Origin of the sequence: Streptomyces lincolnensis, assembly GCF_021173675.1 — a bacterium.
Lineage (GTDB): Bacteria > Actinomycetota > Actinomycetes > Streptomycetales > Streptomycetaceae > Streptomyces > Streptomyces lincolnensis_B.
Window position 1 is genome coordinate 53,676 of sequence record NZ_JAIHON010000015.1, and the last position, 55,341, is coordinate 109,016.

The window sequence follows — 55,341 nt, forward strand, 5'->3', positions numbered from 1 at the left end:
GGTCGTGGTGGGCGATGGTGACGGCACCGTGGGTGTCGGTTACGGCAAGGCCAAGGAGGTGCCGGCCGCCATCGCCAAGGGTGTTGAGGAGGCCAAGAAGCACTTCTTCAAGGTCCCCCGTATCCAGGGCACCATCCCGCACCCGATCACGGGTGAGAAGGCTGCCGGCGTCGTGCTGCTCAAGCCCGCGTCCCCCGGTACCGGCGTTATCGCCGGTGGCCCGGTGCGTGCGGTGCTCGAGTGCGCCGGTATCCACGACGTGCTGTCGAAGTCGCTCGGCTCGTCGAACGCGATCAACATCGTGCACGCGACCGTGGAGGCCCTGAAGGGCCTGCAGCGTCCCGAGGAGATCGCGGCTCGCCGTGGTCTGCCGCTCGAGGACGTCGCTCCCGCGGCTCTGCTGCGTGCGCGTGCCGGGGCTGGTGCTGCGTAATGGCTCAGCTCAAGATCACGCAGACGAAGTCGTACATCGGCAGCAAGCAGAACCACCGTGACACCCTGCGCTCCCTTGGTCTCAAGGGGATCAACACGCAGGTCGTCAAGGAGGATCGTCCCGAGTTCCGCGGCATGGTGCACACCGTCCGCCACCTCGTGACGGTCGAGGAGGTCGACTGATCATGGCGGAGAACAACCCGCTCAAGATCCACAACCTCCGTCCCGCCCCGGGCGCCAAGACCACCAAGACCCGTGTCGGTCGTGGTGAGGCGTCGAAGGGTAAGACGGCCGGTCGTGGTACCAAGGGTACGAAGGCCCGTTACCAGGTTCCGGAGCGCTTCGAGGGTGGGCAGATGCCCCTCCACATGCGTCTTCCGAAGCTGAAGGGCTTCAAGAACCCGTTCAAGACCGAGTTCCAGGTCGTGAACCTCGACAAGCTGGCCGCGCTGTACCCCGAGGGTGGCGAGGTCACCGTCGAGGGCCTCGTGGCCAAGGGCGCGGTTCGCAAGAACAGCCTCGTCAAGGTCCTCGGCCAGGGCGAGATCTCCGTGGCGCTGCAGGTGACGGTCGACGCCGTCTCCGGCTCCGCCAAGGAGAAGATCACCGCCGCCGGCGGTACCGTCACCGAGCTCGTCTGAACACAGCGGGCGTCTCGATGACTTGAGCGATCCCGACCGGGGATACCCCACAAATGGGGTATCCCCGGTTGGTCGTTCCTAGGGGGCAGTCTCGCCGGTAAGGTTGCCTGCACTGCCCACTTTCACAAGGTGCTTCCCATGGGGCACCTTGGGCGGCAGTCGACCGTTAGACATGTCGTTGTTCTTATTGGACCTTCAAGACCGTCACCCTTGACGCAGTAGCGCGGGGGTCGCAGGAGGCACCGTGCTCACCGCGTTCGCCCGGGCGTTCAAGACGCCCGACCTGCGCAAGAAGCTGCTCTTCACGCTCGGCATCATCGTGGTGTACCGGATCGGTACCCACGTTCCGATTCCGGGCGTCGACTACACAGCCGTCCAGCAGTGCGTGAAAGAGGCGTCTGCCAACCAGGGCCTGTTCGGTCTCGTCAACATGTTCAGCGGTGGCGCGCTGTTGCAGATCACCATCTTCGCGCTGGGCATCATGCCGTACATCACGGCGAGCATCATCCTCCAGCTGCTGACGGTGGTGATCCCGCGCCTGGAAGCCCTGAAGAAGGAGGGCCAGGCCGGTACGGCGAAGATCACGCAGTACACCCGTTACCTCACCGTGGCGCTGGCCATCCTCCAGGGCACCGGCCTGGTCGCCACCGCCCGCAGCGGCGCCCTGTTCCAGGGCTGCCAGGTCGCCGGCCAGATCGTCCCCGACCGTTCGATCTTCACCACGATCGTCATGGTGATCACCATGACCGCGGGCACGGCCGTCGTGATGTGGCTCGGTGAGCTCATCACCGACCGCGGCATCGGCAACGGCATGTCGATCCTGATGTTCATCTCGATCGCCGCGACCTTCCCGTCCGCGCTGTGGGCCATCAAGAAGCAGGGCACCCTGGCCGGCGGCTGGATCGAGTTCGGCACCGTCATCGCGGTCGGGCTCGTCATGGTCGGCCTGGTGGTCTTCGTCGAGCAGGCTCAGCGCCGCATTCCGGTCCAGTACGCGAAGCGGATGATCGGCCGCCGTTCCTACGGCGGTACGTCGACCTACATCCCGCTGAAGGTCAACCAGGCCGGTGTGATTCCCGTCATCTTCGCGTCGTCGCTGCTCTACATCCCGGCGCTGATCGCACAGTTCTCCAGTGGTACGTCGGGCTGGAAGACCTGGATCGAGGCCAACCTCGTCAAGGGTGACCACCCGATTTACATCAGCATGTACTTCTTGCTCATCGTTTTCTTCGCGTTCTTCTACGTGGCGATCTCCTTCAACCCCGAAGAAGTCGCCGACAACATGAAGAAGTATGGTGGCTTCATCCCGGGCATCCGGGCTGGCCGACCGACCGCTGAGTACCTGAGTTACGTGCTCAACCGGATCACCTGGCCGGGTTCGCTGTACCTGGGGTTGATCGCTCTCGTGCCGACGATGGCGTTGGTTGGGTTTGGGGCAAACCAGAACTTCCCGTTCGGCGGGACCAGCATCCTGATCATCGTGGGTGTCGGTCTCGAAACGGTGAAGCAGATCGAGAGCCAGCTCCAGCAGCGCAATTACGAAGGGTTCCTCCGCTGATGCGAATCGTCCTCGTCGGGCCGCCGGGTGCGGGCAAGGGAACGCAGGCCGCGTTCCTCGCCCAGAACCTCTCCATCCCGCACATCTCCACGGGCGACCTGTTCCGAGCCAACATCAGCCAGCAGACGGAACTCGGCAAACTCGCGAAGTCCTACATGGACGCGGGCAACCTGGTACCGGACGAGGTCACCATCGGTATGGCCAAGGACCGCATGGAGCAGTCCGACGCCGAGGGCGGTTTCCTGCTGGACGGCTTCCCGCGGAACGTGTCGCAGGCCGAGGCGCTGGACGAGATGCTGCACAGCGAGGGCATGAAGCTGGACGCGGTGCTGGACCTGGAGGTCCCCGAGGAGGAGGTCGTCAAGCGCATCGCCGGCCGCCGAATCTGCCGTAACGACTCCGCGCACGTCTTCCACGTGTCCTACAAGGCACCGAAGCAGGAAGGCGTCTGCGACGTCTGCGGCGGCGAGCTGTACCAGCGCGACGACGACTCCGAGGAGACCGTCCGCAAGCGCCTGGAGGTCTACCACACCCAGACCGAGCCGATCATCGACTACTACAAGGCCCAGGGCCTCGTGGTGACGATCTCGGCCCTCGGCAAGGTGGAGGACGTCACCGGGCGCGCGATGGAGGCGCTCAAGCGCGAGGACGACGCCGCCTAGGCGGTCGCCCCCTTCAGTACGTCGTGGCAGCCGCGGTTCCCTTGCCAGGGGGCCGCGGCTGCTGTGTGGGTGCACGTATGGTTGAAGGCACCCTTCCTGTCATCCGTCCCCTCCACGGTCCACGACCCCGGTCCAAGAAAGGCCCCCGCCGCCATGGTGCAGATCAAGACCCCCGAGCAGATCGCCAAGATGCGTGAGGCGGGGCTGGTCGTCGCCGCCATCCACGCGGCGACGCGAGAGGCCGCGGTGCCCGGGGCCACGACCAGGGACCTGGACCAGGTCGCCCGCAAGGTCCTCGCGGAGCACGACGCGAAGCCGAACTTCCTGGGGTACGGCGGCTTCCCCGCGACGATCTGCACCTCGGTGAACGAGGTCGTCGTCCACGGCATCCCGTCCGACGACGTCGTCCTGAAGGACGGCGACATCATCTCCATCGACTGCGGCGCGATCATCGACGGCTGGCACGGTGACGCGGCCTACACGGCCTTCGTGGGGTCGGGTCACGCTCCGGAGCTGGTCGAGCTCTCCCGGGTGACCGAGGAGTCGATGTGGGCCGGTATCGCGGCGATGAAGCAGGGCAACCGGCTCGTCGACGTCTCCCGGGCCATCGAGACGTACATCCGCCGGCAGCCGAAGCCGGGCGGTGGGCGGTACGGGATCATCGAGGACTACGGCGGGCACGGCATCGGTACGGAGATGCACATGGACCCGCATCTGCTGAACTACGTGGACCGGCGCCGGGGGAAGGGGCCGAAGCTGGTTCCGGGCTTCTGCCTGGCGATCGAGCCGATGGTGTCCCTGGGGACGCCGAAGACCGAGGTCCTGTCGGACGACTGGACGGTCATCACGACGGATGGCACCTGGTCGTCCCACTGGGAGCACTCGGTGGCGCTGACCGAGGAGGGGCCGCTGGTCCTCACGGCTCCCGACGGCGGCAAGGCCAGGCTTGCCGAGCACGGGATCACGGCGGCACCGGATCCTTTGGCCTGAGGGCGGACCCGGTCGCCGGTCGGAGGCAGGCGCAGCCGCTCGAAGCCTGTGAGGCGCCCTGGGCGCCGAGCCCGCGAGAGGGGCATCCGAAATGGGGTCCGAGGTCCTGTCGGACGACTGGACGGTCATCACGACGGATGGCACCTGGTCGTCCCACTGGGAGCACTCGGTGGCGCTGACCGAGGAGGGGCCGCTCGTCCTGACGTCTCCCGGCGGGGGCAGGGCGAAGCTCGCGGAGCACGGGGTCGTCGCCGCGCCGGACCCGTTGGCTTAATGATCTCTCTCGTGGGGCATCCTTCCTCAATTCGTCTTTCCGAGTGGCCTGACGTAGACTGACTCGTCGGCTCTCGTGTACCCGCATGCCTTCATGCGGTAGCGGGGGTCGATCAAGGTAGTCGATTCGAAGGGCGAAGCGTGGCCAAGAAGCAAGGTGCCATCGAGATCGAGGGCACTGTCGTCGAGTCTCTGCCGAACGCCATGTTCAAGGTCGAGCTCCAGAACGGCCACCAGGTCCTGGCACACATCAGCGGCAAGATGCGTATGCACTACATCCGCATCCTCCCTGACGACCGGGTCGTGGTGGAGCTGTCTCCGTACGACCTGACGCGTGGCCGGATCGTCTACCGGTACAAGTAGATCCCTCTGACTCGGAGAACCTCGATCCCATGAAGGTCAAGCCGAGCGTCAAGAAGATCTGCGACAAGTGCAGGGTGATCCGCCGTCACGGTCGGGTCATGGTCATTTGCGAGAACCCGCGCCACAAGCAGCGCCAGGGCTAGTCGTAAAGAGGCCTCACCCTCTGCCTTCGCAGAGACTTCGCGCGACGCGAGCTGATTACGTAAATACGCGGAACCCGGACATCGCACGGTGTCCGACACCCTCGGTTCGGAGGCCGAGGACCCGATTCGTACCTGGTACGGCGGTCGGGATCCGGTTCTGTGTCAGACCTCCGAAGATCAACTGGAGCCATTGAATGGCACGCGTTTCCGGTGTTGACATCCCGCGCGAAAAGCGCGTGGAGGTCGCCCTGACCTACGTGTTCGGCATCGGCCGGACCCTGTCCCAGCTGACGCTGGCCGAGACCGGCATCGACCCGAACACCCGCGTTCGCGACCTCTCCGAGGAGCAGCTCGTCGCGATTCGTGAGTACGTCGACAACAACATCAAGACCGAGGGTGACCTCCGTCGCGAGATCCAGGCCGACATCCGCCGCAAGGTCGAGATCGGTTGCTACCAGGGTCTCCGCCACCGCCGTGGTCTGCCCGTCCGCGGTCAGCGCACCAGCACGAACGCTCGTACCCGCAAGGGCCCGCGTCGCGCCATCGCCGGCAAGAAGAAGCCGGGCAAGAAGTAGTCCTCAGCGGACAACGCTTCATCAGCGGTCTTCGCTGTAGGACCGACCACCTCCCCGTAGGAGTAATAGATGCCCCCCAAGGGTCGTCAGGGCGCTGCCAAGAAGGTGCGCCGCAAGGAAAAGAAGAACGTCGCTCACGGTCACGCGCACATCAAGAGCACGTTCAACAACACGATCGTCTCGATCACGGACCCCTCGGGCAACGTGATCTCCTGGGCCTCCGCCGGCCACGTCGGCTTCAAGGGCTCGCGCAAGTCCACCCCCTTCGCCGCGCAGATGGCCGCCGAGTCGGCCGCCCGTCGCGCGCAGGAGCACGGCATGCGCAAGGTGGACGTGTTCGTCAAGGGCCCGGGTTCGGGTCGTGAGACCGCCATCCGTTCGCTTCAGGCGACCGGTCTCGAGGTCGGCTCCATCCAGGACGTCACCCCCACCCCGCACAACGGCTGCCGTCCGCCCAAGCGTCGCCGCGTCTGATCTTTCGGATCTCTGACGCAGGCCGCTTGGTCTGAGGTTTTCGGGCGGTATGGCTCTTCGGGGCCATATCGCCCGTACCCTTGTAACACCATCAGGGCGTCAAATAGCGGGCGCCCCTGACTGAAGGAACGCAACATGCTGATCGCTCAGCGTCCCTCGTTGACCGAAGAGGTCGTCGACGAGTTCCGCTCCCGGTTCGTGATCGAGCCGCTGGAGCCGGGCTTCGGCTACACCCTCGGCAACTCCCTCCGCCGGACCCTCCTCTCCTCGATCCCCGGCGCTGCTGTCACCAGCATCCGGATCGACGGCGTGCTGCACGAGTTCACCACCGTGCCGGGCGTCAAGGAGGACGTCACCGACCTGATCCTCAACATCAAGCAGCTGGTCGTCTCCTCGGAGCACGACGAGCCGGTCGTGATGTACCTGCGCAAGCAGGGCCCGGGTCTGGTCACCGCCGCCGACATCGCGCCCCCGGCCGGTGTCGAGGTGCACAACCCCGACCTCGTCCTCGCCACGCTCAACGGCAAGGGCAAGCTGGAGATGGAGCTCACGGTCGAGCGTGGCCGCGGTTACGTCTCCGCCGTGCAGAACAAGCAGGTGGGCCAGGAGATCGGCCGTATCCCGGTCGACTCCATCTACTCGCCGGTTCTGAAGGTCACGTACAAGGTCGAGGCCACGCGTGTCGAGCAGCGCACCGACTTCGACAAGCTGATCGTCGACGTCGAGACCAAGCAGGCGATGCGTCCGCGTGACGCCATGGCCTCCGCCGGTAAGACGCTGGTCGAGCTGTTCGGTCTCGCCCGCGAGCTGAACATCGACGCCGAGGGCATCGACATGGGCCCGTCCCCCACGGACGCCGCCCTGGCCGCCGATCTGGCGCTGCCGATCGAGGAGCTGGAGCTCACCGTTCGGTCGTACAACTGCCTCAAGCGCGAGGGCATCCACTCCGTGGGTGAGCTCGTGGCCCGTTCCGAGGCCGACCTGCTCGACATCCGTAACTTCGGTGCGAAGTCGATCGACGAGGTCAAGGCGAAGCTGGCCGGCATGGGCCTGGCCCTGAAGGACAGCCCGCCCGGATTCGACCCCACGGCCGCCGCCGACGCCTTCGGCGCCGACGACGACGCGGACGCGGGTTTCGTGGAGACCGAGCAGTACTGACCGTACTGACCGGTCGTTGCCGGTGAGCATCCGCTCATCGGGTTCCTGACCCCGGTACCTGATACGGCCGGGGCAGACACACAGGAGAAGAACCATGCCGAAGCCCACCAAGGGTGCCCGTATGGGCGGCAGTGCCGCGCACGAGAAGCTGCTCCTCGCGAACCTCGCGAAGTCGCTCTTCGAGCACGGCCGCATCACCACCACCGAGGCGAAGGCGCGCAAGCTGCGTCCGTACGCCGAGCGTCTGGTCACCAAGGCGAAGAAGGGCGACCTTCACAACCGCCGTCAGGTGCTCCAGGTGATCACGGACAAGAGCATCGTCCACACGCTCTTCACCGAGATCGGCCCGCGCTACGAGAACCGCCCCGGTGGCTACACCCGTATCACCAAGATCGGTAACCGCCGTGGCGACAACGCGCCCATGGCCGTCATCGAGCTGGTCGAGGCCCTGACGGTCGCCCAGGAGGCGACGGGCGAGGCCGAGGCCGCGACGAAGCGTGCCGCCAAGGACGCCGAGGCTGCTCCGGCTGCCGAGGAGACCAAGGTGGACGTGACCAAGGCCGACGAGGCCGAGGCTCCCGCCGAGGACGCCAAGGACGCGTAAGCGTCTGCCGGGTCCTGTTCGTTGGCGGCTGCGGCTTTGTCGTGGTTGCTCGCGCAGTTCCCCGCGCCCCTTAGGGGGCGCTCAGCGGGTCCGTTCCTTTCGAGGGGCGGGCCCGCCTTTGTGTTGCTGAGAGGATCTCTGTGTGAGTGACGAAGTAGAGCCCGGGTTCGTGCGGGTGCGCCTTGATCTTTCGTACGACGGGACCGAGTTCTCCGGGTGGGCCAAGCAGGCCGGGGGGCGGCGGACCGTTCAGGGGGAGATCGAGGACGCTCTGCGGACGGTCACGCGGTCCGGGGGTGTCACCTACGAGCTGACCGTGGCCGGGCGCACGGATGCCGGGGTGCACGCGCGGGGGCAGGTGGCCCATGTGGACCTGCCGGAGGCCGTGTGGCGGGAGCACCACGAGAAGCTGCTGAAGCGGCTCGCCGGGCGACTTCCCAGGGATGTGCGGGTGTGGGCGCTCAGGGAGGCTCCCAGTGGCTTCAACGCCCGTTTCTCGGCGGTCTGGCGGCGGTACGCGTACCGCGTCACCGACAACCCCGGCGGGGTCGACCCGCTGCTGCGCAACCACGTCCTCTGGCACGACTGGCCGCTCGACGTGGACGCCATGAACGAGGCCGCCCGCGGGCTGCTCGGGGAGCACGACTTCGCCGCGTACTGCAAGCGGCGGGAGGGTGCGACCACGATCCGTACGCTCCAGGAGCTCAGCCTGGAGAAGGGGGCCGACGGGATCATCACCGCCACCGTGCGGGCCGACGCCTTCTGCCACAACATGGTGCGCTCGCTCATCGGCGCGCTGCTGTTCGTGGGGGACGGGCACCGGGGGGCCGACTGGCCGGCCAAGGTGCTGGCGGCGGGCGTACGGGACTCCGCCGTGCACGTCGTACGGCCGCACGGGCTGACGTTGGAGGAAGTGGGCTACCCCGCGGACGCGTTGCTGGCCGCGCGGAACAAGGAGGCGCGGAACAGGCGGTCGCTGCCGGGGGCCGGCTGCTGCTGAGCCGGCCCCGGTGCGAGGAGGGCCCGGTTCGAGAAGGGCCCGGTGCCAGGAGGGCCGCGGGGCTACTGGTTCGCCGCGGCCGACGCCTGGGCCTCGCCGCGGCGCCGGATCTGGTTGAACGCGTACTCCGCCAGGCCGTCGCCGGCCGTGAAGACGGCGGTGTTCTTGTTCGTCACGTCCTTGCCGTCGGTGAAGCCGGTGACGGTGAAGTAGGCGTAACGGCCGTAGGAGTTGGCGGTCGTGTAGCAGATGGCGGAGTTGCAGAAGGCGCCCACGCCCTTGCCGGACAGGGAGGTGATCACGCTCTTCTTGTCCCACTGGCTCTTGGCCTTCGTCGCCTGCGCCGCGGTGTCGAAGAGCGCGACGCCGACCGTCCCCGCGATGCCGTCCTCGGCGTACGTGACGCGCATCAGGCGGGTGCAGTCGTTGGCGGTGAGGATCTTGGGGAGCGTGCCCTTGGTGGCCGAGGCGCAGTTCCCGGTGTCCGCCGACGCGCCCTTCTTGTAGACGGCCGAGCCCAGGGAGAGCTGGGTGTTCGGGAACAGGATCGCCGGGCCGATCGGGGCCTTGTCCTTGGTCTTGCTGGAGACGAAGTCCTTCGGGTCCAGCGGGGGCGGGGCGCTGGTCGGCGCGAAGGACGGCGCGGCGGTGCCGGAGGCGCTCGGGATGCCGCCGGCGGGCAGCGAGGACGGCTTCTCCGACCCCTTGTCGCCGTTCGCGGAGACCACGGCCATCGCCACGGCCGAACCGATCGCGATCGTGGCGAGCGCGCCGCCGCCGATGAACAGCAGTCGGCGCCGTTTGTTGCGGGTCTCGGACGCCTCGGCGAGCGCGGCCCAGTCCGGTGTCCCGTCGTCGCCGCTGCTGCCCCACGGCTGCTGCTGGGAATGCGATTTCCAGGGATCCCACTGGGACTGGGGTCCCTGCTGCTGCCCATAGCTCATGGGCCGCATCTTAGAGGGCCGAGCGGTGTGCCGGTCCGCCCCAAGAGGCTCTGGAACCCCTACCGTTCGGTCGGTGAACGAGCGCAAAAGCGACATCTCCGGGTGGTTGGTGCGAAGGGCGAGCGGGCATCTGTGGGTGGCGCTGGTGGCCGTGCTGGGAGCGACGGCGGCGCGCACGGCCCGGCTGACCTCGGACGGGGGCATGGACAACGCGATCGTCGTGCGGGCGGCCCGGACCTGGCTGGCCGGGGGATCGCCGTATGACGATCCACACTTCCTCTACCTTCCGGGCGCGGTGCTCGCGGCGGTCCCGCAGGCCCTGCTGCCGGGGCTCGTGCTGAGAGTGGCGGTGCCGCTGGTGGTGACCGGCTGCCTGGTCGGCGGCTGGATGTGCGCGCTGCGGCTGTACGGCGTTCCGCGGGGCAGTCGTTTCGCCGTGCTGGGGCTAGCCGCGCTCGCCGTGGGCTTCGCGCCCTTCGGTCATCTGGTGCTGCTGGGGAACTGGACGGCGACGGCGGCCCTGGCGCTGCCCCTGGCCCTGCTGCTGGCCGGACGGGGGCGGTGGGTCGCCGCGGGGGCCGTGATCGGTGCCGCGATCGCGCTGAAGCCGCTGCTCGCCCCCATGGCGCTGCTGTTCCTCTTCGCGCGGCAGTGGCGGGGGCTGGCCGTCCTGGTCCTGCTCCCGGCGCTGGTCTCCGCCGCGGCCGCGCTTCTGCTGCCCGACCCGGCTGGCTTCTTCACCCGGACCCTGCCGTTCCTGCTGCGCGGCGACGACAGTTTCGTACGGCTGTATGAGGCCTCTCCGGCGGCGGTGCTGCCGCGGCTGGGGGTGGATCCGGCACTGGCCGGGGCGCTGGCGGTGGCGGCGGCCGGGACCGGGGTGATCTGCGCGTCTCTGCGCTGGCGCCGGGCCGACGCCGGGCCGCTGCGGACGGCCGAGACGGCGGCGACCGTGATGCTCTCGGCGTTCCTGGTCTCCCGGCCGTCGTACGACCACTACCTGCTGGTCGTCGTGCCGCTGCTGCTGGCCGGGCTGCCGTGCGCCGGGTCGGTGGCCCGGACCCCGTGGTTCTGGCTGGCCCTGGTGCCGCAGGTCCCGGGGCTGACCTGGCCCTATCTGGAGACCTTGCAGCGGCGGGCCTTCAAGGACGCCTGCACGCTGTGTGTGCTGGCTCTCACGGTCGTGCGGCACGGCCGGGAACGGCGTCGGGTGCCCGTAGGGTCAAGGGAGCCGACGGCAGTGACCTCGTTTTGACCCGTACGGGGGCATCCCGGTATCCTGCTTCTTCGTTGTGTATTGGCTCGCTCGTTCTCACGCGAGAGGCCTTTACCTAGGTTCCCTGGAGCAGTTACCAGTGGGCGGCATACGGGGCAGCGTTCCCGGCATTGTCGTCCCCAGCTGCACGATCGCTTCAGTGATGCCATGTGTCAGCACCCATCCACTGAAGAAGAAGGCTGCGAAGTGCGTACGTACAGCCCCAAGCCCGGCGATGTGACTCGCCAGTGGTACGTCATTGACGCTCAGGACATCGTCCTGGGCCGTCTGGCTACCACTGCCGCGAACCTCCTCCGTGGCAAGCACAAGCCGACCTATGCCCCGCACATGGACATGGGCGACTTCGTCATCATCATCAACGCCGACAAGGTTCACCTGTCCGGCAACAAGAAGACCCAGAAGCTGGCGTACCGCCACTCCGGTTACCCGGGTGGTCTGCGCTCCGTCCGCTACGACGAGCTGCTGGCGAAGAACCCCGAGAAGGCCGTCGAGAAGGCCATCAAGGGCATGATCCCCAAGAACAGCCTGGGCCGTCAGATGATCAGCAAGCTGAAGGTCTACTCGGGCGACCAGCACCCGCACGCTGCCCAGCAGCCGGTGCCGTTCGAGATCACCCAGGTCGCGCAGTAAGTCCGGCCACCCCCTAAGACTGAACAGAATCTGAGGAGCATCGTGGCCGAGACCACCACCGAGCAGCCGGTCGAAGAGACCGAGACCGAGCTCGTCGACATCGACAGCTACACCACCGAGTCCGAGGTCCCCGTCGAGGGTGAGTACACCTCGGAGTCGCTGGCGTCCCGCTTCGGCGACCCGCAGCCGGCCGCCGGCCTGGGCCGTCGCAAGAACGCCATCGCCCGCGTCCGGATCGTCCCGGGCACCGGCAAGTGGAAGATCAACGGTCGCACCCTCGAGGACTACTTCCCGAACAAGGTGCACCAGCAGGAAGTCAACGAGCCCTTCAAGGTGCTCGAGCTCGAGGGCCGCTACGACGTCATCGCCCGCATCGCGGGTGGCGGTGTCTCCGGTCAGGCCGGTGCCCTGCGCCTCGGCGTGGCCCGCGCGCTGAACGAGGCCGACGTGGACAACAACCGCGGCGCCCTCAAGAAGGCCGGCTTCCTCCGCCGCGACGACCGTGCGGTCGAGCGCAAGAAGGCCGGTCTCAAGAAGGCCCGCAAGGCCCCGCAGTACAGCAAGCGTTAAGCTTCGCTGCCTGCTTCGTACTCGCCGTACGCAGTACGTTCGAACGCCCCGGCGGCACGCCACAGTGCTGTCGGGGCGTTCGTTTATCGCCGTGGGGGGCGTATAACGGCACAAGGCGCTCAAAGGCTTGTGTGATCGGATGGCCGCTGTCCGGCGTTAGCCGCCTTACTGAACTATCCGGCGTTAGCCGCTTTACTGAACTGACGCTTCCTCAGGAGGACAAGTGGGACGACTCTTCGGCACGGACGGCGTGCGCGGTGTCGCCAACGCGGATCTGACGGCTGAGATGGCACTCGGTCTCTCCGTCGCCGCGGCGCACGTGCTCGCCGAGGCGGGCACCTTCGAGGGCCACAGGCCGACCGCCGTGGTCGGACGGGACCCGCGCGCGTCCGGGGAGTTCCTGGAGGCCGCCGTGGTCGCCGGCCTCGCCAGCGCGGGTGTCGACGTCCTGCGGGTGGGCGTGCTGCCCACGCCCGCGGTGGCCTTCCTGACCGCGGAACTCGGTGCCGACCTCGGAGTCATGCTCTCCGCCAGCCACAACGCCATGCCCGACAACGGCATCAAGTTCCTCTCGCGCGGCGGGCACAAGCTCGACGACGAGCTGGAGGAGCGGATCGAGTCGGTCTACGAGGAGCACCGCACCGGGGCGCCGTGGGACCGGCCGACCGGAGCGGGTGTCGGGCGGGTCCGTGACGACGAGTCGGGTGTCGAGCGCTACGTCACCCACCTCGTCGGTGTCCTGCCGAACCGGCTCGACGGGCTGAAGATCGTCCTGGACGAGGCGCACGGCGCCGCCTCCGGGGCGTCCCCCGAGGCGTTCTCGCGGGCCGGGGCCGAGGTCGTCACGATCGGGGCCGAGCCGAACGGGCTCAACATCAACGAGGGCTGCGGGTCGACCCACCTCGACCTGCTCAAGGCCGCGGTCGTCGAGCACGGGGCGGACTTCGGCATCGCGCACGACGGGGACGCGGACCGGTGCCTGGCCGTCGACCACACCGGTGCGGAGGTCGACGGCGACCAGATCATGGCCGTCCTCGCGCTGGCGATGCGGGACCGGGGGGTGCTGCGGGAGGGCACCGTCGTCGCGACCGTGATGTCCAACCTCGGGTTCAAGCTGGCGCTGGAGCGGGAGGGGCTGCGGCTCGTCCAGACGGCGGTCGGTGACCGGTATGTCCTGGAGGAGATGAAGGAGCACGGCTACTCCCTGGGCGGGGAGCAGTCCGGGCACGTCATCATCCTCGATCACGCGACCACGGGTGACGGCACGCTGACCGGGCTGCTGCTGGCCGCCCGGGTCGCGGAGAGCGGGCGCTCGCTGCGGGAACTGGCCTCCGTGATGGAGCGGTTGCCGCAGGTGCTGATCAATGTGCCGGACGTGGATCGTGCGCGGGTCCGTACGTCGGCCGAGCTGGCCGCGGCCGTCGCCGACGCGGAGCGGGAACTCGGTGAGACGGGGCGGGTGCTGCTCCGGCCCTCCGGGACCGAGCCGTTGGTGCGGGTGATGGTCGAGGCGGCGGATATTGATCAGGCTCGGTCTGTGGCGGGGCGGTTGGCGGATGCGGTGAAGTCGGCGCTGGGGTGATTTTGCGGGTTCGGGGTGGGGGGTTCTATGCGTTGCGAGGTGCGGGTTTTTCGTGGCTGGTCGCGCTCACGCGGCGGTAGCCGCATATCGAGTACAGCCCCGCGCCCCTGGGTGGGTTGCGGTACCGCCCGTTCTAAGCGGCTGTGCGCTTTCGTTGAGTTGACCAGAGCCATTTCTGGAGGGCCAGGGTGAGGGTGCCGGCCAGGATGATGCCGAGCAGGTTCAGCAGGAGCTGTTCCGTGGAGCGCCAGGCCTGGTTGGTGTCGCTGTAGATCATGGCCACGGCGGCGTTGGCGGCCGCCGGGACCGTGGTGACCGAGATGGCGACGCCCACCAGGGCACCGGACTTGGCCGAGGTCAGGGAGAGGGTGCCGGCGGCTCCGGCGAGGACGGCGACGACGAACGAGAACCAGTCGGGCGCGTAGATGAAGCCGGTGTTGGGGCGGTCGGCCTCCAGGCGGGCCTCGGTGAACAGGCCGACGGAGTCCATGAAGAGACTGAAGCCGACCGTCACGAGCATCGCCACCGCGAAGCCCACCAGCAGGGCGATCAGCGAGCGCAGGGCGAGGCGCGGGGCCCGTTGCACCATGGCCGTGCAGATACCGGCCAGGGGGCCGAACTCCGGGCCGACCGCCATCGCGCCGACGATGAGGATCGCGTTGTCGAGGACGACACCGCAGGCCGCGATCATCGTCGCCAGCGTGATGAACGCGATGTAGGTGACGGAGAGGGTCGACTCCTCGTGGGTCGCCTCCGTCAGGTGCTCCCACAGGACCGCGTCCGCGCCCTCGCCGGGGGCGTCGTCCTCCGCCTGTGAGGCCCGCTTGGACAGCGACAGGTCGATGTTCTCCACGGCGATGGAGCCGCAGTCTTCGAGCCCCAACTCCTGGAGCCCGGAGAGCAGTTCGTCACCCGCCTCCCGGGCCACGTCGCACATCACCACGTCCCCCGCCGGGTCGCGGGCGGCGCCCGCCATCACGACGAGGTGGGTGGTGCCGACCGTGTTCTCGATCAGGTCGACCACGGCGTCGGTCTTGTCGGCCGGGGTGATCAGGCGGAGGTGCAGCATGCGCCTATCTAACAGGCCCGGACCGGGCCCGTGTCACGCGGTCACAGCTTGCGCAGGCTCAGGCGCTGGACCTTGTGGTCCGAGCCCTTGCGGATGATGAGGGTGGCTCGGCCCCGGGTGGGGGCGATGTTCTCGATCAGGTTGGGTTTGTTGATGGTCCGCCACTGGGTGCGGGCGTAGTCGATGGCCTCCTCCTCGGACACCTGGGTGTACTTGCGGAAGTACGAGTTCGGGTCCTGGAAGGCGGTCTGGCGCAGCTTCTTGAAGCGGTTGAGGTACCAGCGTTCTACGTCCTCGGGGCTGGCGTCGATGTACACGCTGAAGTCGAAGTAGTCGGCGAGGCCGACGCGGGTGCGGCCGTCCTTGCCGGGGAGGGCGGGCTGGAGGACGTTCAGGCCCTCGACGATCAGGATGTCCGGGCGGCGGACGACGAGCTTCTCGTCGGGGACGATGTCGTAGATGAGGTGGGAGTAGATGGGGGCCGTCACCTCGTCCTTGCCCGCCTTGATGTCGGCGACGAAGCGCGTCAGGGCCCGGCGGTCGTACGACTCGGGGAAGCCCTTGCGGGACATCAGGCCGCGGGCCTGGAGCTCCTTGGTGGGGAGCAGGAAGCCGTCGGTCGTCACCCGCTCGACGCGCGGGTGCTCGGGCCAGCGGGACAGCAGGGCCTGGAGGAGGCGGGCGACGGTGGACTTGCCGCCGGCGACCGAACCGGCGACCCCTATGACGAAGGGGGTGCCCGACTGGGCGCCCTGCTCGCCGAGGAAGGTGTTGAGCGCGCTTCTGAGGCCGTCGGTGGCGCCGACGTAGAGATTGAGGAGCCGGGACAGCGGGAGGTAGATGTCCCGGACCTCGTCGAGGTCGATGACATCACCGAGGCCGCGCAGCTGTTCGACTTCCTCGGCGGTGAGCGGCAGCGGCGTCTTGTCGCGCAGCGCACTCCACTCGGAGCGGGTGAGGTCGACGTAGGGAGTCGCCTCCGGCTTGTGCCGGTGGGCGCTCCGGGGCATCGAGGAGACCGGAGAGATCACAGTCCATTGTTAACGGAGTTTGAACGGGATGGTGGGTGGGGTCCGTCACGCGGGGGCCGGGGCGGCCACGGCGGCCGGGGCGGTTTCGGCGGGGGCGTGCGGTCTTTCGGAACGAGGACTCGTACGGGGGTGGGAATTTCCGATATCGGGCACGCGGGAGCACTTTCGGGCCGGGATTCGTGCGTAGGCTGCGGGCCATGTGCGGAATCGTGGGATACGTGGGGTCGCAGTCGGCGCTCGATGTCGTGATGGCCGGACTGAAGCGACTGGAGTACCGGGGGTACGACTCGGCGGGTGTCGCCGTCCTGGCGGACGGGGGGCTGGCCTCGGGGAAGAAGGCCGGCAAGCTCGTCAATCTGGAGAAGGAGCTGACGGAGCGGCCGCTGCCGACGGGGAGTACCGGGATCGGGCATACGCGGTGGGCCACGCACGGAGGGCCGACGGACGCGAACGCCCATCCGCATCTCGACAACGCGGGGCGGGTCGCCGTCGTGCACAACGGGATCATCGAGAACTTCGCCCTGCTGAGGGCCGAGCTGGCGGAGCGGGGGCACGACCTGGCCTCCGAGACCGACACCGAGGTGGTCGCCCATCTGCTCGCCGAGGAGTTCTCCGCGTGCGCCGACCTGGCCGAGTCGATGCGGCTGGTGTGCCGGCGGCTGGAGGGCGCGTTCACGCTGGTCGCGGTGCATGCGGACGAGCCCGATGTGGTGGTGGGGGCGCGGCGGAACTCGCCGCTCGTGGTGGGCGTTGGAGAGGGTGAGTCCTTTCTCGCCTCGGATGTCGCCGCGTTCATCGCCCACACGCGGTCGGCGATCGAGCTGGGCCAGGACCAGGTGGTGGAGCTGCGCCGGGACGGGGTGACGGTGACCGGCTTCGACGGCTCTCCGGCCGACGTGCGCTCGTATCACGTCGACTGGGACGCGTCGGCCGCGGAAAAGGGGGGTTATGACTACTTCATGCTCAAGGAGATCGCCGAGCAGCCCAAGGCTGTCGCCGATACCCTGCTGGGCCGCATCGACGCGTCCGGTTCGCTGACGCTGGACGAGGTCAGGATCTCGGCGGGTGAGTTGCGCGAGGTCGACAAGGTCGTCATCGTCGCCTGCGGTACGGCCTTCCACGCCGGGTTGATCGCCAAGTACGCCATCGAGCACTGGACGCGTATCCCGTGCGAGGTGGAGTTGGCGAGTGAGTTCCGGTACCGGGATCCGATTCTGGATGCGCGGTCTCTGGTGATCGCCATCTCGCAGTCCGGCGAGACCATGGACACGCTGATGGCGCTACGGCACGCCCGGGAGCAGGGCTCCAAGGTGCTGGCCATCTGCAACACCAACGGGTCGACGATCCCCAGGGAATCGGATGCGGTGCTGTACACGCATGCGGGGCCGGAGGTCGCGGTGGCGTCGACCAAGGCGTTCCTGACGCAGCTGGTCGCCTGTTACCTCGTCGCGCTGTATCTGGGGCAGGTCCGCGGGACCAAGTGGGGCGACGAGATCGGGGCCGTGATCCGGGATCTGTCGCAGATCTCCGGTGAGGTCGAGCGGGTGCTGGAGACGATGGAACCGGTGCGGGAGCTGGCGCGGTCGCTGGCCGACAAGGGCACGGTGCTTTTCCTCGGGCGGCACGTCGGGTATCCGGTGGCGCTGGAAGGGGCTCTGAAGCTGAAGGAGCTCGCTTATATGCACGCGGAGGGGTTCGCGGCGGGTGAGCTGAAGCACGGGCCGATCGCCCTGATCGAGGACGATCTGCCGGTGGTGGTCGTCGTGCCCTCGCCTCGGGGGCGGTCCGTGCTGCACGACAAGATCGTGTCCAACATCCAGGAGATCCGGGCGAGGGGTGCGCGGACCATCGTGATCGCGGAGGAGGGGGATGAGGCGGTGGTGCCGTACGCGGACCATCTGATCCGGATCCCGGTGACTCCGACCTTGTTGCAGCCGCTGGTGGCGACGGTGCCGTTGCAGGTGTTCGCCTGTGAGCTGGCCACGGCTCGGGGGAACGAGGTGGATCAGCCTCGGAACCTGGCGAAGTCAGTGACGGTGGAGTAGGGCGTCCGTCGGCGGGGCGTCAGCCGGTGGAGGTGTCAGCCGGCGGGAGCGTCAGTCGGCGGGGGTGAAGGCTTCTCCGTTCGTGAGGACGGGGACGGTGGGGGAGGCGTCGAGCTCGGCGGCCACCGCCACGTCCTCGGGGAAGCCACCCTCGATCAGCTCGCGGCCGGAGGCGCAGGTGGTGATGGCCGCGTTGAGGTCTTCGGTGTGGCGGAAGGCTGTCGCGGCGGTGGCGGCCTCGGGGGAGAGCGTGTCTTCGGAGCGCTGGTGCGGGGTGAGTGCTTGTGCGCGTGCGAGTGCGTTGATCACGGCTCCTGCGCCGAGCAGGTCCTCCAGGGCGGGGCGGAGGCTGCCGTCCGGCCAGCGTTCACCTGCGGCGATGACGGCGACGGGGCGGTCCGGGGTGCCGTAGCCCTGGGCCGCCAACCAGTTCCCTACGGCTGTCGCGTTGCGGAGGGACGCGGCGATCACGGGGATCTTGCCGTCCGCGGCGGCGGAGATCGCCGAGCCGTTGGGGGAGGGGAGCACCAGGCGTGGGGTGAAGGGGGCGGTGCGTAGGGCTGCGGGGGAGAGGGACCAGGGGGAGGCGGGGGTGGCTTGTCTCCGGCCGACCGCCAGGTCCGCGGCGTGCTGGTCGGCGTAGGCGGGGGCGGTGTCGTCTCGCCAGGGGTACGGGTAGACGTGGGTGCCTGCTTCTACGGCGACCGTGACGGACGTGGTGAAGGAGAGGACGTCCACGACGACGAGGGCGTGGGCGGCGGGGGCGAGGCGGGTGGCGCCGGTGGGGCCCCAGTCGAAACGGGTGCTGTGGGCTGTTTGTAGGTGCGCGTTGGTCATCGGGGGTGGGGGGACTTCAGGGCGTTGATGAAGGTGGTGAAGGCGGGGGTGGGGAAGGTCAGGGTTCCGTACGTGGGGGCTTTGGAGTCCCGGACGGATATGTGGGCGGGGGAGTTGGCGATCTCCACGCACTCGTTGCCGTCGTCGGGGCCTGAGTGCGATGACTTGCGCCAGTTGTCGGGCGTGTCCATGGGGTGTCTCACAGCTCTTTCGCCAGCCGGTTGATGAAGTCGCGCGACCGTACAGGGTCGAGTGATGCGGCTTCCACCTTACGAAAGCGAGTTCGGAAGGCGCTCACCTGTGCTTCGGAGTCGATGAAAGCGGAGCCTTGCGGTACATCGCGCACGACGGTGTCCAGTTTGGGCACGGGGCCACCCACGTAGGTCATGGTGCTGGCGGCTCTGGCGAAGCCGTCCAGGTCGAATGGGATGACTCGCAGGGTGACGTTGTCCTTGTCGGACAGCTCCAGGAGCTTGCTCAGTTGGGCCCGGGCGGTCGCGCGGTCGCTGACCCTGATGCGGAGGGCTGCCTCGTGGATCACCAACTCGTAGGGCACGGTGATGTCCTGGCCTGCCATGCGGTGACGTACACGCAACTCCAGCTCTTCAGGGGCGAGTTCGGGCACTCGGCCAGAGAAGACTGCGCGCGCGTAGTCCTCCGTTTGCAGGAGGCCCGGCACGTAGAGAACTGCGACGTCGCGTCGGAAGGCGGAGTGGTGGTTCAGCTCGGAGAGGTCCAGGAACGAGGTGGGCAGTTGCCCCCGGAACTCCTCCCACCAGCCCCGTGTCCGGTCGGTGGCCATCGCGACCAGGGCGTCGATGAACTCGCCGTCCGTGCAGGCGTAGTGAGATGCGAGGCGGCGGAGGCGCTTCTCGCTCACTCCCGCCAGGGCGGACTCGATGTGAGTGATCTGAGCGGGGCTCACGCCGAGCAACGCGGCTGCCTGCCGGGCGGTGAGTCCTGCTGCCTCGCGGAGTCTGCGCAGTTCAGTGGCCAGACGCATCTGGCGTGCCGTTGGTTCGCGCCTCAAGGCTCTCGACTGCTCCTAGGTTCAACGCGCCGACAGGCGCGACTCGTTCAGCGTCAGATTACGCGATCGGCTTGCTGAATCTCTAGATTTAGATCTACCGTCAGTGATGCGACGCACACGCTGCGGAACGCCGGGACTCCGGAAGCGCACCGCCCCGTCCTGCCATGACGGCTGCGGCAATGCCACCGCCCTGTCGGCCGCAACCTCCCCTCACCTGAACGGAGTTCACGCATGCCCGAAAGTGAAAGCGCGCCCTGGGAGTACTCGCTCTACATCCCGAACGACCCCAGAGCCGTCACCGTCAGTCGCCGTACTCTCCGGCTCATCCTCACGATGCACGGCCTGATCCGCCTCGTCGACCTCGCGGAGCTGCTCGCCGCCGAGCTGGTCTCCAACGCCGTACGGCATACGAAGGGGCCGGCTGCCCTGCGGGTGTCCTGGTCGGCGGGGGTGTTGCGGATCGGGGCGTGGGACGCGGATCCCGAACCGCCCGAACCTCCCCGGGTGTTGGAGCAGATCACCGAGTGGGAGGAGGGGCGGGGGCTGGCGCTCGTGCGGGCCTGTGCGGATCTGTGGGGGTGGCATCCGTTGGCGAGGCATGGCAACAGGGGGAAGTTCGTGTGGTGTGAGTTGGGCGCGGCCTGAAGGGGTGCTATCAGCTCCCGGAGGCAGGTGCCGTCGTCTCGACCGGGTCGCCGGGTTGCCAGGCGCCCGAACTCCACTCCGGTGTGGGCGACGGCCGGGGCGGGGCGGGCGGTGGTGTCGGACCGCGGTTGGGGTTCTGCGGGGCGGTGTCGGATCCCCCACTCGACCTATCCGCCGGCGTACCGGAACCGCCAGAACCAGTTGAACCGCCGGCACTGCCTGCCGTGGGCGGTGAAGGCTTCGGCTGCCGTGGGGTTGAGGGCTCCGACGTTGTCGGCGATTTGGATGCCGGAGCGGGTTCGCGCGGCGAAGCTGTCGGCGACGGCTTGTCGCCGACAGCGCTTGTCGAAAGGGCTGCGGAAGCTGTCGGCGATAGCCTCGTCTCTCTGGGCTCGGCGTTGTCAGCGGTCGAGCATCCGATCAGGCACAGGGAGGCAAGAAGCGCCGCCATTCCTTGGGATGCTAGCCGCACGTGATGGACGTCCGAATTTCTGCTCATTTTTAGTTTCGCTTGCCCCTCGTCACGCCTCCACCACACCAATGGACTCGAACGACGGGTCACCTTCGATCACTAGCACGTCGAGTTCCCCACGCAGCGCTGCCCAGAGGAAGTCTGTGAACGACATGGGCAGGTGGACCCACTGGCCCATGTCCACGACTACCGACCAATCTCTTTCGTCGGGTTCTGTCGCTATCGGAGGTGCCAGGAAGACATGATTTCCGGACGTCGATCTGGCGATTGGAATGCACCCGCCCGGTGTCGGATAAACAGGGTAAGGGTACATATCTGGATTATCCTGAGACAACTCTGAGTATGCGTAGGATGCGTGCTCCCACAACATTTCGAGATGCAGCCCATCATTACCCCCTGCCGCCCTTGGGTGGAAGAGGTAGAGTTGATTGTTCAGACAGCCGGGTCCGTATGTGGTTACGAATTTTTTGTAATCGTCCGGTAGGGTCAATGCGATTCGACTCTCCAGGGAATGCCAGTCGCGATCTGTATCGCCATTGACCACCGGTCGGCCTAGGATTTCACGGAATTGAGAGATTTCCACCAGATGACCTTTCAGAGCAGGAATATCCACCGGATGATTGATTGTAGACGGTGCAGTTGAGGCGATACCCGTCATCCCCGGCGGCGCGCATCCTGATCTCGGTGGGAATCGCCGGGTCCGTGCCGCCATAGACAGGTAGAACGCCTAGTGCAACGTGCTCTCCCGATTTCACCGCTCGCGTGACGTCGTTCTCCAGCGATCGCATGTGAGGGGAGTTCACAGGGGTTTGGTAGCCCGCCACGAAGTTGCGGAGTGTGTCGTTGGCGCCCCCCATCTGGTTGCCGATCAAGTGCAGGGCTGCCCGGTTGCCAACTGGCAGCTGCTCGTATCCAGCGGGCTTCCATTTCGGGTCCAAACGCCACGGTCGCAGGTCGTATGAGTCGATGTAGGCGACCGCTCCGGTAGCCCGGCAGTTGTCGGGGCCAGATCCGAAACGCGTCATCGGAGCGTAGTAGAAGGATGGGTCAGTGGACGGAAGGTCTCGTGTGCACGCATTCCGGGTGCGCTTGGCGTTCGGGTCAGCCCCGGAGGAGCCGTAGCCGAGGTCTGGATCAGTGTCGTGGTCCGGGAACAGGTCGTGGAGCGCGTCGAGGCTCGTGCTGTCGTCCGGCTCGTACGGGGAGTTGTAGTCGCTCGCCACTTGTGTGATTACGGTGCGCAGGTTGACGACGACGGCGTGGTCAAGTGAGCGTTGCTGTATCCGTACCGCATCCACCCGAGGCTTCGGCGCAGGCCGTGTGGGGGCCGGTACGGGGTTCTTGCCGCTGTTGGGGTTCTGGGGGATGCGGGGCTTGGGCGGAGTGGTGGTGCCCGTGCGTCCTGTGCCGCCGCTGCCGCGAGTTGTGGTTCCGCCGCGGTAGGTGGTGGAGGTGCCGCAGCCGTGGGTGCAGCCGCGATAGGTGGTGCCTGTGCGGCCGGTGCCGGTTCCGGATGTGGGCGGTCTGGTCGATCGGGTACGAGCGAGACCGCAGCCGGTGGAGCTGCACATGTCGCTGCGCGGATCGCGGTACCTGGTCGATGGTCCGGAACGCTTGCCCTTCTTGGACGACTTCTTGGGTGTTTTGCCTTTTACTCCCGTGCTTCCGCCGCCTCCGCCGCCGCCTCCACGGCCACCGCCGCCTATGCCCGCGCCTGAGCCCTGGCCTCCGCCGGCGTTTCGTGGGTCATGAGCGTGCCCTGTGACATCGGTCCCGTTGAGCGGCTCGCCGTTGGCGTAGAGGTACCGGTTCGCCTGGGCGGACGGGACGGGGTCGAGCTGCCAGGTGTCGCGTGAGGCTGAAGTGACCCCTCGGGGCCCGACACCGCCGACTACTTCTTCGACTTCCTGGAGATCAGCATGGCTGGTAGCCCGGCTGGAGAGAAACTGAGGGAAATCATGTCGTTCGTCAGCTATTTCCCCGGCCGGGGGACCGTTCGGGAGACGGCTTATCTCGAGGGTAAGGCGCAAGGCAGGGCCGAAGGTGTGAAGGGGATCTTGTCCGTGCTGGAGGTGCGTGGCATCCCCGTATCGGATGGTGTGCGTGAGCGCATTGTGAGTTGCACCGATGTCGAGCGTCTCGACATGTGGCTGGAGCGTTCCCGCACGGTCGCGCATGCGGAGGAACTGTTCGCCGAGGGCGGGGACTCGGACTGAGGGGTGGTGGCCCGGCGGTGTTATCGCTGCGTGGCTCCCTTCTCCGCCGCCGTCTTCAGGTCCCGGAGCCACGTCTCCAGGCCGCCGGCCAGGGCCTTCGTCGCCGTAGGGATGTCCGACTCGACCTGGTCGCCGGTCCAGGTTTCCTCGGTGTGGACGTGGATGCCGTTTCTCGCCTTCTTGAAGGTCCACAGGTGGATGCCCTCGTCGATGCGGAGGCCCTCGCCGATCGCGGGGCCGGTCCACAGGATGCAGTGGTGGTTCTGGAGTTGGCGGACCGTGGAAGTGATGCCGAGTGTGGTGGCGGGGGTCGACGGGGTGGCGGGGGCCGGGGTCGTCCAGTGGAAGTGGGAGCCCTTGCGGAGGGGGCCGTTGTCGAGGCGGTCGGCCGTGAGGACCGGGGGCTGCCAGGTCGGCCAGCGTTCCACGTCCGTCTGGAGCTTCCAGATGGTGGTGAGGGGTGCGTCGATGACCACGTCTGAGGAGTAGCGGATCGGGGCCGTGGGGTCGACTCCTTGGCCGCGGCAGGTGGTGGGCGGGGGTGTCGCCTGTGCGGTGTGGGCCGCGGACACTCCGAGTGCGGCCGTCGCGGCGAGTGTGAGGGTGAGGGTGAGGCTGAGTGCGGTTGCGCGGGTGTTGGGCATGAGGGGTCTCCTGGTAGTGGGGCGCGGGGTGCTCGTCACGGGTTCAGGACGACCTTTCCGGCGACCGTGCCGGACTCGGCCAGCCGCAGGGCCTCCGCGGCGCGGGTCAGGGGGAGTTGGGCGGCGATGCTCGCGGTCACGTCACCGCGCTGGAGGGCCGCGAAGACCTGGGTGAGGTCGGTGCGGAGGCGGGTGCGGAAGCGGGTCTTTGAGAGGGCGCGGCCTGCCCAGACGTTGAAGAAGTAGGCGTGGCGGCGGTTGGGGAGGGTGTTCCAGAGCCAGACCCGGGCGAGCAGTTTGAGGACGGGCCACTGCTTGGAGCCCTCGTCGTCCCGGGTGGAGGCCGTGCCGTACGAGACGAGCGTGCCGCCGGGGGCGAGGAGGCGCCAGGAGTCCACGATGCCGTGGCCGCCCACGTGGTCGAAGACTGCGTCCACGCCGGTGGGGGCGAGTTCGCGGACGCGGGTGACGATGTTCTCCGTGCGGTAGTCGACGGGGGTGACGCCCTGGGCCCGCAGGGTGTCGTGGTGGCGGGCCGACGCCGTGCCGATCACCTGGATGCCCGCGGCGCGCGCGAGTTGGACCAGGACCGAGCCGACCCCGCCGTTGGCGCCGTGGACCAGGATCGTGCCGCCGGTGCGGACGCGGGCCTTGCGGTGCAGCATCTGCCAGGCGGTGATGCCGTTGACGACCAGGGTCTCCGCCTCGGCCGCGCCGATCCCCTCGGGCACCGGCACCACGTCCGCCGCGTCGACGCGCACGTGGCTGGCCCAGCCGCCGACCTTGAGCAGCGCGGCGACCCGGGTGCCGGTCAGGGCCGGGTCGACGCCCGGTCCTGTGTCGGTGACGGTGCCCACCAGGTCGTAGCCGGGGACGAACGGGAAGGCCGGCTGGTCGTAGTAGCGGCCCCGGCGCATCTGCTGTTCGGCGAAGGAGACGCCGGTCGCCTCCATGCGGATCACGACCTGGCCGGGGCCCGCGGCCGGGACGGTGCCGTGGTGTATCTCCAGGCCTTCCGGCTCCACCTTGCCCGGCAGGACGACCTGGACGAGTTCTTCGGGGTTCGTGGCGGTCTCGTTCATGGCGGTCTCCATCGCGCTGAGGGTTGATTGTTATTGGGCTTCGCTTTCGTTAGAAGTTGTAACTCACGACTGCGAGAGTGTCAATAACGTTGGTGATAGGGTCTAACTGAATCGGGAAGGCGGCTGATCATGGCGGACCACGGCGACACCGGCACGCAGACCCCGCGCGAGCGCTACCGCGCCCAGGTGCAGGAGGAGATCAAGAAGCACGCTTGGGAGCAGATGGCCGTGGCCGGCGCCTCCGCGCTCTCGCTCAACGCCATCGCCAAGCAGATGGGGATGAGTGGGCCGGCCCTCTACCGGTACTTCGCCGGGCGGGACGAGCTGATCACCGAGCTGATCCGGGACGCGTATCGGAGCCTCGCCGACACCTTCCGCGCGGCCTCGGAGACCGTCGGGACGGGCGAGCCCGGTCTCGCCGTTCTCGCGCATGCCCTGCGTGGCTGGGCGCTGGCGGATCCGCAGCGGTACTTCCTTGTCTACGGCACGCCCGTGCCGGGCTATCACGCGCCCGACGACATCACCGTGATCGCGTCCGAGAACATGGTCATGATGCTCGACGCCTGCGCCGAGCTGCCGTCGGACGGTCCTGTCACGTCGTTCGAGGCGCACATCGAGGGACTCGGGAGCCGGTGGGCGGACGGGCACGCCGCCCCGCCCGTCGCCCTTCGCCGGGCGCTCGCCTTCTGGACCCGGTTGCACGGCGTGCTGTCCCTCGAACTCGCCGGGCACTTCAACGGGATGGGGTTCGACCCCGCGCTGCTCTTCGCCGCCGAACTCGACGACCTGCTGCGGTGACGGGCGGGGCGGTGGGCACGTCGGTCGTAGGGTGCTCGGCATGAGCATCATCGGGGTCGGGATCGACGTGGCGGAGATCGACCGCTTCCAGGCGTCGCTGGAGCGTACGCCCGGGATGGCGGAGCGGCTGTTCCTGGAGAGCGAACTGCTGTTGCCGAGCGGGGAACGGCGTGGATTCGCTTCCCTGGCCGCGCGGTTCGCGGCGAAGGAGGCCCTCGCCAAGGCGCTGGGCGCCCCGGCCGGGCTGCACTGGAGCGACGCCGAGGTCTATGTGGAGGACAGCGGGCGGCCTCGGCTGCGGGTCACCGGGACGGTGGCGGCCCGGGCCGCCGAGCTCGGGGTGCGGTCCTGGCATGTGTCGCTCAGCCATGACGCGGGGGTGGCGTCGGCCGTGGTGATCGCGGAGGGGTGACCTCGGCGGTCGCTCGCCACGCGGTGGTGGCTCGCGAGGCCGCCGAGGCCGGTCGTGCCGTGCGGGGGCGCGTCAGCAGATGGTCTGGCTCGTGTTGACGCGGGTGATGTTGCGGAACGTGGTGTTGGTGCCGCAGGGGCTCTCGCGGATCGAGGAGTTGGTCACCGTGAGGTTCTGGACGGTGATGTCGGAGTTGTTGGGGAACTCCGAGCGGGCCGCGAGGCGCAGTTCGCCGCCGCCGGTGATGGTGCCGGACTGGGCGGCGAGGTTGACGTTGTAGCAGTTCTCGATGAGGACCGAGTTGTTGCCGGTGTTGGAGAGGGTGACCCGGTCGATGACGGCTCCGCCGCTCTCGGAGACGCAGAAGACGCCGCGGCCGCCGCCCCGCGCGATCACCTCGCCGACACGGATGTTCGTGGGGTACGAACTCCCCACCCGGCCGTTGCGGTTGGCCATGCGGAAGGCGGCGTAACCGGTGCCGGTGCCCGCGTTCTCGGCGTCCACCTTGGTGACGGTGGCGTTGATCGTCTGGTTGAGGAGGAGGCCCGACTCGCCCACGTTCCGGGCCGTCACCGTGCCGATCGTGATGCCGTCGACGCCGTAGGTCTCGACCGCGTGGCTGCTCGCGCCCGAGACGAACACGTTGTCGATACGGACGTTGCGCGTCCACTGGCTGGTGTCGCCGCGGTTGTCGATGCGGACGCCGAGGCCGGCCGAGAGGCGCATGTCGAGCTGGCCGAGGATCACGTTCTGGACGTTGCGCAGGAAGACGCCGTAGAGCGGGCTGCCGGTGAGGGTGAGGTGCTGGACCTCGATGTCGCGTGTGCCGCGGGAGTAGACCGGGGCCTGGTCGCCGCTGCCGGAGCCGGTGACGTTGATGGTGCCGCAGACGTCGAGGGCGGTGTAGCTGGGGAGCGAGATGCGGGAACCGGCCGAGATCGAGCCGGAGCCGCGGACCACGACCCGTTCCTTGGCGGTGCGGCCCGCGGTGAGGCTGTTGACCGCGGCCTGGACCGCGGCCCGCATGTCGGTGCCGGTGTAGACGGTGCTGCCGCCGCGGCGGGCGGTCCAGGTGCTGCCGCTGAGCACGGCCTCGGCCTGGTAGGAGCCCTCGCCGCAGGCGGCGGCCACGGCCGGGGGCGCGGCCGCGGTGGCCGGTGCGGTCATCAGGCCCGCGGTGGTGAGGAGGGCGAGGGCGGTGGCGCCGAGGAGCTTTCGCTTGCCGAACGTGCCGAAGTGCTTTCGGGTGGGGTGTGCGGCTCTGCGTCCCATGGGGTCGGGTCCCGTCCTGTTGTCGAATCGATTCGACTGAATCGATTCATGCTGTGGGGGGCGGTGAGTTTGGCAAAGGGGTCGCAAAGCGTCAATGGGTGAGGCGTGTTCGGTCTTCCGTCGGGTGCGGCAGACTCGGTCGCATGCGTACTGCGTACTGCGTGGAGACGGTCAGGACGGCCGAGCGGGAGCTGATGGCGCGGCTCCCCGACGGGGCGTTGATGCAGCGGGCGGCGGCCGGGCTCGCCGCCGCCTGCGCGGATCTGCTGGGGCGGGTGTACGGCGGCCGAGTCGTGCTGCTCGTCGGCAGCGGGGACAACGGCGGGGACGCGTTGTACGCCGGGGCCCGGCTGGCCCGGCGCGGTGCGGGCGTCACGGCGGTGCTGCTCGCGCCGGAGCGGGCGCACGCGGGGGGACTGGGCGCGCTGCGGCGGGCGGGGGGCCGGTCGGTGGCGCCCGACGCGGCCGAGGCGCTGATCGCGCGCGCCGATCTGGTCGTCGACGGGATCGTCGGGATCGGGGGCAAGGGGGGACTGCGGCCGGACGCGGAGGCGCTCGTCGCCGCGGTCGGGCGGTCGCGGGCCGCCGTGGTCGCGGTGGATCTGCCGAGCGGGGTGGACGCGGACACCGGGGAGGTGCACGGGGCGGCCGTACGGGCCGATCTGACCGTCACCTTCGGGACGCACAAGCCGGGGCTGCTGATCGATCCCGCGCGGGAGTACGCCGGGTCCGTGCGGCTCGTCGACATCGGGCTGGGTGAGGTGCTGCCGGACCGGGCCGAGCTCCAGGCGCTGCAACACGCCGATGTGGCACGGCTGTTGCCGGTGCCGACGGGGGAGAGCGACAAGTACCGGCGCGGAGTCGTCGGGATCGCCGCCGGGTCCGCCCGCTATCCCGGGGCCGCCGTGCTCGCCGTGTCCGGGGCGCTGCGGGGCGGGGCCGGGGCCGTGCGGTACGTGGGGCCCGCCGGGGACGCGGTGATCGCCCGCTTTCCCGAGACCCTGGTGTCGGACCAGGGGCCGCGGAAGGCGGGGCGCGTGCAGGCCTGGGTCGTGGGGCCCGGGGCCGGGGAGGACGCGGGGACCGTGGCCGAGGTGGTGGAGGCCGACGTACCCGTGCTGATCGACGCGGACGGGCTGCGGCTGGCCGACGCCGGTGCCGTACGCACCCGTACCGCGCCCACCCTGATGACCCCGCACGCCGGAGAGGCCGCCGCCCTGCTCGGCGTGGCCCGCGAGGAGGTCGAGAGCGGCCGGCTCTCCGCGGTGCGGGAACTGGCGGCGCGCTACGACGCCACGGTCCTGTTGAAGGGATCGACCACGCTGGTCGCCGACCCCGGCGGCGGGGCGGTCCGCGTCAACCCCACCGGCACCGCCTGGCTCGCCACCGCCGGCAGCGGCGACGTCCTGTCCGGGCTCGCCGGGTCCCTCCTCGCCGCGGGCCTCTCCGCGCTGGACGCGGGCAGCGTGGGCGCCTACCTCCACGGCCTGGCGGGACGGTTCGCGGCGGAGGGGGCGCCGGTGGGGGCGCATGACGTGGCGGGGGCGATTCGGAGGGCGTGGCGGGATGTGCGCCTGGGCTGAGGGCTTCGGGCGGGGCGGGGCGCTTCGCGGGGTGGGGTGTGAGGTCGTGGGGCGGGCGCGGGTGCGTGGGGGGCTGGTCGCGCAGTTCCCCGCGCCCCTGGGGTGGGTGGGGTTGCCGTCGGGTGTGAGGTGCGGTCGGCCGGCTCGGCTGGGGTGACTGCCCGGTACGGGTGACCTCCCCGCGCGGCTCCCGCGATCCTCGGGGATGGCGGGTTTCTCTGACCGCATGATCAATCGCATGATCAGCAGACGTATCGCCCATCAGGGCATCGCCGTATTGCTCGCCGCGGTCACCGTGATCCCGGTCGGGACCGCTGCCGCCGACGTGCCACCACCCGCTCCGGGGCCCGAGGCGGAACTCGTGCCCGGGGTGCCGCCCGGGCCGTATCAGCCGTGGGTGGTGGACACGCCGGACCAGGTGCTCGCGCCGGAGGTGTACACGCCCGGTGCGGAGGAGGAGGCCGTGGAGCCGAGGGAGGCCGCAGAGGGGACGTACGCGCTGGTGGAGTACGTGCCGCTGGCGGACGCCGTCGCGCGGGTGGCGTGCAGCAAGCAGACCGGGCCGTATCAGAGGCAGGTCGAGCGGTGGCTGAAGCTGAAGGCGGACGGGAAGCAGTCGGCGGCCGACTGCCGGGTCATCCGGGCGTTTCAGGTGAAGCAGAAGATCAAGCCCGCCATCGGGTTCGCGGGGCCTGTCACCTGGGCTCGGATGCAGTATCTGTCGGCGCGGAAGAATCCGAACGCCGCCGGGAAGTGTCCCGTGCGGTCGTACCGGGTCGCCTGTGTGGATCTCACCCGGCAGCTGACCTGGGTGCAGAAGGGCAAGAAGGTCGTCTTCGGACCGGCGCCGATCAGGAGCGGGCGGGCCGCGCATCCGACCCGGCGGGGATGGCACAAGATCTACTGGCGGCACAAGAACCACTGGTCGACGCTGTACAACACGCCCATGCCGTACTCGCAGTTCTTCAGTGGCGGCCAGGCCTTTCACGCCGTGTACGGGAGCATCCACACCACCGTCGGGTCCATGGGCTGCGTGAATCTGAAGCTCGCGGACGCCCGGAAGCTGTGGGACGTGCTGAAGAAGGGCGACCGGGTGTACGTGTGGGGGAAACGGGTCGGAACGTAGGCGTCCGGCGGGCTCGTCGGGCCCCTCTGAGACACTGGGGGCGCGATGAGTGAGACAGCAGCCCCGCGGAGCGCGCCCCTGCGTGCCCGCGCCGAGATCGATCTGGCCGCCCTGCGCGCCAACGTGCGGACCCTGCGCGCCCATGCGCCGGGCGCGGCCGTGATGGCCGTGGTGAAGTCCGACGCGTACGGCCACGGGGCGGTTCAGTGCGCCCGCGCGGCGGTCGAGGCGGGGGCCGGCTGGCTCGGTACGGCGACGCCGGAGGAAGCGCTCGCGCTGCGGGCCGCCGGACTGACCGGGCGGATCATGTGCTGGCTCTGGACGCCCGGCGGACCGTGGCGGGAGGCGATCGAGGCCGATCTCGACGTCGGCGTGAGCGGGATGTGGGCGCTCCGCGAGGTGACCGCGGCGGCCGCGGCATCCGGCCGTACCGCGCGGGTGCAGCTCAAGGCCGACACCGGACTCGGGCGCAACGGCTGCCAGCCGGGGGAGGACTGGGCCGAACTGGTCGCCGAGGCGCTGCGTGCCGAGGCCGACGGGCTCGTCCGGGTCACCGGGATCTGGTCCCACTTCGCCTGCGCCGACGAACCCGGGCACCCCTCCATCGCCGCCCAGCTCGACCGCTTCCGGCAGGTGCTGGCCCACGCCGAGCGGGCGGGCGTCCGCCCCGAGGTGCGGCACATCGCCAACTCGCCCGCCACGCTCACGCTTCCCGAGTCCCACTTCGACCTCGTGCGGACCGGGATCGCGACGTACGGGATCTCGCCCAGCCCCGAACTGGGCAGCCCCGCCGACTTCGGGCTGCGCCCGGTGATGACGCTCTCGGCGTCCATCGCGCTGGTGAAGCACGTCCCCGGCGGCCACGGCGTCAGCTACGGCCATCACTACGTCACCCCGGGCGAGACCACCCTCGGCCTGGTGCCCGTCGGCTACGCGGACGGCATCCCGCGCCACGCCTCCGGCACCGGGCCGGTGCTGGTCGACGGCAAGTGGCGGACCGTGGCCGGGCGGGTGGCCATGGACCAGTTCGTGGTGGACCTCGGGGGCGACGAGCCCGCGACCGGTACGGAGGCCGTGCTCTTCGGGCCCGGCGACCGCGGTGAGCCCACCGCCGAGGACTGGGCGCAGGCGGCGGGGACGATCGCGTACGAAATCGTCACCCGGATCGGAACGCGCGTTCCCCGCGTCTATGTGAACGAGGGACGAGCGGGGTAACCGCACAGGGCACGCGGACCCGGCAAGCCCCGCACCATCCGTGAGCACAGGCACCACGGAGGGCACGGGCAGCACAAGCGTCACAGACTGCACAGGCATCACAGACAGCACAGGCATCATGGCGTCCCAGCGATGCCGAAGTCCGGCGAAGAGGAGCGGTACGTGAGCGAGAGCAGTGCGGAGGCCGTCGTGGACGCCGCCTCGGCGGCCGTCGCCTCCGCCGCGGAGGCGGGCGCCGGCTGGCGCAGGGCGACCGGGATCGCCGGTGCCGCGATAGGCGTGGTCGCCGCGGGCGCGGCCGCCGGTGTCGCCATAGAGCGGCTGACCGTCGGCCGCGGGATGCGCAAGAAGGCGCGGCTCGCGCTCGACTCCGCCGGACCGTACGGCGCGTTGCGTGGTACGCCCGGCAAGGCGTATGCCGACGACGGCACCGAGCTGTACTACGAGGTCGACGACGTCGAGCCGGAGGGCGGGCCCGCGCCCCGGCGGCGCCGTCTCTTCGGACGCAAGGCCCCCGCCCCGGTCACCGTCGTCTTCAGCCACGGCTACTGCCTCAGCCAGGACTCCTGGCACTTCCAGCGGGCGGCGCTCAGGGGCGTGGTGCGGACCGTGCACTGGGACCAGCGCAGCCACGGGCGGTCGCAGCGGGGCGTGGCCCAGGTGCGGGACCGGGAAGCGGTCACCATCGAGCAGCTGGGCCGCGACCTGAAGGCCGTCATCGACGCCGCCGTGCCGGACGGGCCGATCGTGCTGGTCGGGCACTCCATGGGCGGGATGACCGTGATGGCCCTGGCCGACCAGTACCCCGAGCTGATCCGCGACCGGGTGGTGGCGGTCGCGCTGATCGGTACGTCGTCGGGGCGGCTCGGCGAGGTGAACTTCGGGCTGCCCGTCGCCGGGGTCAACGCCGTACGGCGAGTGCTGCCCGGCGTACTGAAGGCGCTGGGGCAGCAGGCCGCCCTGGTGGAGAAGGGGCGGCGGGCCACCGCCGACCTGTTCACCGGGGTGATCAAGCGGTACTCCTTCGCCTCCCGGGACGTCGACCCGGCCGTGGCGCGGTTCGCCGAGCGGATGATCGAGGGCACCCCGATCGACGTGGTCGCCGAGTACTACCCGGCGTTCAGCGACCACGACAAGACCGCGGCGCTCGCCCACTTCGCCGGTCTGCCCGTGCTCGTGCTGGCCGGGGTGGGGGATCTCGTCACGCCCAGCGAGCACAGCGAGGCCATCGCCGACCTGCTCCCGGACGCCGAGCTGGTGCTCGTACCGGACGCCGGACACCTGGTCATGCTGGAACACCCGGAAGTGGTCACCGACCGTCTCGCCGACCTGCTCACCCGGGCGGGGGCCGTCCCCGCGGGAGCTACCGTTGGTGGCTATGGAAGCACCAGCAGCACCGCACAACCCGGCTGACATCGAGATCACCGTCAACTCTCCCGAACAGATGCGGGAGTTGGGCCGACGCCTGGCCAAGCTGCTGCGCTCCGGGGACCTCGTGATGCTCACCGGGGAACTCGGCGCCGGCAAGACGACACTGACCCGGGGGCTCGGCGAGGGGCTCGGGGTCCGGGGTGCCGTCACCTCCCCGACCTTCGTGATCGCCCGTGTGCACCCCTCCCTCGGGGAGGGCCCGCCCCTGGTCCACGTGGACGCGTACCGGCTGGGCGGCGGTCTCGACGAGATGGAGGACCTCGACCTCGACGTCTCGCTGCCCGAGTCGGTGATCGTCGTGGAGTGGGGCGAGGGCAAGGTCGAGGAGCTGACCGACGACCGGCTGGCGGTCGTCATCCACCGGGCCGTCGGTGATACGACCGACGAGGTGCGGCACGTGACGGTGACGGGTCTGGGCGGGCGCTGGGCGGCGGTGGATCTCAGCGTGCTGTCGGCCTGACCTCGGAGCCGGGGGCGGCTTCATGAATGTTCCGACAAGACGTCGGCAAAATATTGCATCCGACGACTCGCTCGTGGTCACATGGTATCCCGTCCGTAGTTAGGTCTACCTAACTACGCCCGCCCCCGAACTTCAGGAGGCGTCCATGTCGGCCACCGAGAAGGCGCAGCGGAACCCGGTCGTCGCCGGTGTGTCCATGCGTGACCTACTGGCGTCCTGCGCCGCCGCGAACGAGATCTCGACCCCGCCCCGCCTGCCGGACCCGCAGACCTCCCAGCGCCCCGCCGAGCACCGCAAAGCCGCCTAGAGGGCACTGAGAGGCCCTAGCGGATCACGACGACCTTCTCGCCGATCGTCGCGAACCGCCACATCGCGTCGCCGTCCGGGCGGGACTCGCGGATGCCGCCGGTGCGGGCGGTCGGGTCGGCGGCCGGGGCCGGGCCGTCCACCGCCGCGCTGAAGCCGATGGCCACGCCGTCCACGCCGGTGAAGCGGACGACGTGCTCGATGGGGGTGCCGTCGGTGCCGGTGACCGAGTTCGAGCGGGAGGTCACGCGGTAGGTGCCGGGGTTCGGGTCGACCGTGCCCGGGGTGACGGCGAAGGTACGCAGGACCTTGCCGTCCGCGCCGACCAGCCACACCCGGTCGTCGTCCAGCGCGTACACGACCCGTCGGCCGGTACCGGACGCGGCCGGCAGGGCGGCGGGGTTCCGCTGGTCGCGGGGGGCCTTCGAGGCGGCCGCGGACGGGGTGCCCGCCCGCGGGTCACCGAGGTCCGCCGGGACGCTCGCGGAGGCCTGGTAGGCGAGGACGCCGACCGCCGTCACGGCCGCCACGGTGAGCCCGGTCACGAATCCGGCGCTGCTGCTTGCCACCGTCCACCTCTGCCTCGTGTAGTGCCTTGCGCGGTACGTCCTGCTTTGCCGTGACGGTAGCAGCAGGTGACCGTCCCGCCCGGAGCTCCGACACGGGCGCCCGGCATCGGTCCCGGGGGCCCCGGGGTCCGTCCGAGGGCCGCCCGGGGGACGGCGTCCCCCGCGCCGCCTCGCGGTCGCGCCCGTGGCCCCCTCCCCGCCCACCCGCGCCGGTCGGGCACCCCTGGGCGCCCGTGACCGTGTCCGCCGGACGGGTCCCGGGCGCCGTAGGCTGTTTGCGTGCTCTTGCTCGCTCTGGATACCGCCACCCCCGCCGTCACCGTCGCGCTGCACGACGGCACGGACGTCATCGCCTCGTCGAGCCAGGTGGACGCGCGCCGGCACGGGGAACTGCTGCTGCCGGCCGTGGACCGGGTGCTCGCCGAGGCCGGTCTGCGACTGGACGCCGTCACCGGTGTCGTCGTCGGCACCGGCCCCGGCCCGTACACGGGCCTGCGCGTCGGCCTGATGACCGCCGACACCTTCGGGCTCGCGCTCGGTGTCCCCGTGTACGGCGTCTGCACGCTGGACGGCCTCGCCCACGCGGCCGACATCGACAAGGGGCCCTTCGTCGTGGCGACCGACGCCCGGCGCAAGGAGGTCTACTGGGCGCGCTACGCGGACTCCCGCACCCGGCTGACCGAGCCGGCCGTCGACCGGCCCGCCGACATCGCCGAGCGGGTGAAGGGGCTGCCGGCGGTCGGCGCGGGCGCGCTGCTGTACCCGGACACCTTCCCCGTCGCCCACGAGCCCGAGCACGTCTCGGCCGCCTCCCTCGCGGCCCTCGCCGCCGAGAGACTGGCCGCGGGCGAGGAACTGCCCGCCCCCCGGCCGCTGTACCTGCGCCGCCCCGACGCCCAGGTCCCCAAGAACTACAAGGTGGTCACGCCCAAGTGACCGACACCGTGACTCCTCGGCTGCGCGAGATGCGCTGGTGGGACATCGACCCCGTACTGGAGCTGGAGAAGGAGCTGTTTCCCGAGGACGCCTGGTCCCGGGGCATGTTCTGGTCGGAGCTCGCCCACTCCCGCGGGCCGGGCGCGACCCGGCGCTACCTCGTCGCAGAGGTGGGCGACCGGGTGGTGGGATACGCGGGACTGGCCTCCTCGGGTGCCTCCGGCGACCCCTCCTCCGAGGCCGAGGCCGGGGCAGCCGCCGCCGACGGTGACTCCACCGTCGGTGCCGACGTCCAGACGATCGCCGTCGCCCGCGACCACTGGGGCACCGGCCTCGGCGCGCGGCTGCTGACCGAACTGCTGCGGGCCGCGACCGAGTTCGACTGCGCCGAAGTGATGCTGGAGTGCCGGGTCGACAACGTCCGCGCGCAGAAGCTGTACGAGCGCTTCGGCTTCGAGGCCATCGGGTTCCGCCGCGGCTACTACCAGCCGGGCAACGTCGACGCCCTGGTGATGCGCCTCACCGACCCGGCCACCTCCGTGAACGCACAAGGAACCGAGATCAATGGCTGACCAACCCCTCGTCCTCGGCATCGAGACCTCCTGCGACGAGACCGGCGTCGGCATCGTGCACGGCACCACCCTGCTGGCCGACGCCGTCGCCTCCAGCGTCGACGAGCACGCCCGGTTCGGCGGTGTCGTGCCGGAGGTCGCCTCCCGGGCCCACCTGGAGGCGATGGTGCCGACCGTCGAACGCGCCCTGAAGGAGGCGGGGGTGAGCGCGAAGGACCTGGACGGCATCGCGGTCACCGCGGGCCCGGGCCTCGCCGGCGCCCTCCTCGTCGGCGTCTCCGCGGCCAAGGCGTACGCCTACGCCCTCGGCAAGCCGCTCTACGGCGTCAACCACCTCGCCTCCCACATCTGCGTCGACCAGCTGGAGCACGGCCCGCTGCCGGAGCCGACGATGGCGCTGCTGGTGTCCGGCGGCCACTCCTCGCTGCTGCTGTCCAGTGACATCACCTCCGACGTCCGGCCGATGGGCTCCACCATCGACGACGCGGCCGGCGAGGCCTTCGACAAGATCGCCCGCGTGCTGAACCTGGGCTTCCCCGGCGGCCCGGTCATCGACCGGTACGCGCGCGAGGGCGACCCGGAGGCGATCGCCTTCCCGCGCGGACTGACCGGGCCGCGCGACCCGGCGTACGACTTCTCCTTCTCGGGGCTGAAGACGGCCGTGGCCCGCTGGATCGAGGCGAAGCGGGGGGCGGGGGAGGAGGTGCCGGTGCGCGACGTGGCGGCCTCCTTCCAGGAGGCGGTCGTCGACGTGCTCACCCGCAAGGCCGTACGGGCCTGCAAGGACGAGGGCGTCGACCACCTGATGATCGGCGGCGGGGTGGCCGCCAACTCGCGTCTGCGGGTCCTGGCCCAGGAGCGCTGCGAGGCGGCCGGGATCCGGCTCAGGGTGCCGAGGCCCAAGCTGTGCACCGACAACGGCGCGATGGTGGCCGCCCTGGGCGCCGAGATGGTGGCGCGGAACCGGCGCGCCTCGGACTGGGACCTGTCGGCGGACTCCTCGCTGCCGGTGACCGACCCGCACGTGCCCGGCCACGACCATGTGCACGAGGTCAGCAAGGAGAACCTCTACCCGTGACGATCGCCCTGATGTGGGAGGCCCGGGCCCCTGAGGGCCGGGGCGAGGAACTGCTGGCGTGGGCGCGGCGGCAGCGGACCTCCCGGGTGCCGCTGCGCCGGGAGACCTTCCGGGGGCCGCAGGACCGGGTCCTCGTCATCACCTGGTGGGACGCGGACCTGGACGCCGAGCTGCCCGAACTCCCTGAGCCGGATGGGGAGTTGGTCACCCGGGCGGTGCATCGGTGGCGGTTCGAGGCGGTGGACCCGGACTGACCGGGGTGTAGTAGTACTCCGACGGGTCCCTGCCCTTGCGTCCCAGCCACAGCAGCACGCCGTACCGGCGCTCGTGGCGGGCGGCGACCGAGCCGCGGACCGACGGGTCGACCGCCCAGTACACCAGGCCCACGACCACGTACGGCTCCCACAGCAGGGACACGGGCAGCAGCACCGCCACGGGGGCGAGGGCGCCGATGACCGTCGACTTCCGCATCTGGGGCTGGAGCAGGGTCCACCGGTCCGTGGACCAGTGGTCGTAGGGGACGTGCCGCAGAGGCGCGGTCTCCAGTTCCGGGACCAGGCCGAGGACGGGGATCCGTGTCGCCCGCAGGGCGCAGAACAGCACCAGGACCCCGGTCACGATCCCGAGGACGTCCCACCAGTCCTCTCTCAGCGTCGATGGACCGCGGACGCCGAACGCCACTCCCGCCGTGACGATCAGCGCGAACCACGCGGCGATGGCCATCCTGAACTCGTGATGGACATACCGGATCATCGCACCCCCCGTGCGTCCGGTGCCGGGTCACGCCACGCCCGACACCTCCGTCTCGCAGCGCAGCCGACGGTCCGCGCCCACCTCCCGCACCGGTCCTGTGAGGGTGAGCCGGGCCGTGTGCCGCGCCTGTGCGCTGGACACCGCCAACCGTAGTTCCAGGGTGCCCGGTTCGACCACCCTGCGGCCGGAACGGTCGGTGAAGGCCGAAAGATCCGGATGGAAGCGGAAGGTCACCCTTCGGGCCTCGCCCGGCTCCAGCTCCAGCCGCCGGTAACCGATCAGGCGGACGTCCGGCCGGGTGACCGTGGCCACCGGGTCGTGCAGATAGAGCTGGACGACCTCGGCGCCCGCCCGCTCGCCCGTGTTGCGGACCGTGAGGGACAGGTCGTAGGAGCCGTCGGTGGTGATGTCCGGGGCGGTGCCGTCGAAGTCCGTCCAGGTGAACTCGGTGTAGGAGCGGCCGTGTCCGAAGGGGTACAGCGGGGTCGGGTCCAGGTTGCTGATGTCGACGCGCAGGCCCAGCGGGGGCTGGAGGTAGGTCCAGGGCTGGCCGCCGGGCAGCTGGGGGACGCTCACGGGCAGGCGCCCGGAGGGCGTGACGCGGCCCGACAGTACTCCCGCGACCGCCGGACCGCCCTCCTCCCCCGGGAAGAACGCCTGGACGACCGCGCCGAGGCGGCCGGCCCAGCGGCCCAGCGCGTAGGGACGGCCGGTGAGCAGGACCAGGACCACCGGGACGCCGGTCGCCACCAGGGTGTCCAGCAACTCGGCCTGGACGCCCGGCAGTCGCAGGTCGGTCGCGTCGCAGCCCTCGCCCGAGGTGCCGCGGCCGAACAGGCCCGCCCGGTCGCCGAGCACCGCCACGCACACGTCCGCCTCGGCGGTCCGCGCCACCGCCTCCTCGAAGCCGGCGGTGTCCGGGTCGGACACCCCGCAGCCCTCCGCGAACGTGACCTTGGCGTCGGGGAGTTCGGCCCGCAGCGCCTGAAGCACCGTCGGGATCTCGATGCCCTGCGCCACCTCGGGGTGGTGGGTGAGGACGTGCGAGGGGAAGGAGTAGCAGCCGAGCATCGCCAGGGAGTCGGCGGCACGCGGCCCGACCACCGCGATCCGGGTGTCCGGGGCCAGCGGGAGCAGCCCGTCCGGGTTGTCCAGCAGGACCACCGACTCCTCGGCCAGGCGGCGGGCCAGGGCGCGGTTCGCCGTCGAGTCCAGGTCGATGCGCTCGGCCGGCTCCGGGTCCCAGTCCTCGTCCAGCAGGCCCAGCGCGCACTTCTGGAGCAGGACGCGGCGGGCCGCCCGGTCGATCAGGGACTCGGGGACCTCGCCCGCCCGCACGGCCCGGAGCAGCGGAGTGCCGTAGTACTCCACGGTGGGCAGCTCGACGTCGAGGCCCGCGGTCAGCGCCGCGTGCGCCGCCTCGGCCTCGCTGCCCGCCACCCGGTGCTGGGTGTGCAGGAAGCGGACCCCGAAGTAGTCGGCGACCACCGTGCCGGTGAACTCCCACTCCTCGCGCAGGAGTCGGGTGAGCAGACCGGGGTCCGCGTGGGAGGGCACGCCGTCCGTCTCGGTGTACGCGGCCATCACCGAGCGGGCCCCGCCCTCGCGCAGCGCCAGCTCGAAGGGCGGCAGGGTGATGTCCGTGAGCTCCCGGACGCCGGCCCGTACGGGTGCCTGGTTGCGGGCGCCGGCCGAGGAGGCGTACCCGGCGAAGTGCTTCAGCGTGGCGACGATCCCGGTCGACTCCAGGCCCCGGACGTAGGCGGCGCCGATGGTGCCCACCAGGTACGGGTCCTCGCCGATCGTCTCCTCGACCCGCCCCCAGCGCAGATCGCGTACGACGTCCAGGACCGGGGCGAGTCCCTGGTGGACCCCGACCGAGCGCAGGTCCTGGCCGATCCGCCGGGCCATCTCCTCGACCAGGTCCGGGTCGAAGGTGGCGCCCCAGGCCAGCGGGACCGGGTAGGCCGTGGCCCGCCAGGCGGTGAAGCCGGCCAGGCACTCCTCGTGGGCCAGCGCCGGAATGCCGAAGCGGCCGGCCTCGACGATACGGCGCTGGGCGCGGGCCAGTGCCTGCGCGCCCAGCGCCGGGTCCACCGGGGCGGTGCCGAAGGGGCGGGTGAGCTGGCCGAGTCCGTGGGTGATCAGCTCGTCCCAGTCGTAATCGGCGGTCATCTCGCGCTGGAGGGGCGCGACTTCACCGCCCTCCGTGGTGGTGGCGCCCACCCACACGCCGTAGAGCTGGGCGGTCTTCTCCTCCAGGGTCATCCGGGAGAGGAGGTCGTCGACACGGGCGGCGGCGGGCAGGGCGGGGTCACGCCAGGGCGCGGTGGTCATGAAACTCCTGTCGGGGTGAGCCCTCTCGCGAATGTTTCGAGGCGTCATTCGAATGTTTTGGGAACCTAGGGCGGTAGGAAGGGTTCGTCAAGAGGTCGCGCAGGGATACGATCGCCGCCATGACACCCCCGGAGCCCGCAGAAACCCGGACGGCAGGCCGGTCCGCGCAGACCGCCACGCTGGCCGAGATCGCCCGCGAGGCCGGCGTTTCGGCGCCGACAGTTTCGAAGGTCCTCAACGGCCGTGCCGACGTCGCCCCCGCGACCCGCACCCGCGTGGAGGAACTGCTGCGCGCCCACGGCTACCGGCGACGGCGCGCCGAGGCCAGCCGCTCGCCCCTGATCGACCTGGTCTTCCACGAGCTGGAGAGCGCGTGGGCGATGGAGGTCATCCGGGGTGTGGAGAACGTCGCCCGGGACGCCGGGCTGAGCGTGGTGCTGAGCGAGAGCGCCGGGCGCCTCACCCCCGGGCGCACCTGGGCCGACCAGGTCGCCGCCCGCCGCCCGCACGGCGTGATCCTCGTGCTGTCCGGGCTCGACGAGTCCCAGCGCGCCCTCCTCAACAGCCGGTCCATCCCCTTCGTGGTGATGGACCCGGCCGGCGACCCGGGCGCCGACGTGCCCTCCATCGGTGCCACCAACTGGCAGGGCGGGCTCGCCGCCACCCGGCATCTGATCGAGCTCGGGCACCGCAGGATCGGCGCCATAAGCGGACCCTCGCGGATGATGTGCAGCCGGGCCCGGATCGACGGCTACCGGGCCGCGCTGGAGACCGCCGGGCTGCCCGTCGACCCCGAGCTGATCAGACCCGGCGACTTCCACCACGAGGCCGGCTACCGGCAGGGCCTGGAGCTGCTGCGGCGGCCCGACCGGCCCACCGCCGTCTTCGCCCTCAACGACCTCCAGGCGCTCGGGCTGTACGAGGCCGCGCGCGAGCTGGGCCTGAGGATCCCGGAGGACCTCAGCGTGGTCGGGTTCGACGACCTGCCGGTGGCGCGCTGGGTGGGGCCGCCGCTGACGACCGTGCGGCAGCCGCTGACCGAGATGGCCGAGGCGGCCGCGAAGCTGGTCCTCGACCTGGGGCGCGAACAGCAGCTTCCGGCGGCGACCCGGGTGGAGCTGGCGACGAGTCTGGTGGTGCGCAGCAGTACGGCCGCGGCCGGAAGCTGATGTATTGACGGGTGGGACGGGTGCGCCCACACTCCTCCGAAGTCAATCGGATGCACGGCCGAAACTTTCGGAGGCACCCGCACATGAGACTCCCGCACATCGGAACCCCGCGCAGGAGATCCCTGGGATCCCTGGGATCCCTGAGAGGCGGCTGGGCCCTGGCGGCCCTCGTCGCCTGCCTCGCCGCACTGGTCGGCGCCCCCTCCGCGCACGCCGCCGACCCCCCGCTGCGCGACCTCGCCGACGCCAAGGGCAAGGTCATCGGCACCGCGGTCACCGGCTCCAAGCTCACCGGGACCTACGGCGAGATCGCCGGGGCGCAGTTCAACTGGCTCACCCCGGGCAACGCCATGAAGTGGGGCTCGGTCGAGCCGACCCGGGGCAGCTTCGACTGGGCCGAGGCGGACCAGATCGTCGACTTCGCCGAGGCGCACGGCCAGGAGGTCCGCGGCCACACCCTGGTCTGGCACAGCCAGAACCCGAACTGGCTGGCGAACGGCACCTGGACGCCGGCCCAGCTGAGCCAGCTGATGAACGACCACATCGCCCTGGAGGTCGGCCGGTACAAGGGCCGTGTCGCCGCCTGGGACGTGGTCAACGAGCCGTTCAACGAGGACGGCAGCTACCGCCAGACCCTCTGGTACAACGGCCTCGGCGTCGACTACATCGCCCAGGCCCTGACCGCGGCCCGCGCCGCCGACCCGGCCGCCGAGCTGTACATCAACGACTACAACGTCGAGGGCGTCAACGCGAAGAGCACCGCCCTGTACAACCTGGTCCGGGACCTCAAGGCACGCGGCGTCCCGATCGACGGGGTCGGCCTCCAGGCGCACCTCATCCTCGGCCAGGTGCCCTCGACCATGCAGCAGAACATCCAGCGCTTCGCCGACCTGGGCCTGGACGTGGCGATCACCGAGCTGGACATCCGGATGCAACTCCCGGCGGACTCCGCCAAGCTGACCCAGCAGGCCGCCGACTACAAGGCCGTCATGAACGCCTGTCTCGCGGTCTCCCGCTGCACCGGTGCCACCGTCTGGGGCTTCACCGACTCCGACTCCTGGATCCCGGACACCTTCCCGGGCCAGGGCGCGGCGACGCCGTACGACGAGAACTACCAGCCGAAACCGGCGTACCGCGCGATCCACGAAGCCCTCGGCGGGACGACGACCCCGCCGACGGGCGCGTGCACCGCGGCCTACAGCGTGACCAGCCAGTGGGACACCGGGTTCACGGGGCAGGTGCGGATCGCCTGCTCGGGGGCCGCGCTGTCGTCCTGGAAGGCGGACTGGACCTTCGGCGCGGGCCAGCGGATCACCCAGGCGTGGAACGCGACCTGCACCCAGTCGGGGGCGACGGTCCGTTGCTCCAACGCCTCCTACAACGGGACGGTGCCCGACGGCGGTTCGGTGACGTTCGGGTTCAACGGCTCGTGGAGCGGGAGCAATCCGGTACCCATGGTCACCCTCGGATGACGTTCGGTAGCGGAATGATCCCTTCAAGCAGAGAAGTCTGAGAATTTCCGAAGAAAGGCCGGTCTGGCATCGCTGGCCGTAATAATTCGGACGTACGTTCCTGATCGTGACGGGAGACAACGCGAACGGGGACGACGGCAGACGAGCGGGCCGGCGGTCGACCGTACTGAAGGCCGCCGGCCTCACCCTCGCCGGGGCCCTGGTACTCGGCATCGCCGCGGCGGGCTGGGCCTACTGGCACCTCAACAGCAACATCAAGAGCGTCGACATCGACAGCGCGCTCGGCGACAACCGTCCGCCGAAGGCGATGACGACACCGACGCCGTCCGGCACCGCGTCCGCCTCCCCGCTGCCCACCGGCTCCCTGAACATCCTGGTGCTGGGCTCGGACTCGCGCAGCGGCAAGGAGAACCAGGAGCTCGGCGGCGGCGACAGCGAGGGTGCCCGCTCCGACACGGCGATGGTGGTCCACCTCGACGCCGGCCGGACCGCGGCGACCGTGGTCAGCATCCCGCGCGACACCCTCGTCACCCGCCCGTCCTGCCCGACGCCCTCCGGGGGCAGCACGAGGCAGACCTACGGCGCGATGTTCAACAGCGCCTACTCGGTGGGCGGGGCCGTGTGCGCGGTCAAGACCGTCGAGTCGATCACCGATGTCCGGATGGACCACTACATCGAGATCGACTTCGCGGGCTTCGCCAAGCTCGTCGACGCGCTCGGCGGGGTCACCGTCACCACGGACCAGGACATCGACGACGTCGACAGCCACCTGAAGCTGCCCGCCGGCACGCACGAACTGAACGGCACCCAGGCCCTCGCCCTGGCCCGCACCCGGCACGGCATAGGCGACGGCAGCGACCTCGGCCGCATAGGCCTCCAGCAGAAGCTGGTGAAGGCCCTGCTGGAGCGGATCTCCGCGACGAACCTGCTCTCCGACCCCACCGAGCTGTACTCCGTCGCCGACGCGATCACCACCAGCCTCACCACCGACACCGGACTCGACTCGCTGAGCGAGCTGATGGAACTGGGCGAGTCGCTGCGCGGGCTGTCGGCGGACGAGGTGACGACGGTGACGATGCCGGTGGTACCGGCGCCGTGGAACGCCAACCGGGTGGTGGCGGACGAGCCGGAGGCGAGCGAGCTGTGGAAGTCGCTGCGCTGAACGCGGACCGACGGTTACAACCATCGGGCGCCCCACGCTGTCTGTTGCGGTGACCGCATTGCCGTAACCAGGGGGATTCTCGGTGTCCATGTCACGTTCGTACACAGTCTGGTCCGTACCGGTGATCGCCGGAGTGCTCGCGCTCGGAGGTGTCCCCGCCTTGGCGGGCGGCGCTGCGGCGGCCGCCCCGAAGTCCGTCCAGGACGACTTCAACGGCGACGGCCACCAGGACCTCGCCGTCGCCGCCCCGATCGCCACGGTCGGCGGCAAGAAGGGGGCGGGCTACGTCGCCGTCATGTACGGCGGCCCGCACGGCCTGACCAAGGACCGCCGGACCGTCATCAGCCGCTCCACCAGCGGCATCCCGGGCGGCCCCGCCGCGGGCGAGAACTTCGGCCTCCAGCTGTCCACGGGGGACCTGGACGGCGACGGGCGCACCGACCTGATCGTCGGACAGGCCTCCCCGACCCGGGACGCGGTCGTCGTCTGGGGCGGCAAGAGCGGTCTGTCCGGCGGGGTGTCCGTGCCCGCGGCGACCACCCAGGCCGGTGACTTCGACGGCGACGGCAGGCAGGACCTGGTCCTGTTCCGCGGCGGCCGCTCCCCGGGCGACGACCCGCTCGGCACCGAGGCCACCGTCTGGCGGGGCCCGGTGTCCCGGGCCGGGAAGCCGGCCGGCACGAAGGCCTTCGGCGCGACCGACCTCAAGTACGACGACGTGGTGTACGCCGCTGCCGGGGACGTCAACGGCGACGGCCGCGACGACCTCGCGCTGACCGACTACGTCGGCGAGGGCGCCTTCACCTCCCGCTTCTACCTGGCCACCTCCTCCGGACCCTCCGGGGACGCCTTCACCCGCTACGAGGCCCCCGAGGGCGACGGCCAGGTGGCCTTCGGCGACATCAACCGCGACGGCTACGACGACGTCGTCCGGGGCGCAACGAACTACTCCACCGTCACCGTGGCCCTCGGCTCCGCCTCCGGTCTGAGGCCGAGGTCCACCTGGAAGACGTACAGCCAGAACACCGCCGGAGTCCCCGGCGGCAAGGAGGCCGAGGACCTCTTCGGCGCCGCGGTGGCGGCCGGTGACATCAACGGCGACGGCTACGACGACGTGGCCGTGGGCGCGCCCGGTGAGGAGCTCGGCCACGACGACGGGGCGGGCATGGTCACCGTCCTGTACGGCGGCCGCGACGGACTGACCGGCAAGGGCGCCCAGGGCTTCACCCAGGACACCAAGGGCGTCCCCGGGGCCGTGGAGGCGAGCGACAACTTCGGCGGCTCGGTCGGCCTCCTCGACGTCAACCGCAACGGTTACGCGGACCTCGCGGCGGCGGCGCCCCGCGAGAACATGGAGGAAGGCGCGAGCACCGGTGAAGGCGCGGTCTGGTCGCTGCGCGGGCGTCCGACGGGCATCGTGACGGACGCGGCGTTCACCTTCGGCCCCCGGACGGTCGGGGCGCCGGTCGCGCATGCGTGGTTCGGCGGGGCGCTGTCGTAGCAGGCCGGTAGCACAGGCCGGAGCCACAGGCCGGGCCCGGAAAAATCTCCGAAGAAATCCGCGGGGCCTGTCGATCCCGGCCTCGCCCGATCGACGCACTGGTGGGAGGCCGGAAAGGACCGGCCCCGCAGCGACCGAGGAGTCACCATGCCGCGTTACCTGTCGATGGTCCGGATCGACGAGCAGACCGCCCCCGCCGAGGGCCCCAGCGACGCCCTGATGCAGCGGATGGGCGAGCTGATCGAGGAGATGACGAAGGCCGGGGTACTGCTCGACACGGCCGGGCTGACGCCGACCGCGCAGGGGGCCCGGGTGCGCTGGGAGAACGGTGAGCTGTCGGTCACCGACGGGCCCTTCACCGAGGCCAAGGAGGTCGTCGGCGGCTACGCGATCGTGCAGGCCAAGGACATGGCCGAGGCGGTCGAGTGGACCAAGCGCTTCCTGAAGGTGCACGAGGAGCACTGGACGGTCACCTGCGAGGTCCGGGAGATCGTGGAGGGCTGAGGGCCCGTGTCCCGTCCTCCGGGCCCGCGGACCGGTTCGCCTTCCTTGGCCGGACGGCCGTAACGGTGTCGAATGGAGGGCTGTGACCACCTCACAGCCCTCCCGCACCGATGCCCGCACCTCCGTCGAGACCGTCTTCCGCATGGAGTCGCCCCGCATCATCGCCGGCGTCACCCGTGTCGTCCGGGACGTCGGCATCGCCGAGGAACTCGCGCAGGACGCGCTGGTCGCCGCCCTGGAGCAGTGGCCGCGCGACGGCGTCCCCGACAACCCGGGCGCCTGGCTGATGGCCACCGCCCGGCACCGGGCCGTGGACCTGGTCCGCCGCCGCGAGAACTACGCCCGCAAGCTCGCCGAGATCGGCCGGGACCTGTCGACGGTGGCCCCGGCGGAGGAGCCCGCCGATCCCGAGGACATCGACGACGACCTGCTCAGGCTGGTCTTCACCACCTGCCACCCGGTGCTGTCCGCCGAGGCCCGCACCGCCCTCACCCTGCGTCTGCTCGGCGGCCTGACCACCCCGGAGATCGCCCGCGCCTTCCTCGTCCCGGAGGCGACGGTCGCCCAGCGCATCGTGCGCGCCAAGCGGACCCTCGCCACGAGGAACATCGCCTTCGAGGTGCCCTACGGCCCCGACCGCGAGGCCCGGCTCGGATCCGTCCTGGACGTCATCTACCTGATCTTCAACGAGGGGTACGCGGCCACCGCCGGCGACGACTGGCTGCGCCCCTCCCTCTGCGAGGACGGCCTGCGCCTGGCCCGTGTGCTCTCCGCCCTGATGCCCAAGGAACCCGAAGTGCACGGCCTCACGGCCCTGTTGGAGTTCCAGACCGCCCGCACGGCCGCCCGCACCGGCCCGCGCGGCGAACCGGTCCTCCTCAAGGACCAGAACCGCAGCCGCTGGAACCGCATGCTCATCGCCCGCGGGATCAAGGCCCTGTCCCGCGCCGACGCCACGGCCACCGGCGCCCCCGGCCCCTACGCCCTCCAGGCCGCCATCGCCGCCTGCCACGCGCACGCGTACTCCTACGAGGAGACCGACTGGCGGGCCATCGCCACCCTCTACGGTCTGCTCGCCGCCCGCGCCCCCTCCCCGGTCGTCGAACTCAACCGCGCGGTCGCCGTCTCGATGGCCTCCGGACCCGAACCGGCACTGGAGATCGTCGACGCCCTGACCGCCGAACCCGCCCTGCGCGACTACCACTTGCTGCCGAGCGTCCGCGGGGACCTGCTGCTGCGGCTCGGCCGTACGGCGGAGGCCCGCGCGGAGTTCGAGCGGGCCGCCTCGCTGACACGGAACGAACGGGAGCGGGAGCTGTTGCTGAGGCGGGCGGCGGAGGCGTCCTGACGGCTCAGTCACACAGGGTGCCCCAACAACATCGTCGGTGCCCCCGCCACCCGCGTCAGGAACACCGTCACCGCGTTCGACCCCTGCGGCCTGGGCAGCGCCTTGCGCCGCAGTTCCTCCGGCTCCACCGCCGACCCGCGCTTCTTCACGGTCAGGATCCCGACTTCCCGCTCCCGCAGCAGGGCCTTCAACTTCTTGACGTTGAAGGGGAGTCGGTCGGTGATCTCGTACGCGGAGGCGTACGGCGTCGGCCGCAGCGCGTCGGAGGTGACGTAGGCGATCGTCGGGTCGACCAGCCCGCCGTCCAGCTCCTCGGCGACCTCGGCGACCAGATGGGCCCGGATGACGGCGCCGTCGGGCTCGTACAGGTACCGCCCGACGGACCGGACCTCGGGGTCGGGCAGCCCCCGGCCGAGCAGCGAGCGCGGCCCCGGCAGCAGGGTCGCCCTGACGGTCCCCGGCGCGGTCGCCCCGGTGCCGAACCACAGCACCGCCTCCTTCACGTCCCCGCCGTCCGAGATCCACTCGGCCTCGGCTTCGGAGGGCACGGCCTCGTGGGGGATCCCGGGGGCGACCTTCAGGGCCGCGTGCGGGGCCCTGCGGGCGGCCTCCACGGCCCAGGACAACGGCGGTGAGTACGCCTCGGGATCGAAGATCCGGCCCCGCCCGCCCCGCCTGGCCGGATCGACGAACACGGCGTCGTACGCGCTCGTGTCCACGTCCGTGACGTCCGCCTCCCGCACCTCGACCAGGCCGGCGAGCCCGAGCGCGTCGGCGTTCGCCCGCGCCGCGGCGGCGGTGAGCGGGTCCCGGTCCACCGCCAGCACCCGGATCCCGGCCCGCGCCAGCGCGATCGCGTCACCGCCGATCCCGCAGCACAGGTCGGCGACGGAGGTGACCCCCAGCTCGCGCAGGCGCCGCGCCCGGTACGCCGCCACGCTCGCCCGGGTCGACTGCTCGACCCCGTTCGGCGTGAAGAACATCCGCCCGGCGTCCTCGGCCCCGAACTTCGCCGCCGCCCGCTGCCGCAGCCGCGCCTGGCCGAGCGCCGCCGACACCAGCTCGGCGGGGTGCTCGCGCCGCAGCCGGGTGGCGACGGCGAGCTCGTCGGCGGGGGCGGTGCCGCGCACTTCGTCGAGGAGGGCACGGCCCTCGGGGGTGAGGAGGGGAGCGAGGTCGTTCACCGGGTCATTGTGGGCCAGTCGGTGGATGGTCCGCCTCCGGCGGCGGTGTCATCCGGGGTTCGAGGGGGCCGGCTGCGAGGATCCGGCTCCATGCGAGTAGTAGTACAAAATGACAAACCCCGGGCGAATGGCACGATCCGCGCCCGAGCGAGCCGCGCCCGCACGAGCCGTGTTCGAACGAACCACGTCCGTGGCGCGCTCGCCGTCCTCACCCTCGCCGCCCTCGCCTCCGGCTGCGCCCAGGACGGTTCCACCGGCGTACGCCCGGCCGCCGGCCAGGAGCGGCTGAAGGCGCCCCCGGCCCGCGCCCTCGACCACTACGCCGCCAAGCTCCGCGCCACCCACCGGGCCAAGGTGGCGGCGGCCAGGAGGTGGGGCCTGAAGACGGTGCCCCTGACCCCGCCGGCGCCTCCGGCCGCCAAGCCGCGGATCACCACCCGCAAGGGCTTCGAGGTGGACGGCCACGCCGGCCTCCCCCCGGTCTTCACCACCGTCCCCACCCGGCAGAAGGTCGTCTTCCTCACCATCGACGACGGCGCCGAGAAGGACCCCGCGTTCCTGCGGATGATGAGCGAGCTGAAGGTCCCGTACACCGCCTTCCTCAGCGACTACCTGGTCAAGGAGGACTACGGCTACTTCAAGAAGATGCGGGACACCGGGGTCGTACTGAACAACCACACCCTCCGCCACCCCTACCTGCCGGGACTGTCCTACAGCCGCCAGAAGCGCGAGATCTGCGGCATGCAGGACGTCATCGAGAAGCGCTACGGCAAGCGCCCCGCGCTCTTCCGCCCGCCCTTCGGCAACTACAACGAGGACACCCTGCGCGCCGCCAGGGCCTGCGGCATCCGGTACGCGCCCCTGTGGAACGAGGAGGTCTTCGTCGACCGCTGGGAGTACCGCGAGTGGGACCGCAGGATCCGTCCCGGCGACATCGTCCTCAGTCACTTCCGGGGCCGGGACGACTGGAAGGGCACGATGCCGGACATGATCCGCCGGTTCCTGGACAAGGTCACGGCCGAGGGGTACGCCGTGGCCCGCCTGGAGGACTACCTGTGAGGCGCCGGCGGGCGACGCCGGGTGCCGCCCTGGCGACGGCGGCTGCCCTGGCGGCCGCCCTGCTGCTGGGCGCCTGCACCAGGCCCGTCCACCCGGTCGATCCCGCCCACCCCGCCCACCCCGTCGATCCCGTCGAGCGCCCGGGCGGACAGGCCCCCCAGCGCGGGGGCTCGCACGGCGCCCCGCCCGCCGAGCAGCCGCCGCACCGCCGCTGGGGCCTCAAGACCCCCCTGCGCCCCGCCCCGAAACCGGTGTCCCGCCCCACCCTGGGCGCCCTGCCCGTGGTCGCCCGCGTGCCCACCTCCGACCCGGTCGTCTTCCTGACCTACGACGACGGCGCCGAGCGTGATCCCCGGTTCGTCGCGATGGTCCGCGAACTGCGCCTGCCGGTCACCATGTTCCTCACGGACAGCGTCGTCGGCCCGGGCTACGCCCACTTCGCCCGCCTGCGCTCGGTCGGCGCGAGCATCCAGAACCACACCCTCGACCACCCCGCCCTGCGCGGTCTGCCGTACGCCGGCCAGCGCGCCGAGATCTGCGGCCAGCAGGACAAACTCCGCGCCCGCTTCGGCATCCGCCCCCACCTCCTCCGCCCGCCTTACGGCACCTACGACCCGACGACCCTGCGCGCCGCCTCCGACTGCGGCCTCGCCGCCCTCGTCCTGTGGCGCGCGTCCCTGGAGACCGGCCGCGTGACCTTCACCGAGGGTGAGAAACACCTGCGCCCCGGAGACATCGTCTCGATCACCTCGGGGGAGGCGGCGGCCCGGACCCTGGTGGACCGCACGACCCACCTGCTGCGAGAGATCCAGGGGGCGGGCCTGACGGTGGGGCGCCTGGAGGACTACATCTAGTCCCCGCCGAGGCCATCTCAGCCCGTCCGGCGTTTGAGGACGAGGCCCCTTCAGGGCCGACAGCGGGGGCCCGGGGGCGGCAGCCCCCGGACGGCACCCGTCCCCACGGTCACGGAAAACACCCGCGCCGCGCCGCAGGCAATTGGCACTCCGCTTGACCGAGTGCTAATCACGGTCATAGTCTCGGCTCTGGCACTCGGCAGAGTCGAGTGCCAACTACGCGACGGGCAGGTCCGGCACCCGCGACGACGGATCCACCTGGTCGCCACCTCAGACAGTTAACCCCGTGAGATCTCCGAAGGGGGAGGTCGGATCGTGACGACCACCAGCTCCAAGGTTGCCATCAAGCCGCTCGAGGACCGCATTGTGGTCCAGCCGCTCGACGCCGAGCAGACCACCGCCTCTGGCCTGGTCATTCCGGACACCGCCAAGGAGAAGCCCCAGGAGGGCGTCGTCCTTGCCGTGGGTCCGGGCCGCTTCGAGAACGGCGAGCGTCTTCCGCTTGACGTGAAGACCGGCGACATCGTGCTGTACAGCAAGTACGGCGGCACCGAGGTGAAGTACAACGGCGAGGAGTACCTCGTCCTCTCGGCTCGCGACGTGCTCGCGATCATCGAGAAGTAATTCACCCAAGCATCTGCTTGTGAGCTGCGCCCCGGGCCCCCGCGACCTTATGAAGCCGGGCGTCAGGGGCGCAGTTCGTTTCACCCACGTTTTCCGAGAGGGCTGAACCGCTCCCATGGCGAAGATCCTGAAGTTCGACGAGGACGCCCGTCGCGCCCTCGAGCGCGGCGTCAACAAGCTTGCCGACACGGTCAAGGTGACGATCGGCCCCAAGGGCCGCAACGTCGTCATCGACAAGAAGTTCGGCGCCCCCACCATCACCAACGACGGCGTCACCATCGCCCGCGAGGTCGAGATCGACGACCCGTACGAGAACCTCGGCGCGCAGCTGGTGAAGGAGGTGGCGACCAAGACCAACGACATCGCGGGTGACGGCACCACCACCGCCACCGTGCTCGCCCAGGCGCTGGTCCGCGAGGGCCTGAAGAACGTCGCCGCGGGTGCCTCCCCGGCGCTGCTGAAGAAGGGCATCGACGCGGCCGTGGCCGCGGTCTCCGAGGAGCTCCTCGCGACCGCCCGCCCGATCGACGAGAAGTCCGACATCGCCGCCGTCGCCGGTCTGTCCGCCCAGGACCCGCAGGTCGGCGAGCTCATCGCCGAGGCGATGGACAAGGTCGGCAAGGACGGTGTCATCACCGTCGAGGAGTCCAACACCTTCGGTCTGGAGCTGGACTTCACCGAGGGCATGGCCTTCGACAAGGGCTACCTGTCGCCGTACTTCGTGACGGACCAGGAGCGTATGGAGGCCGTCCTCGACGACCCGTACATCCTGATCAACCAGGGCAAGATCTCCTCGATCCAGGACCTGCTGCCGCTCCTCGAGAAGGTCATCCAGGCGGGCGCCTCCAAGCCGCTGCTGATCATCGCCGAGGACGTCGAGGGCGAGGCCCTGTCGACCCTGGTCGTGAACAAGATCCGCGGCACCTTCAACGCGGTCGCGGTCAAGGCCCCCGGCTTCGGTGACCGCCGCAAGGCGATGCTGCAGGACCTGGCGGTCCTCACCGGCGCCACGGTCATCTCCGAGGAGGTCGGCCTCAAGCTCGACCAGGTCGGCCTGGACGTGCTGGGCTCCGCCCGCCGCGTCACCGTCACCAAGGACGACACCACGGTCGTCGACGGCGCCGGCAACTCCGAGGACGTCACGGGCCGCGTCGCCCAGATCAAGGCCGAGATCGAGAACACGGACTCCGACTGGGACCGCGAGAAGCTCCAGGAGCGCCTCGCGAAGCTGGCCGGCGGCGTGTGCGTGATCAAGGTCGGCGCCGCCACCGAGGTGGAGCTGAAGGAGAAGAAGCACCGTCTGGAGGACGCCATCTCCGCGACCCGCGCCGCGGTCGAGGAGGGCATCGTCTCCGGTGGTGGCTCCGCGCTCGTCCACGCCGCCAAGGTGCTGGAGGGCGGCCTCGGCAAGACCGGCGACGAGGCCACCGGTGTCGCCGTCGTCCGCAAGGCCGTCGTCGAGCCGCTGCGCTGGATCGCCGAGAACGCCGGCCTGGAGGGCTACGTCATCACCTCCAAGGTCGCCGAGCTCGACAAGGGCCAGGGCTTCAACGCCGCCACCGGCGAGTACGGCGACCTGGTCAAGGCCGGCGTCATCGACCCGGTCAAGGTCACCCGCTCCGCCCTGGAGAACGCCGCCTCCATCGCCTCCCTCCTGCTCACGACCGAGACCCTGGTCGTCGAGAAGAAGGAAGAGGAGGAGCCGGCCGCGGCGGGCCACAGCCACGGCCACTCCCACTGAGCCCACACAGCTCGCAGAAAGCCCCCGCTTCCCCCGGAAGCGGGGGCTTTCCCCTTCGCGGGCCACTGACCGGGTACCCCCGTCGCACCAGGTGCCCCAAGCCGGTCGACCCGACGTCTCCGAGCGGTACGAAGGTCATGGCGCCGCCGCCTCCGGCATCATGAGGCCATGCAGGTGCGGGGGAGGCAGTCCGTCTCGGCGGGCGGCGACATAGGCGTGGCCGTCACGGGCGACAACAACCAGGTCCTCCTCGCGCCCACGGTGCGTTCGGCCTACTGGGAGCAGGTGCGCCGCATCGCCCCCGTCGAACTCGTCGACCGCGACGCCGAGCTGAAGGACCTCGCCGCCTTCTGCACGGCCTCCCGCGGACCGGCGTACGCCTGGTGGCGGGCGGGAGCCTGGGCGGGCAAGACGGCCCTGCTCTCCTGGTTCGCCCTGCATCCCCCGGCGGGCGTGCGGATCGTCCCCTTCTTCGTCACGGCCCGGCTCGGCGCGCAGAACGACGTGGTCGCCTACGTCGACGTGGTCCTCGAACAACTGGCCGAAATCTCCGGCGAGGGCATCCCCGCCCACCTGACCCCCGCGACCCGCGAGGCCCACCTGCTCCGCCTCTGCGCCGAGGCGGCCCGCGTCTGCGGCGCACGCGGCGAACGGCTGGTGCTGCTGGTGGACGGCCTGGACGAGGACCGGGGCGTCACGACCGGCCCGGACGCGCACAGCATCGCGAGCCTGTTGCCGGGCCGCCCCGAGCACGGGCTGCGGGTCCTGGTCGCCGGCCGCCTGAACCCGCCCCTGCCGGGCGACGTCCCCGGCGACCATCCGCTGCGCGACCCCGCCGCCGTACGGACGCTGGATCCGTCGCCGTACGCCCAGGCCGTGCGCGTCGAGGCGGAACGCGAGCTGAAGCGGCTGATCGGGGCCGGAGGTCTGGAGTACGACCTGCTGGCCCTGGTGACGGCCGCGGGCGGCGGCCTCACCGCGCCGGATCTGGCGGAGCTGACGGGGGCCGTGCCGTATCGCGTGCGCGACGTCCTGGACACCTGCGCGGGGCGGACCTTCGGCCGGCGGGTGTCGGTGTACCTGCTGGGCCACGAGGAACTCCAGCTCCAGGCCGAGGACATGCTGGGCACCGCCGAACTCGGCCGCTTCCGCGGGCGGTTGCACGCGTGGGCCGACGCGTGGCGGGAGCGGGGCTGGCCGCGGGAGACACCGGAGTACCTGCTGCGCGGATACGCCCGCATGCTGGGCGCGGCGGGTGACGTGGACCGGATGACCGCGTGCGCGCTGGACGCCGTACGCCATGACCGGATGCGCGAGTCCACCGGTGGGGACGGCGCCGCGATGAACGAGATCCGGGCCGCGGAGCAGGCCGTGGCCGAGGTGCCGGGACGGCCGCTGCTGGACTCCGTACGGCTGGCCGTCCACCGCGAGCACCTCGGCGACCGCAACGAGGGGCTGCCCCACGCCCTGCCGAAGGCATGGGCCGCGGCCGGCCGGACGAGCCGGGCCCTGGCCCTGGCCCGCGGCTTCTCGGACGCGGAGCGGCGGGGGCTGGCGCTCGCCGACGTGGCCGGGGAACTGGCGGCCGCGGGCGCGCCCGAGGCCGTACCGGAGCTGTGGGCCGAGGCCGAGGAGTGCGCGCGACAGTGCGGCGGATGGTTCTCCGGGAACCTGATCCTGCAACGGCTGAGCGAGCAGCGGATCCGGGCCGGGCGGTACGAGGAGGCCGCCGGGACCGCCCGTGCCCTCGACGACTCGATCTTCAGGTCGCCGGCGTACACGAGGGTGGTCACCGCCTGCGTGGAGGCCGGACACCCGGATCGTGCGCGGGAACTGGTGCGCACCGCCCCCGACGAGGACTGCGCCGCGCGCGGCACCGCGGTCGTCGTCGCGGCGCTGGCCGAGGCGGGCCGGACCGCCGAGGCCGAACTGCTGGCCCGCGACGCCGAGTTCCCCGCGGCCCGGCTCACCGGCCTGATCGCGCTGGCCGCCGCCCTCGCCCGCACCGGTGAACTCCCGGACGCGGAGCGCCTGTTCGCCCGGTCCTCGGAACTCGCCGACGACGACCGGCTGCGCGTCGTCCAGGTCACGGGACTGCTCGAAGCGGGCGAGAGCGAGCGCGCCCTCCGGCTGGCGACGGCCATCCCCGGCCGCCTCAAGCGGGAACAGGCGGTGCGGGACGTCGTCACGCACCTGGCCGAGGCCGGGGACTTCGACACCGCCCTGACCCTGGCCCGCTCGCTGGAGGGGACCACCCGCACCTCCGGTCTGCGGAGCATCGCGCTGAGCCTGGCCGAGGCGGGGGAGTACGACCGCGCCCTCGCCGTCGCCGGTGAACTCCCCTCGTCCGAGAAGGAGTCGGGCGAGCTGTTCTCCTCCCTGACCGGTGTCCTGGCGGAAGCGGGCGCCTTCGACCGGGCCCTGAAACTGGCGAAGCGGCCCAAGGAAGCGGTCTGGCGCCGGCACGCCCGCTGCCAGATCGTCAGCTCACTGGCGGAGAAGGGGCTCTTCGACCGGGCCACCGACCTCGCCGACACGATCGAGGACGCCGAGGGCCGGGCCCGCGCCCTGGTCGACGTGGCCACCGCACTGGCGCGGTCGGGACAGCCGGAGCGGGCGGAGCGGATCCTCCAGGACGTCGAGACGCACATGAGATGCCCCGAGGCGGGCACGGCGGCCCGGAAGCTGAGCCAGGCCGCCCTGGCCCTCGGTGAGGCCGGACGGTCCGAGGAGGCGCTGGCGCTCCTGCGGGGCGTCGAGGAGCTGTTCCCCGGGCGGGGCGTCGTCCACTTCGCCCACGAGGAGTTGACCGCCACGATCTCGGCACTCGCCGGCGTGGGGGAACTGGACCGGGCCAGAGCCCTGCTCCGGCGGATCGCCGTGGACCAGCGGCGCGCGGCCGTCACCGCGCTGGTGCGGCGACTGGCCG

General features: G+C 70.5%; 59 protein-coding genes (2 of these 59 running past the window's edge). 44 read left to right on the top strand and 15 right to left on the bottom strand.

Features of this window, described 5'->3' with window-relative positions; all coding sequences use genetic code 11:
• The 14 genes from rpsE to truA form a co-directional block, all read left to right on the top strand.
• Positions 1-433 carry the 3' portion of a 30S ribosomal protein S5 gene (rpsE, locus tag K4B79_RS37215; protein ID WP_108954805.1) on the top strand. Its footprint begins 176 nt before the window's first position, so 433 of the gene's 609 nt are visible here — the last part of the coding sequence; its start codon lies off the left edge, out of view; its stop codon occupies positions 431-433.
• Positions 433-615, top strand: a complete 183-nt coding sequence (gene rpmD / locus K4B79_RS37220; RefSeq protein WP_005481207.1) for a 50S ribosomal protein L30 — start codon at positions 433-435, stop codon at positions 613-615. The genes rpsE and rpmD overlap by 1 nt, the downstream gene beginning before the upstream one ends.
• Positions 616-617: 2 nt before the next feature.
• Positions 618-1,073: a 50S ribosomal protein L15 gene (gene rplO / locus K4B79_RS37225; protein WP_232031832.1), complete on the top strand. Its 456-nt coding sequence runs from the start codon at positions 618-620 to the stop codon at positions 1,071-1,073.
• A 244-nt stretch (positions 1,074-1,317) separates the two neighbouring features.
• On the top strand, positions 1,318-2,631 hold the full coding sequence (secY, locus tag K4B79_RS37230; RefSeq protein WP_232031833.1) for a preprotein translocase subunit SecY: 1,314 nt from the start codon (positions 1,318-1,320) through the stop codon (positions 2,629-2,631).
• Positions 2,631-3,293, top strand: coding sequence for an adenylate kinase (locus tag K4B79_RS37235; protein ID WP_232031834.1), 663 nt, complete (start codon positions 2,631-2,633; stop codon positions 3,291-3,293). Before secY ends, K4B79_RS37235 begins: the two co-directional genes overlap by 1 nt.
• 153 nt (positions 3,294-3,446) lie before the next feature.
• Entirely contained in the window at positions 3,447-4,283 is an 837-nt protein-coding gene (map, locus tag K4B79_RS37240; RefSeq protein WP_232031835.1) for a type I methionyl aminopeptidase, read from the top strand.
• Positions 4,284-4,374: 91 nt separating this feature from the next.
• Complete coding sequence (locus K4B79_RS37245; RefSeq protein WP_374208557.1) at positions 4,375-4,557, top strand: hypothetical protein; 183 nt, start codon at positions 4,375-4,377, stop codon at positions 4,555-4,557.
• A 140-nt stretch (positions 4,558-4,697) separates the two neighbouring features.
• Complete coding sequence (infA, locus tag K4B79_RS37250; RefSeq protein ID WP_003948620.1) at positions 4,698-4,919, top strand: translation initiation factor IF-1; 222 nt, start codon at positions 4,698-4,700, stop codon at positions 4,917-4,919.
• A gap of 29 nt (positions 4,920-4,948) precedes the next feature.
• Complete coding sequence (gene rpmJ / locus K4B79_RS37255) at positions 4,949-5,062, top strand: 50S ribosomal protein L36 (protein WP_003998809.1); 114 nt, start codon at positions 4,949-4,951, stop codon at positions 5,060-5,062.
• A gap of 194 nt (positions 5,063-5,256) precedes the next feature.
• Positions 5,257-5,637: a 30S ribosomal protein S13 gene (rpsM, locus tag K4B79_RS37260; RefSeq protein WP_037680379.1), complete on the top strand. Its 381-nt coding sequence runs from the start codon at positions 5,257-5,259 to the stop codon at positions 5,635-5,637.
• Between the two features lie 69 nt (positions 5,638-5,706).
• Positions 5,707-6,111, top strand: coding sequence for a 30S ribosomal protein S11 (rpsK, locus tag K4B79_RS37265; protein ID WP_003956432.1), 405 nt, complete (start codon positions 5,707-5,709; stop codon positions 6,109-6,111).
• 135 nt (positions 6,112-6,246) lie between these two features.
• Entirely contained in the window at positions 6,247-7,269 is a 1,023-nt protein-coding gene (locus K4B79_RS37270; protein ID WP_003966937.1) for a DNA-directed RNA polymerase subunit alpha, read from the top strand.
• Positions 7,270-7,363: 94 nt separating this feature from the next.
• The gene (gene rplQ, locus K4B79_RS37275) at positions 7,364-7,873 is read left to right on the top strand and encodes a 50S ribosomal protein L17 (protein WP_232031836.1); all 510 of its coding nucleotides are present in this window, start codon (positions 7,364-7,366) and stop codon (positions 7,871-7,873) included.
• A 142-nt stretch (positions 7,874-8,015) separates the two neighbouring features.
• The gene (truA, locus tag K4B79_RS37280) at positions 8,016-8,873 is read left to right on the top strand and encodes a tRNA pseudouridine(38-40) synthase TruA (protein ID WP_232031837.1); all 858 of its coding nucleotides are present in this window, start codon (positions 8,016-8,018) and stop codon (positions 8,871-8,873) included.
• Between the two features lie 62 nt (positions 8,874-8,935).
• Here the strand turns inward: truA and K4B79_RS37285 are convergent, their stop codons facing one another.
• Entirely contained in the window at positions 8,936-9,817 is an 882-nt protein-coding gene (locus K4B79_RS37285) for a hypothetical protein (protein ID WP_232031838.1), read from the bottom strand.
• A gap of 109 nt (positions 9,818-9,926) precedes the next feature.
• Between K4B79_RS37285 and K4B79_RS37290 the strand changes: the two genes are divergently transcribed.
• From K4B79_RS37290 to glmM, 4 genes are all read left to right on the top strand, one after another.
• Positions 9,927-11,072: a glycosyltransferase 87 family protein gene (locus tag K4B79_RS37290; RefSeq protein ID WP_374208564.1), complete on the top strand. Its 1,146-nt coding sequence runs from the start codon at positions 9,927-9,929 to the stop codon at positions 11,070-11,072.
• A 207-nt stretch (positions 11,073-11,279) separates the two neighbouring features.
• Positions 11,280-11,723, top strand: a complete 444-nt coding sequence (rplM, locus tag K4B79_RS37295) for a 50S ribosomal protein L13 (protein WP_232031840.1) — start codon at positions 11,280-11,282, stop codon at positions 11,721-11,723.
• 42 nt (positions 11,724-11,765) lie between these two features.
• The gene (gene rpsI, locus K4B79_RS37300; RefSeq protein WP_232031841.1) at positions 11,766-12,293 is read left to right on the top strand and encodes a 30S ribosomal protein S9; all 528 of its coding nucleotides are present in this window, start codon (positions 11,766-11,768) and stop codon (positions 12,291-12,293) included.
• Positions 12,294-12,516: 223 nt separating this feature from the next.
• Complete coding sequence (gene glmM / locus K4B79_RS37305) at positions 12,517-13,875, top strand: phosphoglucosamine mutase (RefSeq protein WP_232031842.1); 1,359 nt, start codon at positions 12,517-12,519, stop codon at positions 13,873-13,875.
• A gap of 133 nt (positions 13,876-14,008) precedes the next feature.
• Here glmM and K4B79_RS37310 read toward each other — a convergent pair whose 3' ends face one another.
• Together K4B79_RS37310 and coaA are read right to left on the bottom strand one after the other, a co-directional pair.
• Positions 14,009-14,944 (bottom strand): DUF389 domain-containing protein, encoded by a 936-nt coding sequence (locus K4B79_RS37310; protein ID WP_232031843.1) that lies wholly within the window; start codon positions 14,942-14,944, stop codon positions 14,009-14,011.
• Between the two features lie 41 nt (positions 14,945-14,985).
• Positions 14,986-15,954 (bottom strand): type I pantothenate kinase, encoded by a 969-nt coding sequence (gene coaA, locus K4B79_RS37315; RefSeq protein ID WP_232031844.1) that lies wholly within the window; start codon positions 15,952-15,954, stop codon positions 14,986-14,988.
• Positions 15,955-16,172: 218 nt separating this feature from the next.
• Here coaA and glmS point away from each other — a divergent pair, with 218 nt between their 5' ends.
• Positions 16,173-18,020 (top strand): glutamine--fructose-6-phosphate transaminase (isomerizing), encoded by a 1,848-nt coding sequence (glmS, locus tag K4B79_RS37320; protein ID WP_232031845.1) that lies wholly within the window; start codon positions 16,173-16,175, stop codon positions 18,018-18,020.
• A gap of 51 nt (positions 18,021-18,071) precedes the next feature.
• Here glmS and K4B79_RS37325 read toward each other — a convergent pair whose 3' ends face one another.
• From K4B79_RS37325 to K4B79_RS37335, 3 genes are read right to left on the bottom strand one after another with little or no spacing between them, the layout of a single operon-like run.
• Entirely contained in the window at positions 18,072-18,857 is a 786-nt protein-coding gene (locus K4B79_RS37325; RefSeq protein ID WP_232031846.1) for a 2-phosphosulfolactate phosphatase, read from the bottom strand.
• Entirely contained in the window at positions 18,854-19,048 is a 195-nt protein-coding gene (locus tag K4B79_RS37330) for a DUF397 domain-containing protein (RefSeq protein WP_232031847.1), read from the bottom strand. Before K4B79_RS37330 ends, K4B79_RS37325 begins: the two co-directional genes overlap by 4 nt.
• 8 nt (positions 19,049-19,056) lie before the next feature.
• A complete protein-coding gene (locus K4B79_RS37335) occupies positions 19,057-19,860 on the bottom strand; it encodes a helix-turn-helix domain-containing protein (protein WP_232031848.1) in 804 nt (267 codons plus the stop codon).
• Between the two features lie 258 nt (positions 19,861-20,118).
• Here K4B79_RS37335 and K4B79_RS37340 point away from each other — a divergent pair, with 258 nt between their 5' ends.
• Positions 20,119-20,532 carry an ATP-binding protein gene (locus K4B79_RS37340; protein WP_232031849.1) on the top strand — a complete coding sequence of 138 codons (414 nt, stop codon included), beginning with the start codon at positions 20,119-20,121 and terminating at the stop codon, positions 20,530-20,532.
• 521 nt (positions 20,533-21,053) lie between these two features.
• On the opposite strand, the gene K4B79_RS37345 is transcribed toward K4B79_RS37340, so the two are convergent.
• On the bottom strand, positions 21,054-21,662 hold the full coding sequence (locus K4B79_RS37345; RefSeq protein ID WP_232031850.1) for an SMI1/KNR4 family protein: 609 nt from the start codon (positions 21,660-21,662) through the stop codon (positions 21,054-21,056).
• Positions 21,565-22,575, bottom strand: coding sequence for a DNA/RNA non-specific endonuclease (locus tag K4B79_RS48735; protein WP_374208558.1), 1,011 nt, complete (start codon positions 22,573-22,575; stop codon positions 21,565-21,567). The genes K4B79_RS37345 and K4B79_RS48735 overlap by 98 nt, the downstream gene beginning before the upstream one ends.
• Before the next feature lie 348 nt (positions 22,576-22,923).
• Between K4B79_RS48735 and K4B79_RS37350 the strand changes: the two genes are divergently transcribed.
• The gene (locus tag K4B79_RS37350) at positions 22,924-23,220 is read left to right on the top strand and encodes a hypothetical protein (RefSeq protein WP_232031851.1); all 297 of its coding nucleotides are present in this window, start codon (positions 22,924-22,926) and stop codon (positions 23,218-23,220) included.
• 20 nt (positions 23,221-23,240) lie between these two features.
• Here K4B79_RS37350 and K4B79_RS37355 read toward each other — a convergent pair whose 3' ends face one another.
• Complete coding sequence (locus K4B79_RS37355; RefSeq protein WP_232031852.1) at positions 23,241-23,864, bottom strand: SRPBCC family protein; 624 nt, start codon at positions 23,862-23,864, stop codon at positions 23,241-23,243.
• A gap of 35 nt (positions 23,865-23,899) precedes the next feature.
• Positions 23,900-24,946: a medium chain dehydrogenase/reductase family protein gene (locus K4B79_RS37360; protein WP_232031853.1), complete on the bottom strand. Its 1,047-nt coding sequence runs from the start codon at positions 24,944-24,946 to the stop codon at positions 23,900-23,902.
• A 129-nt stretch (positions 24,947-25,075) separates the two neighbouring features.
• On the opposite strand from K4B79_RS37360, the gene K4B79_RS37365 reads away from it, so the two are divergent.
• Complete coding sequence (locus tag K4B79_RS37365) at positions 25,076-25,744, top strand: TetR/AcrR family transcriptional regulator (RefSeq protein ID WP_232031854.1); 669 nt, start codon at positions 25,076-25,078, stop codon at positions 25,742-25,744.
• Positions 25,745-25,784: 40 nt separating this feature from the next.
• The gene (locus K4B79_RS37370; protein ID WP_232031855.1) at positions 25,785-26,156 is read left to right on the top strand and encodes a holo-ACP synthase; all 372 of its coding nucleotides are present in this window, start codon (positions 25,785-25,787) and stop codon (positions 26,154-26,156) included.
• Between the two features lie 72 nt (positions 26,157-26,228).
• On the opposite strand, the gene K4B79_RS37375 is transcribed toward K4B79_RS37370, so the two are convergent.
• Positions 26,229-27,428, bottom strand: a complete 1,200-nt coding sequence (locus K4B79_RS37375; RefSeq protein WP_232031856.1) for a hypothetical protein — start codon at positions 27,426-27,428, stop codon at positions 26,229-26,231.
• Between the two features lie 143 nt (positions 27,429-27,571).
• On the opposite strand from K4B79_RS37375, the gene K4B79_RS37380 reads away from it, so the two are divergent.
• The 6 genes from K4B79_RS37380 to K4B79_RS37405 all read left to right on the top strand — a co-directional run bounded on the left by K4B79_RS37380 (position 27,572) and on the right by K4B79_RS37405 (position 33,550).
• The gene (locus tag K4B79_RS37380) at positions 27,572-29,011 is read left to right on the top strand and encodes an NAD(P)H-hydrate dehydratase (RefSeq protein WP_232031857.1); all 1,440 of its coding nucleotides are present in this window, start codon (positions 27,572-27,574) and stop codon (positions 29,009-29,011) included.
• A gap of 238 nt (positions 29,012-29,249) precedes the next feature.
• A complete protein-coding gene (locus K4B79_RS37385) occupies positions 29,250-30,137 on the top strand; it encodes a L,D-transpeptidase (protein WP_232031858.1) in 888 nt (295 codons plus the stop codon).
• A 45-nt stretch (positions 30,138-30,182) separates the two neighbouring features.
• Positions 30,183-31,352 (top strand): alanine racemase, encoded by a 1,170-nt coding sequence (alr, locus tag K4B79_RS37390; RefSeq protein WP_232031859.1) that lies wholly within the window; start codon positions 30,183-30,185, stop codon positions 31,350-31,352.
• Positions 31,353-31,514: 162 nt separating this feature from the next.
• Entirely contained in the window at positions 31,515-32,765 is a 1,251-nt protein-coding gene (locus K4B79_RS37395; RefSeq protein ID WP_232031860.1) for an alpha/beta fold hydrolase, read from the top strand.
• Positions 32,731-33,243: a tRNA (adenosine(37)-N6)-threonylcarbamoyltransferase complex ATPase subunit type 1 TsaE gene (gene tsaE / locus K4B79_RS37400; protein WP_232031861.1), complete on the top strand. Its 513-nt coding sequence runs from the start codon at positions 32,731-32,733 to the stop codon at positions 33,241-33,243. Before K4B79_RS37395 ends, tsaE begins: the two co-directional genes overlap by 35 nt.
• Positions 33,244-33,388: 145 nt before the next feature.
• Positions 33,389-33,550, top strand: a complete 162-nt coding sequence (locus K4B79_RS37405) for a hypothetical protein (RefSeq protein ID WP_232031862.1) — start codon at positions 33,389-33,391, stop codon at positions 33,548-33,550.
• 16 nt (positions 33,551-33,566) lie between these two features.
• Here K4B79_RS37405 and K4B79_RS37410 read toward each other — a convergent pair whose 3' ends face one another.
• On the bottom strand, positions 33,567-34,118 hold the full coding sequence (locus K4B79_RS37410; protein WP_232031863.1) for a hypothetical protein: 552 nt from the start codon (positions 34,116-34,118) through the stop codon (positions 33,567-33,569).
• Positions 34,119-34,397: 279 nt separating this feature from the next.
• Here K4B79_RS37410 and tsaB point away from each other — a divergent pair, with 279 nt between their 5' ends.
• The 4 genes from tsaB to K4B79_RS37430 are packed head-to-tail and all read left to right on the top strand — an operon-like array spanning position 34,398 to position 36,958.
• Positions 34,398-35,054 (top strand): tRNA (adenosine(37)-N6)-threonylcarbamoyltransferase complex dimerization subunit type 1 TsaB, encoded by a 657-nt coding sequence (gene tsaB, locus K4B79_RS37415; protein WP_232031864.1) that lies wholly within the window; start codon positions 34,398-34,400, stop codon positions 35,052-35,054.
• On the top strand, positions 35,051-35,626 hold the full coding sequence (locus K4B79_RS37420) for a GNAT family N-acetyltransferase (protein WP_232031865.1): 576 nt from the start codon (positions 35,051-35,053) through the stop codon (positions 35,624-35,626). The genes tsaB and K4B79_RS37420 overlap by 4 nt, the downstream gene beginning before the upstream one ends.
• Complete coding sequence (tsaD, locus tag K4B79_RS37425) at positions 35,619-36,704, top strand: tRNA (adenosine(37)-N6)-threonylcarbamoyltransferase complex transferase subunit TsaD (protein WP_232031866.1); 1,086 nt, start codon at positions 35,619-35,621, stop codon at positions 36,702-36,704. Before K4B79_RS37420 ends, tsaD begins: the two co-directional genes overlap by 8 nt.
• Positions 36,701-36,958, top strand: a complete 258-nt coding sequence (locus tag K4B79_RS37430) for a hypothetical protein (RefSeq protein ID WP_232031867.1) — start codon at positions 36,701-36,703, stop codon at positions 36,956-36,958. Before tsaD ends, K4B79_RS37430 begins: the two co-directional genes overlap by 4 nt.
• Here the strand turns inward: K4B79_RS37430 and K4B79_RS37435 are convergent.
• Entirely contained in the window at positions 36,909-37,427 is a 519-nt protein-coding gene (locus tag K4B79_RS37435) for a hypothetical protein (RefSeq protein ID WP_232031868.1), read from the bottom strand. The genes K4B79_RS37430 and K4B79_RS37435 overlap by 50 nt on opposite strands.
• A gap of 57 nt (positions 37,428-37,484) precedes the next feature.
• Entirely contained in the window at positions 37,485-39,794 is a 2,310-nt protein-coding gene (locus K4B79_RS37440) for a beta-xylosidase/alpha-l-arabinosidase (RefSeq protein ID WP_232031869.1), read from the bottom strand.
• A 119-nt stretch (positions 39,795-39,913) separates the two neighbouring features.
• On the opposite strand from K4B79_RS37440, the gene K4B79_RS37445 reads away from it, so the two are divergent.
• From K4B79_RS37445 to K4B79_RS37470, 6 genes are all read left to right on the top strand, one after another.
• The gene (locus tag K4B79_RS37445) at positions 39,914-40,963 is read left to right on the top strand and encodes a LacI family DNA-binding transcriptional regulator (RefSeq protein ID WP_232031870.1); all 1,050 of its coding nucleotides are present in this window, start codon (positions 39,914-39,916) and stop codon (positions 40,961-40,963) included.
• An 83-nt stretch (positions 40,964-41,046) separates the two neighbouring features.
• Positions 41,047-42,435 carry an endo-1,4-beta-xylanase gene (locus tag K4B79_RS37450; protein WP_374208559.1) on the top strand — a complete coding sequence of 463 codons (1,389 nt, stop codon included), beginning with the start codon at positions 41,047-41,049 and terminating at the stop codon, positions 42,433-42,435.
• Between the two features lie 106 nt (positions 42,436-42,541).
• Positions 42,542-43,597: an LCP family protein gene (locus tag K4B79_RS37455; protein ID WP_232031871.1), complete on the top strand. Its 1,056-nt coding sequence runs from the start codon at positions 42,542-42,544 to the stop codon at positions 43,595-43,597.
• Between the two features lie 88 nt (positions 43,598-43,685).
• Positions 43,686-45,098, top strand: a complete 1,413-nt coding sequence (locus K4B79_RS37460; RefSeq protein ID WP_232031872.1) for an FG-GAP and VCBS repeat-containing protein — start codon at positions 43,686-43,688, stop codon at positions 45,096-45,098.
• 147 nt (positions 45,099-45,245) lie between these two features.
• On the top strand, positions 45,246-45,602 hold the full coding sequence (locus tag K4B79_RS37465) for a YciI family protein (protein WP_232031873.1): 357 nt from the start codon (positions 45,246-45,248) through the stop codon (positions 45,600-45,602).
• Positions 45,603-45,684: 82 nt separating this feature from the next.
• Positions 45,685-46,950, top strand: a complete 1,266-nt coding sequence (locus K4B79_RS37470) for an RNA polymerase sigma factor (protein ID WP_232031874.1) — start codon at positions 45,685-45,687, stop codon at positions 46,948-46,950.
• Positions 46,951-46,958: 8 nt separating this feature from the next.
• Here K4B79_RS37470 and K4B79_RS37475 read toward each other — a convergent pair whose 3' ends face one another.
• Entirely contained in the window at positions 46,959-48,134 is a 1,176-nt protein-coding gene (locus tag K4B79_RS37475) for a class I SAM-dependent methyltransferase (RefSeq protein WP_232031875.1), read from the bottom strand.
• Positions 48,135-48,224: 90 nt separating this feature from the next.
• On the opposite strand from K4B79_RS37475, the gene K4B79_RS37480 reads away from it, so the two are divergent.
• The 5 genes from K4B79_RS37480 to K4B79_RS37500 all read left to right on the top strand — a co-directional run.
• Positions 48,225-49,193 (top strand): polysaccharide deacetylase family protein, encoded by a 969-nt coding sequence (locus K4B79_RS37480; protein ID WP_232031876.1) that lies wholly within the window; start codon positions 48,225-48,227, stop codon positions 49,191-49,193.
• Entirely contained in the window at positions 49,190-50,047 is an 858-nt protein-coding gene (locus tag K4B79_RS37485; RefSeq protein ID WP_374208560.1) for a polysaccharide deacetylase family protein, read from the top strand. Before K4B79_RS37480 ends, K4B79_RS37485 begins: the two co-directional genes overlap by 4 nt.
• 315 nt (positions 50,048-50,362) lie before the next feature.
• The gene (gene groES / locus K4B79_RS37490) at positions 50,363-50,671 is read left to right on the top strand and encodes a co-chaperone GroES (RefSeq protein ID WP_003998759.1); all 309 of its coding nucleotides are present in this window, start codon (positions 50,363-50,365) and stop codon (positions 50,669-50,671) included.
• Between the two features lie 115 nt (positions 50,672-50,786).
• Positions 50,787-52,412 carry a chaperonin GroEL gene (groL, locus tag K4B79_RS37495; protein ID WP_232031877.1) on the top strand — a complete coding sequence of 542 codons (1,626 nt, stop codon included), beginning with the start codon at positions 50,787-50,789 and terminating at the stop codon, positions 52,410-52,412.
• A gap of 168 nt (positions 52,413-52,580) precedes the next feature.
• On the top strand, positions 52,581-55,341 hold the 5' portion of the coding sequence (locus K4B79_RS37500; RefSeq protein WP_232031878.1) for a tetratricopeptide repeat protein. It continues 836 nt past the right edge of the window; the window shows 2,761 of its 3,597 coding nt (coding positions 1-2,761); the start codon lies at positions 52,581-52,583; its stop codon lies beyond the right edge, outside the window.

Bases quoted from the DNA above. Each gene is read 5' to 3' on its own strand.
- K4B79_RS37350 (WP_232031851.1), top strand. From the start codon at position 22,924: ATGGCTGGTAGCCCGGCTGGAGAGAAACTGAGGGAAATCATGTCGTTC.
- K4B79_RS37480 (WP_232031876.1), top strand. From the start codon at position 48,225: ATGCGAGTAGTAGTACAAAATGACAAACCCCGGGCGAATGGCACGATC.
- K4B79_RS37380 (WP_232031857.1), top strand. From the start codon at position 27,572: ATGCGTACTGCGTACTGCGTGGAGACGGTCAGGACGGCCGAGCGGGAG.
- glmS (WP_232031845.1), top strand. From the start codon at position 16,173: ATGTGCGGAATCGTGGGATACGTGGGGTCGCAGTCGGCGCTCGATGTC.
- map (WP_232031835.1), top strand. From the start codon at position 3,447: ATGGTGCAGATCAAGACCCCCGAGCAGATCGCCAAGATGCGTGAGGCG.
- coaA (WP_232031844.1), bottom strand. From the start codon at position 15,954: ATGCCCCGGAGCGCCCACCGGCACAAGCCGGAGGCGACTCCCTACGTC.
- K4B79_RS37245 (WP_374208557.1), top strand. From the start codon at position 4,375: ATGGGGTCCGAGGTCCTGTCGGACGACTGGACGGTCATCACGACGGAT.
- K4B79_RS37405 (WP_232031862.1), top strand. From the start codon at position 33,389: ATGTCGGCCACCGAGAAGGCGCAGCGGAACCCGGTCGTCGCCGGTGTG.
- K4B79_RS37235 (WP_232031834.1), top strand. From the start codon at position 2,631: ATGCGAATCGTCCTCGTCGGGCCGCCGGGTGCGGGCAAGGGAACGCAG.
- K4B79_RS37450 (WP_374208559.1), top strand. From the start codon at position 41,047: ATGAGACTCCCGCACATCGGAACCCCGCGCAGGAGATCCCTGGGATCC.
- rpsK (WP_003956432.1), top strand. From the start codon at position 5,707: ATGCCCCCCAAGGGTCGTCAGGGCGCTGCCAAGAAGGTGCGCCGCAAG.
- K4B79_RS48735 (WP_374208558.1), bottom strand. From the start codon at position 22,575: ATGTGCAGCTCCACCGGCTGCGGTCTCGCTCGTACCCGATCGACCAGA.
- K4B79_RS37335 (WP_232031848.1), bottom strand. From the start codon at position 19,860: ATGCGTCTGGCCACTGAACTGCGCAGACTCCGCGAGGCAGCAGGACTC.
- groL (WP_232031877.1), top strand. From the start codon at position 50,787: ATGGCGAAGATCCTGAAGTTCGACGAGGACGCCCGTCGCGCCCTCGAG.
- K4B79_RS37440 (WP_232031869.1), bottom strand. From the start codon at position 39,794: ATGACCACCGCGCCCTGGCGTGACCCCGCCCTGCCCGCCGCCGCCCGT.
- K4B79_RS37460 (WP_232031872.1), top strand. From the start codon at position 43,686: ATGTCACGTTCGTACACAGTCTGGTCCGTACCGGTGATCGCCGGAGTG.
- rpsM (WP_037680379.1), top strand. From the start codon at position 5,257: ATGGCACGCGTTTCCGGTGTTGACATCCCGCGCGAAAAGCGCGTGGAG.
- K4B79_RS37340 (WP_232031849.1), top strand. From the start codon at position 20,119: ATGCCCGAAAGTGAAAGCGCGCCCTGGGAGTACTCGCTCTACATCCCG.
- alr (WP_232031859.1), top strand. From the start codon at position 30,183: ATGAGTGAGACAGCAGCCCCGCGGAGCGCGCCCCTGCGTGCCCGCGCC.
- rpmD (WP_005481207.1), top strand. From the start codon at position 433: ATGGCTCAGCTCAAGATCACGCAGACGAAGTCGTACATCGGCAGCAAG.
- K4B79_RS37325 (WP_232031846.1), bottom strand. From the start codon at position 18,857: ATGACCAACGCGCACCTACAAACAGCCCACAGCACCCGTTTCGACTGG.
- tsaE (WP_232031861.1), top strand. From the start codon at position 32,731: ATGGAAGCACCAGCAGCACCGCACAACCCGGCTGACATCGAGATCACC.
- rplO (WP_232031832.1), top strand. From the start codon at position 618: ATGGCGGAGAACAACCCGCTCAAGATCCACAACCTCCGTCCCGCCCCG.
- K4B79_RS37435 (WP_232031868.1), bottom strand. From the start codon at position 37,427: ATGGCCATCGCCGCGTGGTTCGCGCTGATCGTCACGGCGGGAGTGGCG.
- rpmJ (WP_003998809.1), top strand. From the start codon at position 4,949: ATGAAGGTCAAGCCGAGCGTCAAGAAGATCTGCGACAAGTGCAGGGTG.
- K4B79_RS37365 (WP_232031854.1), top strand. From the start codon at position 25,076: ATGGCGGACCACGGCGACACCGGCACGCAGACCCCGCGCGAGCGCTAC.
- K4B79_RS37465 (WP_232031873.1), top strand. From the start codon at position 45,246: ATGCCGCGTTACCTGTCGATGGTCCGGATCGACGAGCAGACCGCCCCC.
- K4B79_RS37310 (WP_232031843.1), bottom strand. From the start codon at position 14,944: ATGCTGCACCTCCGCCTGATCACCCCGGCCGACAAGACCGACGCCGTG.
- tsaD (WP_232031866.1), top strand. From the start codon at position 35,619: ATGGCTGACCAACCCCTCGTCCTCGGCATCGAGACCTCCTGCGACGAG.
- K4B79_RS37345 (WP_232031850.1), bottom strand. From the start codon at position 21,662: ATGACGGGTATCGCCTCAACTGCACCGTCTACAATCAATCATCCGGTG.
- K4B79_RS37385 (WP_232031858.1), top strand. From the start codon at position 29,250: ATGATCAGCAGACGTATCGCCCATCAGGGCATCGCCGTATTGCTCGCC.
- K4B79_RS37270 (WP_003966937.1), top strand. From the start codon at position 6,247: ATGCTGATCGCTCAGCGTCCCTCGTTGACCGAAGAGGTCGTCGACGAG.
- K4B79_RS37370 (WP_232031855.1), top strand. From the start codon at position 25,785: ATGAGCATCATCGGGGTCGGGATCGACGTGGCGGAGATCGACCGCTTC.
- K4B79_RS37355 (WP_232031852.1), bottom strand. From the start codon at position 23,864: ATGCCCAACACCCGCGCAACCGCACTCAGCCTCACCCTCACCCTCACA.
- K4B79_RS37330 (WP_232031847.1), bottom strand. From the start codon at position 19,048: ATGGACACGCCCGACAACTGGCGCAAGTCATCGCACTCAGGCCCCGAC.
- K4B79_RS37445 (WP_232031870.1), top strand. From the start codon at position 39,914: ATGACACCCCCGGAGCCCGCAGAAACCCGGACGGCAGGCCGGTCCGCG.
- K4B79_RS37375 (WP_232031856.1), bottom strand. From the start codon at position 27,428: ATGGGACGCAGAGCCGCACACCCCACCCGAAAGCACTTCGGCACGTTC.
- K4B79_RS37360 (WP_232031853.1), bottom strand. From the start codon at position 24,946: ATGAACGAGACCGCCACGAACCCCGAAGAACTCGTCCAGGTCGTCCTG.
- rplQ (WP_232031836.1), top strand. From the start codon at position 7,364: ATGCCGAAGCCCACCAAGGGTGCCCGTATGGGCGGCAGTGCCGCGCAC.
- K4B79_RS37285 (WP_232031838.1), bottom strand. From the start codon at position 9,817: ATGAGCTATGGGCAGCAGCAGGGACCCCAGTCCCAGTGGGATCCCTGG.